At 63.8% G+C, this 54994-nt stretch carries 60 protein-coding genes (1 of these 60 cut by a window edge); 32 read left to right on the top strand and 28 right to left on the bottom strand.

The window, feature by feature from the left end; all coding sequences use genetic code 11:
- Window positions 1-423: IS30 family transposase (locus ACH488_RS18100; RefSeq protein ID WP_397325932.1), on the top strand; the 423-nt coding region annotated here is incomplete at its 5' end.
- Window positions 424-488: 65 nt separating this feature from the next.
- On the opposite strand, the gene ACH488_RS18105 is transcribed toward ACH488_RS18100, so the two are convergent.
- The 7 genes from ACH488_RS18105 to ACH488_RS18135 form a co-directional block, all read right to left on the bottom strand.
- Window positions 489-1187, bottom strand: a complete 699-nt coding sequence (locus ACH488_RS18105) for a FadR/GntR family transcriptional regulator (RefSeq protein WP_397325933.1) — start codon at window positions 1185-1187, stop codon at window positions 489-491.
- Window positions 1188-1197: 10 nt separating this feature from the next.
- The gene (locus tag ACH488_RS18110) at window positions 1198-2325 is read right to left on the bottom strand and encodes a mandelate racemase/muconate lactonizing enzyme family protein (RefSeq protein WP_397325935.1); all 1128 of its coding nucleotides are present in this window, start codon (window positions 2323-2325) and stop codon (window positions 1198-1200) included.
- 137 nt (window positions 2326-2462) lie between these two features.
- Window positions 2463-3185, bottom strand: a complete 723-nt coding sequence (locus ACH488_RS18115; RefSeq protein ID WP_397325936.1) for a hypothetical protein — start codon at window positions 3183-3185, stop codon at window positions 2463-2465.
- Window positions 3186-3392: 207 nt separating this feature from the next.
- Entirely contained in the window at window positions 3393-4283 is an 891-nt protein-coding gene (locus ACH488_RS18120; RefSeq protein ID WP_397325937.1) for an EamA family transporter, read from the bottom strand.
- Complete coding sequence (locus ACH488_RS18125) at window positions 4276-4881, bottom strand: helix-turn-helix domain-containing protein (RefSeq protein ID WP_397325938.1); 606 nt, start codon at window positions 4879-4881, stop codon at window positions 4276-4278. Before ACH488_RS18125 ends, ACH488_RS18120 begins: the two co-directional genes overlap by 8 nt.
- A gap of 37 nt (window positions 4882-4918) precedes the next feature.
- Window positions 4919-5341: an NAD(+)--rifampin ADP-ribosyltransferase gene (gene arr / locus ACH488_RS18130; RefSeq protein WP_397325939.1), complete on the bottom strand. Its 423-nt coding sequence runs from the start codon at window positions 5339-5341 to the stop codon at window positions 4919-4921.
- 18 nt (window positions 5342-5359) lie between these two features.
- Window positions 5360-6064, bottom strand: coding sequence for a TetR/AcrR family transcriptional regulator (locus ACH488_RS18135; protein ID WP_397325940.1), 705 nt, complete (start codon window positions 6062-6064; stop codon window positions 5360-5362).
- Between the two features lie 107 nt (window positions 6065-6171).
- On the opposite strand from ACH488_RS18135, the gene ACH488_RS18140 reads away from it, so the two are divergent.
- The 3 genes from ACH488_RS18140 (at window position 6172) to ACH488_RS18150 (ending at window position 10040) form a co-directional block, all read left to right on the top strand.
- Window positions 6172-7545 carry a flavin monoamine oxidase family protein gene (locus tag ACH488_RS18140; protein WP_397325941.1) on the top strand — a complete coding sequence of 458 codons (1374 nt, stop codon included), beginning with the start codon at window positions 6172-6174 and terminating at the stop codon, window positions 7543-7545.
- An 84-nt stretch (window positions 7546-7629) separates the two neighbouring features.
- On the top strand, window positions 7630-8493 hold the full coding sequence (locus tag ACH488_RS18145; RefSeq protein WP_397325942.1) for a universal stress protein: 864 nt from the start codon (window positions 7630-7632) through the stop codon (window positions 8491-8493).
- A gap of 26 nt (window positions 8494-8519) precedes the next feature.
- On the top strand, window positions 8520-10040 hold the full coding sequence (locus ACH488_RS18150; RefSeq protein ID WP_397325943.1) for an APC family permease: 1521 nt from the start codon (window positions 8520-8522) through the stop codon (window positions 10038-10040).
- A 61-nt stretch (window positions 10041-10101) separates the two neighbouring features.
- On the opposite strand, the gene ACH488_RS18155 is transcribed toward ACH488_RS18150, so the two are convergent.
- Window positions 10102-10641, bottom strand: coding sequence for a hypothetical protein (locus ACH488_RS18155; protein WP_397325944.1), 540 nt, complete (start codon window positions 10639-10641; stop codon window positions 10102-10104).
- Between the two features lie 526 nt (window positions 10642-11167).
- Here ACH488_RS18155 and ACH488_RS18160 point away from each other — a divergent pair.
- Window positions 11168-11548, top strand: coding sequence for a VOC family protein (locus ACH488_RS18160; protein ID WP_397325945.1), 381 nt, complete (start codon window positions 11168-11170; stop codon window positions 11546-11548).
- 47 nt (window positions 11549-11595) lie between these two features.
- Here ACH488_RS18160 and ACH488_RS18165 read toward each other — a convergent pair whose 3' ends face one another.
- Window positions 11596-12042 carry a DUF5997 family protein gene (locus ACH488_RS18165; protein ID WP_397325946.1) on the bottom strand — a complete coding sequence of 149 codons (447 nt, stop codon included), beginning with the start codon at window positions 12040-12042 and terminating at the stop codon, window positions 11596-11598.
- Window positions 12043-12076: 34 nt separating this feature from the next.
- Between ACH488_RS18165 and ACH488_RS18170 the strand changes: the two genes are divergently transcribed.
- Window positions 12077-12796 carry a LysR family transcriptional regulator substrate-binding protein gene (locus ACH488_RS18170; protein ID WP_397325947.1) on the top strand — a complete coding sequence of 240 codons (720 nt, stop codon included), beginning with the start codon at window positions 12077-12079 and terminating at the stop codon, window positions 12794-12796.
- Between the two features lies 1 nt (window position 12797).
- On the opposite strand, the gene ACH488_RS18175 is transcribed toward ACH488_RS18170, so the two are convergent.
- Window positions 12798-13496, bottom strand: a complete 699-nt coding sequence (locus tag ACH488_RS18175) for a GntR family transcriptional regulator (protein ID WP_397325948.1) — start codon at window positions 13494-13496, stop codon at window positions 12798-12800.
- Window positions 13497-13605: 109 nt separating this feature from the next.
- Between ACH488_RS18175 and ACH488_RS18180 the strand changes: the two genes are divergently transcribed.
- From ACH488_RS18180 to ACH488_RS18195, 4 genes are read left to right on the top strand one after another with little or no spacing between them, the layout of a single operon-like run.
- The gene (locus ACH488_RS18180; RefSeq protein ID WP_397325949.1) at window positions 13606-14364 is read left to right on the top strand and encodes a LamB/YcsF family protein; all 759 of its coding nucleotides are present in this window, start codon (window positions 13606-13608) and stop codon (window positions 14362-14364) included.
- A gap of 43 nt (window positions 14365-14407) precedes the next feature.
- On the top strand, window positions 14408-15745 hold the full coding sequence (locus ACH488_RS18185; RefSeq protein WP_397325950.1) for an MFS transporter: 1338 nt from the start codon (window positions 14408-14410) through the stop codon (window positions 15743-15745).
- A gap of 18 nt (window positions 15746-15763) precedes the next feature.
- Window positions 15764-17413, top strand: coding sequence for a 5-oxoprolinase/urea amidolyase family protein (locus tag ACH488_RS18190; protein ID WP_397326014.1), 1650 nt, complete (start codon window positions 15764-15766; stop codon window positions 17411-17413).
- A 7-nt stretch (window positions 17414-17420) separates the two neighbouring features.
- Window positions 17421-19184, top strand: coding sequence for an acetyl/propionyl/methylcrotonyl-CoA carboxylase subunit alpha (locus ACH488_RS18195; RefSeq protein ID WP_397326015.1), 1764 nt, complete (start codon window positions 17421-17423; stop codon window positions 19182-19184).
- 61 nt (window positions 19185-19245) lie between these two features.
- Here ACH488_RS18195 and ACH488_RS18200 read toward each other — a convergent pair whose 3' ends face one another.
- Complete coding sequence (locus ACH488_RS18200; RefSeq protein ID WP_397325951.1) at window positions 19246-20499, bottom strand: FAD-binding protein; 1254 nt, start codon at window positions 20497-20499, stop codon at window positions 19246-19248.
- 128 nt (window positions 20500-20627) lie between these two features.
- Between ACH488_RS18200 and ACH488_RS18205 the strand changes: the two genes are divergently transcribed.
- Window positions 20628-21632: a LacI family DNA-binding transcriptional regulator gene (locus ACH488_RS18205; protein ID WP_397325952.1), complete on the top strand. Its 1005-nt coding sequence runs from the start codon at window positions 20628-20630 to the stop codon at window positions 21630-21632.
- Window positions 21633-21843: 211 nt separating this feature from the next.
- On the opposite strand, the gene ACH488_RS18210 is transcribed toward ACH488_RS18205, so the two are convergent.
- The 3 genes from ACH488_RS18210 to ACH488_RS18220 all read right to left on the bottom strand — a co-directional run bounded on the left by ACH488_RS18210 (window position 21844) and on the right by ACH488_RS18220 (window position 25613).
- Complete coding sequence (locus tag ACH488_RS18210) at window positions 21844-22830, bottom strand: bile acid:sodium symporter family protein (protein ID WP_397325953.1); 987 nt, start codon at window positions 22828-22830, stop codon at window positions 21844-21846.
- Window positions 22831-22988: 158 nt separating this feature from the next.
- Entirely contained in the window at window positions 22989-24485 is a 1497-nt protein-coding gene (locus ACH488_RS18215) for a SulP family inorganic anion transporter (RefSeq protein WP_397325954.1), read from the bottom strand.
- Between the two features lie 21 nt (window positions 24486-24506).
- Window positions 24507-25613, bottom strand: a complete 1107-nt coding sequence (locus tag ACH488_RS18220) for a GTP pyrophosphokinase family protein (RefSeq protein ID WP_397325955.1) — start codon at window positions 25611-25613, stop codon at window positions 24507-24509.
- A 111-nt stretch (window positions 25614-25724) separates the two neighbouring features.
- On the opposite strand from ACH488_RS18220, the gene ACH488_RS18225 reads away from it, so the two are divergent.
- Complete coding sequence (locus ACH488_RS18225) at window positions 25725-26546, top strand: alpha/beta hydrolase (protein ID WP_397325956.1); 822 nt, start codon at window positions 25725-25727, stop codon at window positions 26544-26546.
- 39 nt (window positions 26547-26585) lie between these two features.
- The gene (locus tag ACH488_RS18230) at window positions 26586-27515 is read left to right on the top strand and encodes a carbohydrate kinase (RefSeq protein WP_397325957.1); all 930 of its coding nucleotides are present in this window, start codon (window positions 26586-26588) and stop codon (window positions 27513-27515) included.
- Window positions 27516-27519: 4 nt separating this feature from the next.
- Here the strand turns inward: ACH488_RS18230 and ACH488_RS18235 are convergent, their stop codons facing one another.
- A complete protein-coding gene (locus ACH488_RS18235) occupies window positions 27520-28575 on the bottom strand; it encodes a glutathione S-transferase family protein (protein ID WP_397325958.1) in 1056 nt (351 codons plus the stop codon).
- 86 nt (window positions 28576-28661) lie between these two features.
- On the opposite strand from ACH488_RS18235, the gene ACH488_RS18240 reads away from it, so the two are divergent.
- Complete coding sequence (locus ACH488_RS18240) at window positions 28662-29471, top strand: HAD family hydrolase (RefSeq protein ID WP_397325960.1); 810 nt, start codon at window positions 28662-28664, stop codon at window positions 29469-29471.
- Between the two features lie 4 nt (window positions 29472-29475).
- On the opposite strand, the gene ACH488_RS18245 is transcribed toward ACH488_RS18240, so the two are convergent.
- Window positions 29476-30318, bottom strand: coding sequence for an SDR family oxidoreductase (locus ACH488_RS18245; RefSeq protein ID WP_397325961.1), 843 nt, complete (start codon window positions 30316-30318; stop codon window positions 29476-29478).
- 136 nt (window positions 30319-30454) lie between these two features.
- On the opposite strand from ACH488_RS18245, the gene ACH488_RS18250 reads away from it, so the two are divergent.
- A complete protein-coding gene (locus ACH488_RS18250; protein WP_397325962.1) occupies window positions 30455-30703 on the top strand; it encodes a hypothetical protein in 249 nt (82 codons plus the stop codon).
- 40 nt (window positions 30704-30743) lie between these two features.
- A complete protein-coding gene (locus ACH488_RS18255; RefSeq protein ID WP_397325963.1) occupies window positions 30744-31523 on the top strand; it encodes a glycerophosphodiester phosphodiesterase in 780 nt (259 codons plus the stop codon).
- Between the two features lie 128 nt (window positions 31524-31651).
- Here the strand turns inward: ACH488_RS18255 and ACH488_RS18260 are convergent, their stop codons facing one another.
- Complete coding sequence (locus ACH488_RS18260) at window positions 31652-33499, bottom strand: glycoside hydrolase family 2 protein (RefSeq protein ID WP_397325964.1); 1848 nt, start codon at window positions 33497-33499, stop codon at window positions 31652-31654.
- Window positions 33500-33588: 89 nt separating this feature from the next.
- Here ACH488_RS18260 and ACH488_RS18265 point away from each other — a divergent pair, with 89 nt between their 5' ends.
- The 4 genes from ACH488_RS18265 to ACH488_RS18280 all read left to right on the top strand — a co-directional run bounded on the left by ACH488_RS18265 (window position 33589) and on the right by ACH488_RS18280 (window position 37167).
- A complete protein-coding gene (locus ACH488_RS18265) occupies window positions 33589-33915 on the top strand; it encodes an ArsR/SmtB family transcription factor (protein WP_397325965.1) in 327 nt (108 codons plus the stop codon).
- Complete coding sequence (locus ACH488_RS18270) at window positions 33912-34643, top strand: cation diffusion facilitator family transporter (protein WP_397325966.1); 732 nt, start codon at window positions 33912-33914, stop codon at window positions 34641-34643. The genes ACH488_RS18265 and ACH488_RS18270 overlap by 4 nt, the downstream gene beginning before the upstream one ends.
- A gap of 70 nt (window positions 34644-34713) precedes the next feature.
- On the top strand, window positions 34714-35676 hold the full coding sequence (locus ACH488_RS18275) for a D-2-hydroxyacid dehydrogenase family protein (protein ID WP_397325967.1): 963 nt from the start codon (window positions 34714-34716) through the stop codon (window positions 35674-35676).
- A 351-nt stretch (window positions 35677-36027) separates the two neighbouring features.
- Complete coding sequence (locus tag ACH488_RS18280; RefSeq protein WP_397325968.1) at window positions 36028-37167, top strand: glycerate kinase; 1140 nt, start codon at window positions 36028-36030, stop codon at window positions 37165-37167.
- 3 nt (window positions 37168-37170) lie between these two features.
- Here the strand turns inward: ACH488_RS18280 and ACH488_RS18285 are convergent, their stop codons facing one another.
- Window positions 37171-37401, bottom strand: a complete 231-nt coding sequence (locus ACH488_RS18285; protein ID WP_397325969.1) for a DUF2630 family protein — start codon at window positions 37399-37401, stop codon at window positions 37171-37173.
- An 83-nt stretch (window positions 37402-37484) separates the two neighbouring features.
- Between ACH488_RS18285 and ACH488_RS18290 the strand changes: the two genes are divergently transcribed.
- On the top strand, window positions 37485-37928 hold the full coding sequence (locus tag ACH488_RS18290; RefSeq protein ID WP_397325970.1) for a YdeI/OmpD-associated family protein: 444 nt from the start codon (window positions 37485-37487) through the stop codon (window positions 37926-37928).
- A gap of 12 nt (window positions 37929-37940) precedes the next feature.
- Here the strand turns inward: ACH488_RS18290 and ACH488_RS18295 are convergent, their stop codons facing one another.
- Complete coding sequence (locus ACH488_RS18295) at window positions 37941-38492, bottom strand: dihydrofolate reductase family protein (protein ID WP_397325971.1); 552 nt, start codon at window positions 38490-38492, stop codon at window positions 37941-37943.
- A 142-nt stretch (window positions 38493-38634) separates the two neighbouring features.
- Between ACH488_RS18295 and ACH488_RS18300 the strand changes: the two genes are divergently transcribed.
- Both ACH488_RS18300 and ACH488_RS18305 read left to right on the top strand, forming a co-directional pair.
- On the top strand, window positions 38635-38841 hold the full coding sequence (locus ACH488_RS18300; RefSeq protein WP_397325973.1) for an antitoxin MazE family protein: 207 nt from the start codon (window positions 38635-38637) through the stop codon (window positions 38839-38841).
- The gene (locus ACH488_RS18305; RefSeq protein WP_397325974.1) at window positions 38838-39158 is read left to right on the top strand and encodes a type II toxin-antitoxin system PemK/MazF family toxin; all 321 of its coding nucleotides are present in this window, start codon (window positions 38838-38840) and stop codon (window positions 39156-39158) included. The genes ACH488_RS18300 and ACH488_RS18305 overlap by 4 nt, the downstream gene beginning before the upstream one ends.
- Before the next feature lie 39 nt (window positions 39159-39197).
- On the opposite strand, the gene ACH488_RS18310 is transcribed toward ACH488_RS18305, so the two are convergent.
- Both ACH488_RS18310 and ACH488_RS18315 read right to left on the bottom strand, forming a co-directional pair.
- Window positions 39198-39506 (bottom strand): hypothetical protein, encoded by a 309-nt coding sequence (locus tag ACH488_RS18310; protein ID WP_397325975.1) that lies wholly within the window; start codon window positions 39504-39506, stop codon window positions 39198-39200.
- Window positions 39507-39709: 203 nt separating this feature from the next.
- Complete coding sequence (locus ACH488_RS18315) at window positions 39710-40276, bottom strand: type 1 glutamine amidotransferase domain-containing protein (RefSeq protein ID WP_397325976.1); 567 nt, start codon at window positions 40274-40276, stop codon at window positions 39710-39712.
- A gap of 190 nt (window positions 40277-40466) precedes the next feature.
- Here ACH488_RS18315 and ACH488_RS18320 point away from each other — a divergent pair, with 190 nt between their 5' ends.
- The 3 genes from ACH488_RS18320 to ACH488_RS18330 all read left to right on the top strand — a co-directional run bounded on the left by ACH488_RS18320 (window position 40467) and on the right by ACH488_RS18330 (window position 41953).
- Complete coding sequence (locus tag ACH488_RS18320; RefSeq protein ID WP_397325977.1) at window positions 40467-40958, top strand: DUF2975 domain-containing protein; 492 nt, start codon at window positions 40467-40469, stop codon at window positions 40956-40958.
- Window positions 40958-41188 (top strand): helix-turn-helix domain-containing protein, encoded by a 231-nt coding sequence (locus ACH488_RS18325; protein ID WP_397325978.1) that lies wholly within the window; start codon window positions 40958-40960, stop codon window positions 41186-41188. The genes ACH488_RS18320 and ACH488_RS18325 overlap by 1 nt, the downstream gene beginning before the upstream one ends.
- Before the next feature lie 72 nt (window positions 41189-41260).
- Window positions 41261-41953 carry a hypothetical protein gene (locus ACH488_RS18330; protein ID WP_397325979.1) on the top strand — a complete coding sequence of 231 codons (693 nt, stop codon included), beginning with the start codon at window positions 41261-41263 and terminating at the stop codon, window positions 41951-41953.
- A gap of 5 nt (window positions 41954-41958) precedes the next feature.
- Here ACH488_RS18330 and ACH488_RS18335 read toward each other — a convergent pair whose 3' ends face one another.
- Window positions 41959-43311 carry a uracil-xanthine permease family protein gene (locus tag ACH488_RS18335; RefSeq protein ID WP_397325980.1) on the bottom strand — a complete coding sequence of 451 codons (1353 nt, stop codon included), beginning with the start codon at window positions 43309-43311 and terminating at the stop codon, window positions 41959-41961.
- A gap of 234 nt (window positions 43312-43545) precedes the next feature.
- On the opposite strand from ACH488_RS18335, the gene ACH488_RS18340 reads away from it, so the two are divergent.
- A complete protein-coding gene (locus tag ACH488_RS18340) occupies window positions 43546-44151 on the top strand; it encodes a malonic semialdehyde reductase (RefSeq protein WP_397325981.1) in 606 nt (201 codons plus the stop codon).
- A 185-nt stretch (window positions 44152-44336) separates the two neighbouring features.
- Here the strand turns inward: ACH488_RS18340 and pgm are convergent, their stop codons facing one another.
- Both pgm and ACH488_RS18350 read right to left on the bottom strand, forming a co-directional pair.
- Window positions 44337-45998: a phosphoglucomutase (alpha-D-glucose-1,6-bisphosphate-dependent) gene (gene pgm / locus ACH488_RS18345; protein ID WP_397325983.1), complete on the bottom strand. Its 1662-nt coding sequence runs from the start codon at window positions 45996-45998 to the stop codon at window positions 44337-44339.
- Window positions 45999-46241: 243 nt separating this feature from the next.
- Complete coding sequence (locus ACH488_RS18350; protein ID WP_397325984.1) at window positions 46242-46997, bottom strand: SDR family NAD(P)-dependent oxidoreductase; 756 nt, start codon at window positions 46995-46997, stop codon at window positions 46242-46244.
- A 217-nt stretch (window positions 46998-47214) separates the two neighbouring features.
- Between ACH488_RS18350 and ACH488_RS18355 the strand changes: the two genes are divergently transcribed.
- The gene (locus ACH488_RS18355; protein WP_397325985.1) at window positions 47215-47844 is read left to right on the top strand and encodes a DUF4190 domain-containing protein; all 630 of its coding nucleotides are present in this window, start codon (window positions 47215-47217) and stop codon (window positions 47842-47844) included.
- A 77-nt stretch (window positions 47845-47921) separates the two neighbouring features.
- Here the strand turns inward: ACH488_RS18355 and ACH488_RS18360 are convergent, their stop codons facing one another.
- Genes ACH488_RS18360 through ACH488_RS18370 form a run of 3 tightly spaced genes read right to left on the bottom strand, consistent with a single transcriptional unit; the run spans window position 47922 to window position 51646 of the window.
- Entirely contained in the window at window positions 47922-49421 is a 1500-nt protein-coding gene (locus tag ACH488_RS18360; RefSeq protein ID WP_397325986.1) for a peptide MFS transporter, read from the bottom strand.
- Between the two features lie 55 nt (window positions 49422-49476).
- The gene (locus tag ACH488_RS18365; protein WP_397325987.1) at window positions 49477-50910 is read right to left on the bottom strand and encodes an amidase; all 1434 of its coding nucleotides are present in this window, start codon (window positions 50908-50910) and stop codon (window positions 49477-49479) included.
- A complete protein-coding gene (locus tag ACH488_RS18370; RefSeq protein WP_397325988.1) occupies window positions 50903-51646 on the bottom strand; it encodes a Type 1 glutamine amidotransferase-like domain-containing protein in 744 nt (247 codons plus the stop codon). The genes ACH488_RS18365 and ACH488_RS18370 overlap by 8 nt, the downstream gene beginning before the upstream one ends.
- Before the next feature lie 161 nt (window positions 51647-51807).
- On the opposite strand from ACH488_RS18370, the gene ACH488_RS18375 reads away from it, so the two are divergent.
- The 3 genes from ACH488_RS18375 (at window position 51808) to ACH488_RS18385 (ending at window position 53449) form a co-directional block, all read left to right on the top strand.
- Window positions 51808-52134, top strand: coding sequence for a rhodanese-like domain-containing protein (locus tag ACH488_RS18375; RefSeq protein WP_397325989.1), 327 nt, complete (start codon window positions 51808-51810; stop codon window positions 52132-52134).
- A 21-nt stretch (window positions 52135-52155) separates the two neighbouring features.
- A complete protein-coding gene (gene pheA / locus ACH488_RS18380) occupies window positions 52156-53088 on the top strand; it encodes a prephenate dehydratase (protein ID WP_397325990.1) in 933 nt (310 codons plus the stop codon).
- Window positions 53089-53218: 130 nt separating this feature from the next.
- The gene (locus ACH488_RS18385; protein ID WP_397325991.1) at window positions 53219-53449 is read left to right on the top strand and encodes a hypothetical protein; all 231 of its coding nucleotides are present in this window, start codon (window positions 53219-53221) and stop codon (window positions 53447-53449) included.
- On the opposite strand, the gene ACH488_RS18390 is transcribed toward ACH488_RS18385, so the two are convergent.
- Entirely contained in the window at window positions 53446-54504 is a 1059-nt protein-coding gene (locus ACH488_RS18390; protein WP_397325992.1) for a diacylglycerol/lipid kinase family protein, read from the bottom strand. The two genes, ACH488_RS18385 and ACH488_RS18390, sit on opposite strands and share 4 nt — an antisense overlap.
- A gap of 100 nt (window positions 54505-54604) precedes the next feature.
- On the opposite strand from ACH488_RS18390, the gene serS reads away from it, so the two are divergent.
- Window positions 54605-54994 carry the start of a serine--tRNA ligase gene (gene serS / locus ACH488_RS18395; protein ID WP_397325993.1) on the top strand. It continues 891 nt past the right edge of the window, so 390 of the gene's 1281 nt are visible here — the first part of the coding sequence; its start codon is at window positions 54605-54607; its stop codon lies beyond the right edge, outside the window.

Here is a 54994-nt window from a genome sequence, read left to right on the forward strand (position 1 = left end):
AAAACCGCCATCGGCACTGTTGTGGAAAGCACTACCGGGTTCGTGATGCTCGTCCACGTACCCGCAGATCAGAACCGTGCCGAGTCCGTCCGGGACGGACTGATCAGCAAAATGAGCGCCCTCCCCGACGAGCTGAGGCTCTCACTGACCTGGGACCAAGGGACCGAGATGAGCAAGCACAAGGAAGTGAAGATCGCAGCCGATATCGACATCTACTTCTGCGATCCCCACTCACCCTGGCAACGCGGCTCGAACGAGAACACCAACGGACTCCTGCGCCAATACTTCCCCAAAGGCACAGACCTGAGCATCTACAGCCAAACAGACCTCGACTACGTCGCCCACGAACTCAACGACAGACCCCGCCAACGATTCGACTTCTGCACCCCAAATGAGATGATCAGAACCTTCCTGTTGCGATAACCGCTAGAAACCGCCCGCTGAAAACGCGCACTATTGCGATCCAGTTGGGGGAGTGGGCCGGGAGGTCAGCCGCGCGCGGAAGCCTTGAACCGGCGTCGTGAGTTGCTCAGGTGGAGGCGCATCGCTGCGGCGGCAGCGACGGGATCTGCATCGGCGATGGCATGGTAGATGGAGGAGTGCTCGTGGACCACCTGGGCGAAGCGCTCCGGGGAGTCGGGCTCGTCGCTGGAGACCAAGCGCGGGCGGGGCATGGTGATCATGGTTTGGCCGAGCGCGGAGATGCAGTCCGTATAAAAGGGATTGCCGGAAGCTGCAGCGATTGCCCGATGGAATTCAAAATCGGCCTTCATGGCGTGGGCAGGGTGGCCGGAACTCGCAGTGAACTGTTCCAAGGCTCCCTGGACCGCCTTCAATTGGCGTTCCGAGTGATTCTGCGCGGCCAGTGCTGCGGCCTCCGTTTCCACACCGATGCGGAAATCCAGCATCTGCAGGCGGTCCTCCAGGCTGGACACCTGGCGAGTTCCGGGCGCATGGACGGGCCCGTCGTCGGGCGGGGTCAGCGCAAAGCTGCCCCGCCCGCGTTCGGTCTCGACGAGGCCCTCGGCCTGCAAGCGCGTCAGGGCGGAGCGGACCACTGTCCGGCTCACCCCGTATTCGCTGATGAGGGTGTTTTCGCTGGGGAGCTTTTCACCTGGCTGGATGGCGCCGTCCACAATGCGGTTGCGGAGATCGGCGGCGAGGTCCGTGGTCAGGTTGCGGCTCATGGGTTCAAGATTACGCGCCGAATTCCACGGATTCGGTGGTCCAGGCGCGTGCCTGCTCGCTCAAGGTGACGCCGAGCCCCGGGCGGTCTGGCACGATCATGCGGCCGCCCTTGGTTTCCAGCCGCTCCTCGAAGAGGGGATCGAGCCAGTCGAAGTGTTCAACCCATGGTTCGTACGGGTAGGCCGCGGCGAGGTGGAGGTGGATTTCCATGGCGAAGTGCGGAGCCAGGCCCAGGCCGCGTTCATCAGCGAGGGCGGCGAGGCGTAGGAACTGGGTGATGCCGCCGACGCGAGGGGCGTCCGGCTGAATGATGTCGCAGCTGTTCGCGCTGATAAGGCCCTTGTGCTCGGCGACGGAGGCGAGCATTTCACCGGTGGCGATGGGGGTGTCCAGGACCTGTGCGAGGTGTGCGTGGCCTTCGAAATCGTAGGCATCCAGCGGTTCCTCGATCCAGATGAGGTTGAACTCCTCCAACTGGCGGCCCATGCGCAGAGCGGTGGCACGGTCCCACTGCTGGTTGGCGTCCACCATGAGGGGCACGTCCCAGCCGATGTGCTCGCGGATCCCGGCAACTCGGCGGAGGTCCTCCTTGGAATCGGGCAGACCCACCTTGATCTTGATGCCGCCGATGCCTTCTTCGATGGATTGCGTGGCCCGGGCTTTGACTTCGTCCAGGGTGGCGTTGAGGAAGCCGCCCGAGGTGTTGTAGGTCTGTACGGAGTCGCGGTAGGAGCCCAGGAGTTTGGCGAGGGGGAGTCCGGCGCGCTTGGCTTTGAGGTCGTAGAGCGCGATGTCGATGGCGGCCAGTGCCTGCGTTGCCACGCCGGACCGCCCAACCGAGGCTCCGGCCCAGAGGAGCTTGGTGTAGATCTTGCCGATGTCATTGGGGTCCTCGCCGATGATGCCCTCCGCAACTTCCTTGGCGTGGGCGTACTGAGCCGGGCCGCCTGCGCGTTTGGAATAGCTGAAACCGACGCCGCTGTGGCCCTGTTCCGTGGTGATCTCGGCGAACAGGAACACCACTTCGGTCATGGGCTTCTGCCTGCCGGTGAAGACTTTGGCGTCGCTGATGGGAACGGTGAGGGGCAATCGGGCTGTGGACAGTTTGACGTGCCGGATGAGGTCTACGGTGCTCAAGGGGTCTCCTAAGTCGTTTTACTTAGGATACAAGTTAGCTACTTGTGCTACAAGAGGAGGCTTCTTGTTGGGCCTGTCCCCGGAACAAACAAAAGGCCGCGACCCGGCGAAGGTCGCGGCCCCTGTATGGAGGACTGCTACTTGATCAGCGCTGCGGCCTGTTCCATGAGGTCGCTGGCCGTGGCAACACCGCTCGCTTCGGCGCCCTTGCCGGAAGCCGTAGCCGAGATCAGTACCCCGTCCTTTATGGCGTAGGCCATGTACGTGGTCTGCGTCGATCCGCTGGCTGAGGACATTTCGGTCTTGTAAGCCACAGTTCCGGGAACCGCGCTGATGCCGTCGAACTTTTCAGTCGAGACATTCATCGATTGACCGGCCATGGAGAGGGTCATTTTCGCGCACTTTTGGGCCTGTGCGCCGCTCTGGTCGATGCTGTCCTGGAGTTTCTGCTTATCGAGTCCGGACGTCAGGGTCACCATGGTCATGACCCCCGATTCAGCATCCAGATCTGCCCCGGCAGCGGTGGTTGAACCGGCCAATGTCGTATTGCCGCCCAGCGTCGCGAGGTCCTTGCACTCGGCAGGTTCGATCGTGAACATGCTCAGGAGGGCCTTGATGGGATTCTCCTGCGCGAGTTCCTCGCTGGACGCTACCGTCAATTCCTTGCCGGACTTGGGCTTGATCTGCTTGACCAGTCCAACGAGTTCCTCGTTGGTGTACTGCTTGGCAACTGTGCGCGTAGGCGTCGCCGTGGCCTCCGGCGAAGCGGCGTCCGTGGACCCCGTGGACCCACCGCAAGCGGTCACTGCCATCATGACCAAGGCCGAAATTCCGACACTCTGCAGCGCAAACTTCTTCATTTCCAAATCCCCCATTGGGTCTTGCATTTACTGCCAGGCGATTCCCAGCTGAGATAAGACTATCCGTTCCCCCAAGCCGTTAGGCTTGCCACCATGGCGTTTGGGGGAGCGCGCAGTCAGGGAACTGCGCTTTGGGTGGCGCGGTTCTGGTCGCAGCGTTGAGGAGGCCGATCGGTGTCAGAACCGTTCCGGCCCGTCAGGAGGGTTCTAAGAAGGCGTAGCGGGAACATCGGTGGTAACCGTGGCGTCCGGGCTGCGGCGACCACCCTGCTGGGCCGCGGTCCCCGCCAGCACAACCAACGCGATCCCCAGCAACTGCATGACTGTGGGCGCCTGGGCCAGCACCAGCAATCCGATCAACACTCCGAAGGCCGGCTCGATCGACAACAGCGTGCCGAAGGCCGTGTGGGTCATCCGCCGCAGCGCAAGCATCTCCAGGCCGAAGGCAATCACGGGCGTGACCAGGGCGATGCCGGCCGCCGCGGGGAGGACCCACCATTCGAAATGGTGCCCAAGGACTTGCGGCAGGCCCACGGGCAGGGTGGCCAGGGCTGCGACGGGAATGGTGAGCGACAAGCCGCTAATGCCGGCAAAGCGGTCGCCAACGTGTTGTGTCAGGACGTTGTACAAGCCCCAGCAGACGCCGGCGGCCAAGGCAAAACCAACGCCGGCAAAGTCGATCGAGGCCGCCCACGGCTCCGTGAGCAGCACTACGCCGATGAGGGCGAGGAATGGCCACACCAGCGCCCTGCGGTTCCGGCTCATCAGCCCGGCCACGGTGAGGGGTCCAAGGAACTCAATCGCGACGGCGGTCCCCAGCGGGATGCGTTCGACGGCGGCGAGGAAAAGCGTGGTCATGAATCCCGTCACCACGCCGAGCGCGATCAACGCCGGCAAATCGCGTCGGCGCAGGGAACGGATGGCCGGACGGCTGATGATCCACAAGAACACCACCCCAAAGCACATGCGCAGCCAAGCTGTTCCTGCGGGTCCAACCTGGCCGATGACCGCAACAGAGAGTGCGTTGGAAAACTGAATGGCCAACATTGCCGCAACTGCCAAGGACCAGGGCGGAGCCACGGTGAGCGTCTTACGCATGCGGACCCTCCGTTCGGTGACCCGCCCCAACGCCCGGCTCGTAGACGGCGAGTGAGAACCGGGTGGGTTCACCGGTGGGGTTTCCATAGGAATGGGCCACATCACTGCGGAAGGTGAGTGCGTCCCCGGCTTGGAGCTCATGGCTTTCGGTTTCGATGTCCACCGTGAGGGAGCCCTCCTGGACCTGCAACAGCTCACGCGTACCGGCTGCGTGGGCTTCGCTTTCGTGTCGCTCGCCCGGGGCCAATGTCCAATCCCAAAGCTCGACGACGTCCGGAGACTCGGTGCCCGCCACCAGTACGCCGCGCCCGCCGGAAGGTCCGGTCCACAGCTCGGCACCTTCGCCTGCCCGGGTGATTTTCGGCGCGCGTGGAGCGGGAGGCTCCACCAGTGCAGGCAGGCCCACGCCCAAGGCATCGCTGAGTCTCAGCAGGGTTCCGATGCTCGGATTCACCCCACCCTGCTCTACGTTCACGAGCATTCGCCGGCTTACGCCAGCGGCCTCCGCAAGACGGTCGAGGGTCCAGCCCAGGCCATTTCGCTCTTGCCTGACACGGACCCCAATGGCGCGCGCCAGTGCTTCTGCTCCATCATCCACGTAGTGCATCATACTGCACTTGTTTGGCACTAGGTTGCTAGTTGATGATTTCCCCACCCTCGTCACCCAAGAGCACCGCCAGCCGTTCCCGCCACATCTGCAGTGCTTCGGGGGTGAGCCGTGTCCAGTCGTGGATTTCCGCAACAACCTTGAGCGGAGAGTTGCTCCGGTAAGAACGGGTTGGGTTTCCGGGGAACTTCTTGTCCGTAACGTTCGGATCATTCTCGAACGGTCCGGTCGGTTCCACGAGGTAGACGTGCGGCACGCCGGGTCCCGAGGCCAGTTCGACGGCGATCTCCGCCGCCAGTCCGGCACCGTCACGCAAGGCGGTGAAATAGATGTGGTTCATCACGACGTCGGGACGGTAGTTGGAGCGGTAGCCCGCCGAAAGGATGTCGCCCGCCTTAAGTTCGGCTTTCGTGCCGTGATAGAACGGACCCTCGTCCAGCGTTTCAGTCATAAATCCAGCCTAGGCAGACTACGCGCGCAGCGCCCCAAAACCCGCAATCAATGCTTCGAGGCCCAGGCTGAACGCAACATCCGTGGGCCGCTTGTGCCCTTCCAAGGCCAGTCGGTCCACGGCGGAGGTGAAGTTCGGGACCTGGTCGGCGAGATTGCCGGCGTCGAAAATGTCTTCCGGTGCGGTGACATCGTAGGCGGCGCCGAACACAAAGGCTTCCAGGGCCACGATCGCGGAGATGATCCGTTCCTCGGGGAAGCCTGCATCGCGGAAGCCCGCGGTCACGGCCTCGTACATGGCCAGCGTCTTAGGTGCATTCGCTACGGGAAGCACGGCAATGACAGGAATCAGGGGAGTGTGCTCGGAGAATACGTCCCGGTAGGACCATGCCCAGCGCCGGACCGCGACGTCCCACGGTTCCACGCCAAAAGCTGACACGTCCACCATTGCGGCCAAGTGGTCTTCAAGCAGCACCAACACGTCGTCCTTGGAGGAGACGTGGTTGTACAGCGCTGAAGGGGCCACTCCCAAAGATCGGGCCAACGCCGCCATGGTGAGCCCGTCGTAACCCTTGCTGCTGATCAACCCGAGTGCCGCCGTCGTGATTCCGTCCTGGTCCAGGACTGCCGCGGTTGGTCGCCCGGCACGCCGCCTTGAGGTGGCGGAGGGGGCTGGTGAGGGTGCGGGCATCGGAAGCCTTTCTGCTGCCTGTGTCCCCAGCATTATTCCATCGGGTCTTCACAGCCGCTGACTTTCGGGCTACTCTGGATATAAATGAATGACATTCATTTATTGGTCAGCCACCAACGGACGGCCACGGAGAGGACATCATGCAGAATCTTGATCGCGACGTTGTGATCGTCGGTGCCGGGCCGTCAGGGTTGACGGCGGCACGCGAACTGAAGAAGGCCGGACTCAGCGTCGCAGTGCTTGAAGCGCGCGACCGCGTGGGCGGCCGCACCTGGACCGACACCATCGACGGCGCCATGCTGGAGATCGGCGGCCAGTGGGTTTCCCCGGACCAGACCGCCCTCATGGCGCTGCTGGACGAGCTCGGCCTGAAAATGTACTCGCGCTACCGCGAAGGCGAGTCCGTCTACATCGGCGCAGACGGCAAGCCCACCCGCTACACCGGCGATACCTTCCCCGTCAGCGAAACCACCAAGGCCGAAATGGACAAGCTTGTAGCCATCCTTGACGGGCTCGCTGCGGAAATCGGCCCCACTGAACCCTGGGCACACCCCAAGGCCCGCGAGCTGGACACCATTTCCTTCCACCACTGGCTCCGCCAGAACTCGCACGATGAAGAAGCCTGCAACAACATTGGCCTGTTCATCGCCGGCGGCATGCTGACCAAGCCCGCCCACGCGTTCTCCGCCCTGCAGGCGGTCCTGATGGCGGCTTCGGCCGGCTCCTTCACGCACCTCACGGACGAGGACTTCATCCTGGACAAGCGCGTGATCGGCGGTATGCAGCAGGTCTCGCTGCTCCAGGCAGCTGAGCTGGGCTCCGACGTCGTCCTCAACAGCCCGGTGCGCACCATCAACTGGGAAGGCAACAACGTAACCGTTGTTTCCGACGGTGCAACCGTAAAATCCCGCTATGTGATCATGGCCGTTCCGCCGAACCTGTACTCGCGCGTGTCCTTCAACCCGCCGCTGCCGCGCCGCCAGCACCAGATGCACCAGCACCAGTCGCTGGGCCTGGTGATCAAGGTGCACGCCGTCTACGAGACACCGTTCTGGCGTGAAGAGGGACTCTCCGGCACGGGCTTCGGCGCCGGTGCGCTGGTCCAGGAGGTCTACGACAACACCAACCACGGAGACTCCCGCGGCACGCTGGTGGGCTTCGTGTCCGATGAAAAGGCCGACGCCGTGTTCGAGCTCAGCGCCGAAGACCGCAAGAAGGCCATCCTTGAATCCATCGCCGGTTTCCTGGGCGACAAGGCCCTGACTCCCGAGGTGTACTACGAGTCCGATTGGGGCTCCGAGGAATGGACCCGCGGCGCCTACGCCTCCAGCTACGACCTTGGCGGCCTGCACCGTTACGGCAAGGACCAGCACGCGAACGTCGGCCCCATCTACTGGTCCTCGTCCGACCTTGCCGCCGAGGGGTACCAGCACGTCGATGGCGCAGTCCGCATGGGCCAGGCAACCGCCGCGCGCATCGTCGAGGCCAACAAGCTGGCTTCGGTAGCCGTCTAGCCGCAGAATCAAGCAACCGGCAGTCCGGGGGAAGTGCCGTCCCCGGACTGCCGGCAGCACTGTTTAAGTATCGAAAGGGCAACCATGCGCTACGTCGTCGGTTACACCGCCAACGCGAGGGGTCGTGACGCCGTCCACCTCGCCATTGCGTTGGCCCGCGGCCAGGACGCCAGCCTGGATCTGGTCCTGGTGGTCCCGGAGGATTCCCCGTTCAACGCGGTCTACCCACCGGAGCCCGGTTACGATTCGATCCTCAACGAGCAGGCAAAGCAGTGGCTCGACGAAGGCCTGGCCTTGGTTCCGGACGACGTCACTGCCCGGGCGCACATTCGCCGGGGCGATTCAGAGGCACAGGCGCTGATCGATGCGGCCTTGGAATTCGACGCCGTCGCGCTGGTAATCGGTGCTACCAACAATGGGCTTTTCAAGCGCTTCACCATCGGCTCGGTAGCGAGTTCGCTGCTGCATTCCGCGCCGCTTCCCGTTGCGTTGGCGCCGCACGGCTACAACCGAACGGACCGCATCACGCGTATCAGCTGTGGTTTCGGCACCCGGCCGGGCGCGGACGAACTGCTCGACGTCGCCGTAGAGTCCGCGGGGGACCGTCACCTTCCGCTGCGGCTCGTCTCCCTGTTGGCGCTCGACGGCGGTAACTCGCCAGGGCTCGCCGACGCCGCCTGGGTGCATGCCGCCGACCGTCTTGCCGCCGTCGGGGGTTCCGCCTCTGATTCCGGGACCGAGCCCGAAATCGTCGTCGCACAAGGCCGCACCATCGAAGAAGCGGTGGACCGGCTCGAGTGGGAAGACGGCGAAATCCTCCTCATCGGCTCCAGCCGCTTGGCGCAACACCGCGCCACCTTCCTGGGCACCACCGCAAACCGCATCCTGCGTGCCCTGCCAGTACCAATGATCGTGGTTCCCCGCGACTACACGCGACAGCGCTCCTAGCGCCCGCCGCCTGAGAGGCAATTCCCATGTCAACTGCACCAAAGACGGTCCAGTCGAAAGATTCGGCCCTGAGTGAGAAGGGCCTGAAAGCCGGATCGGTGGGCCTCATCGGCGCCGTCGTGATTGGCGTTTCCTGCATCGCACCCGCGTACACCCTGACCGCAGCACTCGGCCCGACGGTCTCGGAAGTGGGCGTCCACCTGCCTGCGATCTTCCTGGTGGGCTTCATTCCGATGCTGCTCGTGGCGCTCGGCTACCGCGAACTCAACAACGCCATGCCCGACGCCGGTACCTCCTTTACGTGGGCCACTCGCGCCTTTGGTCCGTGGATCGGTTGGATGGGTGGCTGGGGGCTCATCGCGGCCACGATCATTGTGCTGTCCAACCTCGCCGCGGTGGCTGTGGACTTCTTCTACCTGATGCTGGGCCAGGTGTTCAGCAACCCGTCACTGGCTGAGCTGAGCAAGATCCTTCCTTTGAACATCGCCACGACGCTGGTGTTCATCGCGGCGGCCTGCTGGATTTCCTATCGCGGCATGGAAACCACCAAGGGCGTGCAGTATGTGCTGGTGGCGTTCCAACTGCTGGTACTCGGCTGGTTTGCGATCTCGGCCTTCGCGCACGTTGCCAACGGTACGGCCTTCGATGCCACCGCCGTTTCGCCAGACTGGTTCAACCCGTTCGCCGTGGACTCCTTCACCACTTTCACGGCAGGTGTTTCCCTCTCGATCTTCATCTACTGGGGCTGGGACGTGACCCTGACCATGAATGAAGAAACGAAGAATCCGGAGAAGACCCCCGGCCGCGCAGCGACCGTGACCGTGCTGGTCATCGTGATCATCTACATGACCGTTGCCCTGGCCACGCTTTCGTTCGCGGGCGTTGGCGATACCGGTCTTGGTGCAGGAAATCCGGAGAATCAGTCGAGCATTTTCGCCGTGCTGGCCGGTCCCGTGATGGGGCCATTCGCCATTTTGATGTCTTTGGCGATCCTGAGCAGTTCGGCGGCATCGCTGCAGTCGACGTTCGTATCTCCCGCCCGGACGCTGTTGGCGATGGGCCACTACAAGGCCATTTCGCCTCGTTTCGGCCGGATCAGCCCCACCTTCAAGTCGCCCAGCACCGCCACGATTGCCGCGGCCATTGCAGCTGCGGGCTTCTACGTGATCACCCGGACCGTCTCTGAGAACGCCCTCTGGGACACCATCACGGCCTTGGGCATGATGATCTGCTTCTACTACGGCATCACTGCGCTGGCCTGCGTTTGGTACTTCCGGGCTTCTGCCTTTGCCGGTGTCCGCTCCTTCTTCTTCAAGTTCCTGGCCCCTCTGCTGGGCGGCGTGATCCTGTTGGTCATGTTCGTGAAGACCGCCGTTGATTCTCTTGATCCGGCCTACGGATCGGGCTCCTCCATTGGCGGAATCGGCCTGGTGTTCATCCTGGGCATGGGCGTGATCCTGCTGGGTGTTGTGGTCATGCTGGTGATGTACCGGGTGCGTCCCGAGTTCTTCAGGAACTTCTCCCGCACCGGCGCTTCCCGAAGCTAGATGCTGCGTTGTGGGGCCCGCTCTGCGCCTTAAAACCACGCGATGGGGCGCAGAGCGGGCCTCACAGTGTGGCTTGGGGGACGCCGGCGGCGCGCTCGGCTTCAGTGAGGGCTTGGGCAAGGCGCTCGACGGCGGCACTGTAGTCGGTGCCAGCGGTCACCTTGCAATATTCCGCTTCGCGCATGGCTTTGGTGAGGGTAGCGGTTTCTGTTACCCGCACGTCCGTCATGGCGGGGTAGTCGATGGTCTGGCCGGGGTCCAATTCGTACTTTCGCCATTGGGCCAGGATCACTTCGTGGTGTGCCGCATCATCGGCAAAACCTGCGCGGCGCCACGGCTCTGCAGCGTGCACACGCTCAAGTTTCCGGGCGACCGCCAAGGTTCCTGCCGCCGTCGTTCCTGCCAACGCGACCATCACGAGTCCGGCGGGAGGCCACTGAAGTGCCGGGACCAGGATGGCGGGCGCGATCACCGCGAGTCCGGCAAACAGGTCCCAAAAGATCGTGTCCGGCTCAGGTCCGCGACCGTGCGTGAGCTTGCGATGCAGGACGAACGTCGTGGCCGCCGTCGCGAGGACCAGCGCCAAACCCCACATGAGCATCGGACTACCTCCCGGACGCAAAAGGCTGTGTTTTCAGTATGCGTTCCGGCGGGGAGTTTGGGTACAGGGCGATTTCAACATCGCGAACTGGCATTTCAGATAGGGTAGCCAACTCTCGGTACACTCGAATCAGCGGGCAAGAGCCTGCTGCTTCGTTAAGAACGAAGGACCCGACTGCAATCGGGTCCTGGTTCAGCGCGAAGCGCTCTTTGGTGCGATGACAAGGGGTATATCCTTGCAAACCACACCACAAGGGTATGCCCCTGCGCGCATTCTGTGCAAGCAGGCTGTGCGGTCGCACCCTGTCCTGTGGGAGGGGGTGCACCATGTCTCGACGACAGCAACGTCCCGAGCCTTGGGGCCGCCTGAACCTGCTGGTCAACATCGCACGCTTTGCGTGGGACGTTGTCCGCACGTTCTGGCGCATGGAACCCTAACGGGTTGGCGACGGCTGCGGGATTCTTCCGTGGCCGTCGCCGCATGCGCGCACGTTTTGGCTGTCGGTGCTGCGGCGTAGCCTAGGGCCATGAGACTGAAAATGTGCAGCATCCACGTCAAAGACCCAGCTACGGCCCACACGTTCTACACCGAGACGCTCGGTTTCGACACCCTCATGGCCATGCCCGAGGCGAACCTGTTCATCATCAAGGACCCGGGTGCGGGAGACAGCGTTCCAGGCTTGCTGCTGGAACCCAGCGATAACCCCATCGGTGCCAATTACATGAATGCTGTGTACGAAGCCGGGATGCCGGCCGTTGTCCTCGGTGTGCCGGACGTGCGGGCCGAGTATGAGCGTCTTCTGGCCGCCGGCGTGACCTTCAAGGGCGAACCTGCGGAGGATCCGTCGGGTGTCACTGCCGTTTTCGACGACGGCTGTGGCAACTTTGTGATGCTCCACCAAGACTAGCTAAACAGCTGTGGCCGTGACGTTTCCGCCCCGGCCACAGCTTTTGTTTAGGAGTTGCGCTTGGTTCCCTTGGGAGCTTCGCGCTTGGCAGCGGCGTTCTCCCTGGCTTCCTTGGTGGCAGCCTTCTTGCGGGCCTCTTCCTTAACCCGCAAGGTCTCGGCGCGCACAGCAGCGTGGGTGGCGCGCTCAACCACCAACCACTGAGGGGGAGTTTGCAGCAGCTCGGCGATTTCCGCCGTCGTGAGTGGCTCGGTGACGCCACCGCGGGTGAGGCCGCTGATGGAGATGTTGAGTTTCTGGGCCACAACCGGCCGCGGGTGGGGGCCGTTGCGGCGCAGTTCGGCGAGCCACTCGGGCGGGTTGGCCTGGAGCTCGGCGTATTGGTCGCGCGTGACGGGTGAGTCCTGGAACTCCTGCGGTGCAGCGGGCAAGTAGATACCGAGTTTCTTGGCAGCTGTTGCCGGCTTCATGGTCTGGGAGTTCTTGGGAGTCATGCTTCAAGGGTATCCGGCCCGGTACTGTGAGTGTGTGTCAGACGCTGAAGAGTCCCCCGAAACACCCGAGCTCCGCTTCGCCTACGTGGCGGGCGTTACGCCCGGAAAGTGGATCCGTCGGTGGGAAGAGCGGATGCCGGATGTTCCGTTGCACGCTTTCATGTCCGACGACGAATCGCAGCTTTCGGTGCTGCGTGACGGCTCCGCGGACCTTAGTTTTGTGCGGTTGCCCGTGGATCGCGACGGCTTGCACGTCATCCCGCTGTACGAGGAACAGCAGGCCGTGGTGGCGCCGAAAGGGCACGAGATCTCGGTCTTCGAAGACTTGGCTTTCGAGGATGTGTCCGAGGAAAACTTCCTGGATGTCGCCGAAATGGGTGGCCCGGACATGGCACTGCAGGTGGTGGCGTCCGGAGCAGGCTTGGTCATCATGCCGATGCCTGTTGCCCGTCACCTGAACAACAAGCAGACAGTGAGCCGGAGACTGTCCGGTGTTCCCGGTACGCAGATCGGCCTCGCGTGGCTTGCGGGCAATGACAGCCCCGTGATCGAGGAATTCATTGGGATCGTGCGCGGCCGGACCGCGCAGAGTTCGCGGCAGCCGTCGGCGCAGCAAGAGAAACCCAAAAAGGCTCCAAAGCCCGATCGGCGGGGGACTTCGTCCGCGGGAAAGAAGCCCGCAGTTTCGCAGCGCTACGCGCCCAATCCGGACAAGGGTCGAGGCCGTGGGTCCCGCAAGAAGGGGAAGCGCTGACCTACTCGCCGTGGATGGCAGCCTGTTGCTGCTCTGAGCGATTGAGGTAGGCCAAGAGGAGATCCCCGGCCTTGTCCAACTCACCATTCTCCAGGGCGGCACAAATCTGCTCGTTCTCAGAGAGCCAGTCGACGTAGAAGTGCGCGTTGACCGTGGCCTTGTGGAAGTAGAGGCGCATCTCGGCGAGCACCTGCTTCATGATCGAATTCAGCCTGTTGCTCTCAGCCAAGGCGACGATTGAGCCGTGGAAGTGCTGGTTGGCACTGCCCAGACCGTCGTTGTCATTGGCGGCTGCGGCCTTCTTCCCCTCCTCGACGGCGGCCCTGACGGCGGCAATGCGCTCCGGTGAGCCTCCCGCGCGGATCGAACTGACCTCAATGGCGCGCCGCACGGTGTAAACATCGTGGATGTCGCCGGCTTCCAGCGTTGCTACGTAAACGCCGCGATTGGGCTGGCGGACCAGGAGCCGCTCACTGGCCAGCTCAGCGAAAGCCTCGCGGACCGTGTTGCGGGAGACGCCCAGATCCTCAGCGATGGTGGCCTCGGTGAGTTTGGCCCCGGGAACAAGGAATCCTTCGGCCAGTTGGTAGCGGAGCTCTTCGGCCACACGCTCTGCCACGGAGGGAACACGCATGCGCACGCGTGCGCGGGCGGTGTCGAAGCCAGCATGTTCGCTTGATTGCTGCTCTGCACTGGCCATGACTCCAAAATTACACGATTGCCGAAAACTAGGATCGCTGGATTGTTGAACAATCCCACAACTTGGTGCATCCTTGATGTAACGCACATCACGAGGCAGGGATCACAGCATGGCAATCATTGACCTGAACAGCGACGTCGGAGAGTCTTTCGGCCGCTGGACCCTGGGCGACGATGCCGCCATGTTCGAGTCGGTGTCCAGTGCCAACGTTGCCTGCGGATTCCACGCCGGCGACCCCAGCGTTATCCGTGCCACCAGCGAGAAGGCGGCGAAGGCCGGCGTCGTTATCGGCGCACATGTCGGGTACCGCGACCTTGCCGGGTTTGGACGCCGCTTCCTGGACATCGACCCCAAGGAACTTGCGGACGATGTGGTTTACCAGATCGGCGCCCTCCAGGCCCTGGCGGCCGTATCCGGTGCCCGGATGCAGTACGTGAAGCCGCACGGCGGGCTCTACAACGCGATCGTGAAGCACACGGCACAGGCCAAGGCAGTGGTGGAAGCGGTGAAGTCGGTTGACCCCAACCTTCCGATCCTTGGACTCCCCGGCTCGGAGGTCCTGCGCTTGGCTGAAGAGGCCGGCCTGCGGGCGGTTTCCGAAGCCTTCGCTGACCGCGCCTACAACCCCGACGGCACCCTCGTTTCCCGTTCCCAGCCCGGTGCCGTTCTTCACGATCCCGCCGACGTTGCCCAGCATGTCCTGCGCATGGCAACGGAACAAACCGTCAAGGCAATTGACGGTTCCACTTTCACCATCCGCGCAGAAAGCATCTGCGTGCACGGAGATTCACCGGGTGCCGTCGCCATGGCAACCGCAGTGAAGTCCGCCCTCACCGATGCCGGTGTCACCATCGGCTCGTTCATCTAGCCAACAGGCCAAGCAGTACCCCTCATCCCCTCCGGAGGAAACCATGACCAGCACCAACAAGGCAGCAAAGGCCGTGACAAGGAAGCCACCGGCCGGCGCCCTCAAGGCATATATCGCCAGCCTCACCGGAACGTCGCTTGAGTACTACGACTTTGCGATCTACTCCGTGGCATCGGCACTCGTGTTCCCGAAGATCTTCTTTCCCTCGAACGACGAATTTGTCGCCCTCCTGCTGTCCTTCTCGGCGTTCGCAGTCGGGTACTTGGCCCGTCCCATCGGCGGAGTGATCTTCGGCCGATTGGGCGACAAGATCGGGCGCAAGTATGTTCTTGTCTTCACGCTGGTCTTGATTGGCGTCGCTACGGTACTCATCGGTGCACTGCCTGACTATTCCGTGATTGGTGTCGCCGCGCCCACCATCCTGGTCCTCCTGCGGCTGGCCCAGGGCATCGGCGTGGGTGGCGAGTGGGGCGGCGCAGTGCTGCTGTCCAGCGAATTCGGCGACCCCAACAAGCGCGGCTTCTGGTCCTCTGCTGCACAGATCGGCCCACCCGCCGGCAACCTCATGGCCAACGGAGTCCTCGCGGTCCTGGCTGCTTCTCTAAGCGAAGAGGCCTTCCTGTCCTGGGGCTGGCGCGTAGCGTTCCTGGCCTCGGCACTCCTGGTGGTCTTCGGCCTGCTGATCCGGCTGAAGCTCGAAGAAACCCCCGTGTTCAAAGCCATCCAGGCCCACGGCGAACGTCCCAAGGCCCCCATCAAGGAAGTCTTCACGCAGCAGCCCAAGGCCCTGGTGTCGGCCGCCCTGTCCCGGGTTTGCCCGGACGTCCTCTACGCCCTGTTCACGGTCTTCGTAGCTGTCTACGCCACCAAGGAACTGGGCATGACCACGGGCAACGTCCTGGCCGCAATCCTCATCGGCTCCGCCTTCCAGCTGTTCCTTATTCCGGCGGCAGGCGCACTCACTGACCGCATCAACCGCCGCCTGGTCTATGGCGTAACGGCCGCGGCGACTGCCATCTTCATCCCAATCTTCTTCCTCATGATCCAGGGCAAGTCCGTGGTGATGCTGACCATTGGTGTCGTGATCGGCCTGGCACTCCATGCCTTCATGTATGGCCCGCAAGCTGCGTTCATCACCGAACAGTTCCCGGCCCGGCTCCGCTACGCAGGCAGCTCCCTGGCCTACACCTTGGCGGGTGTGATCGGCGGTGCTGTGGCCCCTATTATCTTCACGGCTCTCTACGGTGCAGCCAACCACGGCTGGTACCTCATCGCCGGCTACCTCCTCCTTGCCGCCATCGTCACCATCGTGGGCATGCTCATGGGGCGCGACCCGAAGCCGGAAGAAGAAGCCCATCTCCTGGAGGGTTCGCATGCCTGAATGGCTGCGAAGTGAATGATGGATACCGTGATGGAAACCGCAACCACCAAGAAGGTCCGCTCCGTGAGGCCCGTGGGCACGCGGGCAGTCCTCGCCGAATTGGACGGACTCCCGGATGTCCTCGCCCTGCAGGCCATGCTCAACAAGTCTCCGCTTCCGGGGCAGGTTGACGTGCTGGCCGCCGCTGAGACGGTCATGGTGGTGGGCGAATCAGCTTCGGCCACCCGGGCCATTGGACAGCGACTGCTGGAACTGGAGCTCACCACACCGGAGGATACGGATTCCCGGCTGGTGGTCATCGAGACCGTTTACGACGGCGAAGACCTCGCCGATGTTGCGGAACTCACCGGCCTGAGCGTGGACGGCGTGATTGCTTCCCACACCGGCCAGATCTGGACCGTAGCCTTTGCCGGCTTCGCCCCCGGTTTCGGCTACATGGTCGGTGAAAACCAGTCGTTGACCGTTCCTCGCCGGGCCTCACCACGTACTGCCGTCCCCGCCGGTTCCGTGGCCTTGGGCGGGCAGTACTCGGCCGTCTATCCGCGACGTTCCCCTGGCGGCTGGCAGCTGATCGGCCGCACAGGTGCCCGGATGTGGGATTTGGACCGGACCCAGCCGGCGCTGGTTCGGCCTGGCGACAGGGTCCAATACCGTGCTGTCCGTGAAGTGGTCACCGCTTCCTCGCATGACTCCGAGTCCGACGCTGAGCACCACGCGGCTGCCGGTCTGAGGATCCTCAGCCCAGGAGCGCAGAGCCTCATTGAGGACCTCGGCCGCCGCGGCTACGGCCCTCTGGGTGTGTCCGCCGCCGGTGCCCTGGATCGCGCATCCCTCCGCCGCGCCAACCGCTTGGTGGGGAACGCGTCCACGTCCGCTGCCATCGAATCCGTCGGAGGTGGACTCACAGTTGAGGCCGTCGGCGACCAGGTGATTGCCGTGACAGGTGCGCCTGCAACGCTGACTGTCCAGTCGCTGTCGTGGGTTGATGCAGAGGGGCCCGACGACGGCGAGCAGCAAGGTGCGACGCGTTCGGTTCCCATGGCCACGCCTTTCGCGCTGCTCGACGGTGAAGTCCTGACCCTCGGTGCCCCCGAGGCTGGATTCAGGAACTATCTGGCCATCCGTGGCGGGATCGATGCGCCCCTTGTTCTGGGCAGCCGATCAGCGGACACCATGTCCGGCATTGGGCCTGCACCCCTGATGCCCCAGCGACTACTGTCTGTGGGATCGGAGACGGTGTCCACTGCAGTCGGGAGCCCCGAGCTCCAGCCTGATTTCCCCGGCCAAGGTGTCACAGTCCTGGACATTGTTCCCGGTCCGCGCGCTGATTGGTTCGATCAGGATGCCCTCGACTCCCTGACCGGCCAGGAATGGGTGGTCACGCCACAGTCAAACCGGGTAGGGATGCGGCTTGAGGGCACACCACTCGAACGGAACCGCGAAGGCGAGCTCCCCAGCGAGGGCACCATGGCGGGCGCACTGCAGATTCCGCCCGCGGGCCTGCCGGTCCTGTTCCTCGCCGACCACCCGATCACCGGTGGGTACCCCGTGATCGGCGTAGTGCGCGACGAGCACTTGGACCTTGCCGCACAGGTCCCCATCGGCGGACGGATCCGCTTCCGCTTCGTCTCCGATTCCCCAGACTTCACCCCGATCCCAGAAAAGTGAGTACTTGATGCGCAAGGTCCTGATTGCGAACCGAGGCGAGATCGCCGTCCGTGTAGCCCGAGCCTGCGATGATGCCGGAATCTCCTCGGTAGCCGTTTACGCAGACATCGACGCGGACGCCATGCACGTGGCAGTTGCCGACGAAGCCTTCAGCCTGGGTGGAAACAGCCCGGCTGACACCTACTTGAACATCGACAAGCTGCTCGACGTCGCTTCCCGGTCCGGCGCGGATGCCGTCCACCCGGGATACGGATTCCTTTCCGAGAATGCGGACTTCGCCCAGGCCGTTCTCGACGCCGGACTGGAGTGGATCGGTCCGTCGCCGGAGTCGATCCGTCAGTTGGGCAACAAAATCACCGCTCGTGAGATCGCCGTGCGGGCAGGTGCCCCACTCGTGGCCGGCAGTGACGGACCCGTGGAGTCTTCGGTCGAAGCCCGGTCTTTCGCCGAGGAGCACGGGCTGCCCATCGCCATCAAAGCGGCCTTCGGCGGCGGCGGACGCGGCCTCAAGGTAGTCCGTGAACTGGCCGAAGTCGAGGAAGCTTTCGACTCCGCAGTCCGCGAAGCCGTGGTGGCCTTCGGGCGGGGAGAGTGCTTTGTTGAGCAGTACCTGGACCGTCCCCGTCACGTGGAAGCCCAGGTCATTGCGGACAAGCAGGGCAACGTCATTGTGGTTGCAACCCGGGACTGCTCGTTGCAGCGCCGCCACCAGAAACTTGTAGAGGAAGCCCCTGCACCGTTCCTCAGCGAACTCCAACGGCAGCAGATCTACGACGGTGCCAAGGCGATTGTTCGCGAGGCCGGGTACTACGGAGCGGGCACTGTGGAATTCCTTGTCTCGGCCAGCGGGGCCGTGGCCTTCCTTGAGGTGAACACCAGGCTGCAGGTGGAACACCCCATCACCGAGGAAACGGCCGGTGTGGATCTTGTGCAGGAGCAGTTCCGGATCGCCGCCGGGCTGCCCCTGAGCATCACCGAGGATCCCGTGGCCCGTGGACACTCGTTCGAGTTCCGCATCAACGCCGAGGACGTTGGCCGTGGCTTCCTGCCGTCACCGGGCACGGTTTCCTCGCTGGTGGCCCCCACCGGTCCGGGCATCCGCTTGGATTCGGGTGTCCGCGCAGGCTCCATCGTGGCTCCGCAGTTCGACTCCCTGCTCGCCAAGTTGATCGTGACCGGGGCGGACCGCCAGCAGGCACTGCGTCGAGCGCGCCGGGCCCTGGCGGAGATGAACGTTACCGGGCTGGCCACGGTGCTGCCGTTCCACCGGGCGGTCCTGGAATCGGAGGACTTCACGTCTTCGGAGGGGCTGCGCATTCATACTCGCTGGATCGAGACGGACTTCGCGGACCAGATCCCAGTTGACCCGGATTACAGCGCCGTAGCTGCAGGAGGCGAACGGCGGACCATCACTGTGGACGTTGATGGCAAGCGGCTGGCTGTGGGTCTTCCGGCTGATCTGCTGGACGGCTGGGCACGGTCGGGGCAAGGGCTGCCTCCTGTGGCCGGGCTGGCCGATGCGCCGGGTTCTGTTGTGGACGGTGTGACGTCCCCGGCCGAGTCAGCCCTGGTTGCGGCTATGTCCGGCACCGTGGTCAAGTGGCTCGTCGAACCCGGAGCCGAGGTGGCAGCCGGGGACCCGTTGGTGGTGCTCGAAGCCATGAAGATGGAAACCCAGGTCCCTGCGCACCGGGCGGGAAAGCTCACGGAAGTGCTGTCAGCACCCGGAGGAGTGGTTACCACCGGCGCAGTCTTGGCCCACATCGAGTAGCTGGTCAACGTAATCCCGCGGGGTGCCGAGCAGCGCAAGGCGACGGGACCTCCGTCGTGCGTTAATTGCCTGCCGGGGCGGGCACCCCGAGGACGCTTTCCAACAGCCCGTTCCGGAACTTGCCGGCGGGGTCGTTGGCGTGGACGAGTGCCCGGAAGTCCTCGAAACGCGGGTAGAGGGCGGCGAAGTTGTACAAGCCCGGCGTGAAAAGTTTGCCCCAGTGCGGCCGCGATCCGAAGGGTGCCAACGCCGTCTCGAGTTCGGGCAGCACGGCCTCCACCTCGGCCTGGAGCGGCTTCCAGGTGAAGTGGAGCGCGACGCTTTGCTGCCGGTAGAAGGGGCTGAGCCAGAACTCGTCGGCGGCAATGGTGCGGATTTCCGAGATGAAGAGCAGGGGTGCCAGTTTGTCAGCCAGGGCCCTCACAGCGGTGAGCGCAGCGGGGGCGTCGCTCAGCGGAAGGATGAACTCGCTCTGTAACTCTTCGCCGTTGCTCGGGGTGAACTCGTGCCGGAAATGGGGGAGCCGGTCCAACCATTTGCCAGGCTCATTCAGTTGGACGGTGCAGTTCTCGGCCGACATCCCCGGAAGCGGGTGCAGTGCCGTTGAGGCCGCCGTCCCTCCAAAGAGGTCCGGCAGTGCGGGCTCTGAGTCCAAAGCCTTGAGCCACACTTGGGGGATCGCATCACCGGTGTAGTCGGTGAAGAAACTGACGCTGTAGGCGCTGGATGCAATCTGCCTGAAGTTCGAGAGCGCAGTGTCCCAAGGCAGACCAGTGAGGACCCGCTGCCGCATGTCGTAGCTCGGACGGACGGACAATTCCAGTCCCGTCACTACGCCGAAGGCGCCGAGTCCCACCACGCTGGCGAGGAATTCGTCGTCGTCCTGGGTGAGTATCGCCAACTCTCCGGAGGGGCGCACCAATTCCACACCTACGACGGCGGCAGCCAAGGAGGGATTGTTGACTCCGCTGCCGTGCGTTCCCGTCTGAATAGCACCCGCGACGGAGATGTGCGGCAGCGAGGCGAGGTTGTGGATGGCGTAGCCGTGCTCTTCCAGGGCCCTGCACAGGGCACCGTAGCTGATGCCGGCGCTCACCTTCACGGTGGTCTTGTCTGCTGAAAGGACGATGTCCTGGGGGAGGGCGTCCAGCAGGATGTGGGTGCCGTCCGTATCGGCAACGCGGTTGAACGAGTGACGCGAGCCAAGCGCCTTGATCCTGGACGCGCCGGCCACCAGTTGCTGGACCTCCTGGACGGAGGTGGGGTGGTAGACATTCTCGGAGGAGTACTCGAGGTTCCCTGCCCAGTTCTTCATCGACTGATCTTCCCATGTGTGGATTTGGCCTGTTTTGATTGTTAGCGCTCACAACATCGTGCGTCAAGGGACGTCCACGCTGGGACGGATAGAGTTCAAGAAATTCGTCCGTTGATCAGGAGCAGCACGTGAGCAAGGCATCCAAGCCCACCATCCGGGATGTGGCCACTGCCGCGAACGTTTCCTTGACCACGGTCTCCTACGTCCTTTCCGGCCGGCACGGCGGAACCACCCGGATCAGCCAGCCCACGCAAGAGCGGGTCCTCGCTGCGGTCAAGGATTTGGGCTACGTTCCCAACCAAGCTGCCCGTGGAATGCGCCGCGGAAAGACGGACGTAGTGGCTGTGGCTATTGGAAACCTTGACTGGCCGTGGGACCGGGCCCTTGCCACCGCTGCTGCGAGGATCCTCCCGGATCACGGTTTCCAGCCCGTGATCCTGCTCGGTGATGATTGGCGGAAGTTCGTCATGTCAGGCGGCGCCGACGGTGTCATCATCGGCTTCTTCCCGGAATCCACGGAAGAGGATACAGCCCTCAGCGAGCTGGCCCGCCGCGGTGTGGCTCAAGTGGTGATCTCCGGAACCCTGAAGCCGGATGGATTCGACGTCCTCGCACCCGAACAGGATGCCGGCCTGCACGAATGCATGGAGTTCCTGACTGCAGAACACCGCCGGATAGCCTGCATCCGTCGGGCTGGACCTGACGGCCGCCCCAAGAGCCGCTTCGCCGCGTATGCTGCCGGACTGGCAAAGGCCGGGATTCCGCTGGACGAGTCCTTGGTGCGGACATCGCAGCACCGGCCGCCGATTGCCTACCAATCCGCGCTCGAGTTGCTCCAGCTACCGGACCGGCCCACGGCCATTTTCTGCACTGACGACATGGAAGCCCTGCAGGCCATTCGCGCGGCCTACCGGCTGGGGCTCAGGGTTCCTGAGGACGTCCAGGTTGTTGGAGTGGGCAATTCAACTGAGGGCCAGGACTTCGATCCACCCCTCACCACCGTTGGTCCGGATCCGATCTTCGAACAGGTTGTGCGCATGCTGCTGGACCGTTTGGCCGGAAAAGCCCCTGCAGAGGGTGTCCGCGTGGCGAGTCCTTGGAAACTGCACCGTCGCGGCACCACGCTTGCCTAACCCCCTGCTGCCGCACTTGGATAGCACTTTGCCTGCCGTGCTGGGGAACCTGTACGTCGCGCGGCCGTGGCACTGCCCGCTCCGCTGGGGAGCCTGTACCGCCACCACCCACTTTGACGGCCGCTACCTCCCATTTCGCGGGATACTGCGGCGTGTCGCCGGGGCAGCTGGGCCAATGTGGGTCGTGGCGGCCCGCCCGGTCGAAGCGGTGTTAGCCCTTCAGCGGGCGACGAGCCAGCCACGCGGCCACGATCGCACCTGAAATGTTGTGCCAGAGGGAGAACACCGCGGAAGGCAACGCCGCGAGGGCACTGAAGTGTGCCGTGGCGAGGGTCGCGGCCAGGCCTGAGTTCTGCATGCCAACTTCGAATGCCAGGGCGCGGCGTGCCTTGTCATCCAGGCGGCCGAGCTTGCCTGCCAGATAGCCGAGGCCCAGCCCGAAACCGTTGTGCAGCACCACTGCCAGGAACACGATGCCGCCTGCGGCGACGATCTTGCTGGCGCTGCCGGCCACCACGATTGCAACGATCAGTGAAATCACGACGGCGGACGCCCACGGAAGCGCGGGGAGAACCTTCGCCACCATCTTGGACAGGAACAGACGCGCCAAGAGGCCGGCGATGACGGGAAGCAACACGGTCTTGACGATGTCCAGAACCATGGCATCGGCGTCGATGTGGAGGAAGGATCCGGCCAGGAGCAGGGTGAGTGCCGGGGTAACCAGCGGTGCGATCAAGGTGGACACCGAAGCAACCGCAACGGACAGTGCCACGTCACCCTTGGCCAGGAAAGCCATGACGTTGGATGCGGTTCCGGAGGGAGCGCATCCCACCAGGATCAGGCCCACAGCAAGCTCCGGCGGCAGTTGGAGCAGGACGGCGATGAGCCAGCCGGCGCCGGGCATGATCACGTAGTGCGCAACGATTCCCAACGCCACAGCCCACGGCCGGCGCGCCACGGAAGCGAAGTCCGGCGGCGTCAGCGTGAGGCCCATGCAGAACATGATGACGCCCAGCAGGTACGGAACCGTCACGCCCAGGGGCTTGAACAGATCAGGAAGCAGGAAGCCAAGAACGCCGGCAACTACCACCAGGATCGGGAAGATGGTGACCGCGATGCGCGCAATTTTGGCCTCGGCGGCGAGGGCTGCGTTGGCTGGCACGGTGGTTTCGGATGGAGAATTCGTTGCCTCAAGCATTCATCCATGCTCACATTTACCGCCCAAGCCGCACGAGTTCATTACTTGCAGCGATGCGTATATGTCAGACATCCGTCATCCCCGCCCAACTAGGAGACAGTAACTGCTCCACCCACCCCTCAGTGGGACGTTTGCTGTCCCCCAGTTGGGCAGGTGGGTTAGGGGTTCAGCTTGCCGGCCAGCCGTTCACGCATGCGGATACTGGCCTCGTTGAGCCCGATGAACTCCACCTCGCGGCCGTGATTCCGGTACTTCTCAGTGACGGAATCCAGGACGGCAATGGTGGACGCGTCCCACAAATGGGAAGCGTGCAGGTCAATGACCACGCGATCTATGCCTTCTGAGGAATCTTTTGCATAGTCGAACTGCGTGTAGAGGTCGTTGGACGAAGCAAAGAAGAGCTCGCCATTCACGATGTATGTCGCCACGGTTTCTCCATTGACCGAGAGTTCCGTCCGTTCAACAGTGGCGAAGTGCGCCACGCGGCGCGCGAACAGCACGCTCGCGGTCAAAACTCCGACGCCGACACCCACCGCGAGGTTGTGCGTCGCCACCACTGCCGCAACTGTGAGGATCATGACCGCTGTCTCGGACTTCGGCAGCCGCTTCAAGGTGGACGGCCGGATGGAGTGCCAGTCGAAAGTAATCAGGGAAACGAAGATCATGACGGCAACCAGGGCTGCCATGGGGATCATCCCCACTACGTCGCCCAGCACCACCACCAGGATGAGCAGGAAAACACCGGCCAGGAAGGTGGAGAGACGACTCCGTGCGCCCGAACCCTTGACGTTGATCATGGTCTGCCCGATCACCGCGCAACCGCCCAGGCCACCCAGGAACCCGGTGACGATGTTCGCGGCACCCTGGCCCCAGGAAACCCGTGTCTTGTTGGAGCGGGTATCCGTGATGTCGTCGACCAGTTTGGCAGTCATGAGGGATTCCAGCAGCCCAACAAGCGCCATGGAGAGGGAGAACGGCGCGATGATCTGGAAGGTCTCGAGGTTCAGCGGAACGTTGGGCAGGAAGAAACCGGGCAGGCTGTGGGGCAGTTCGCCCTTGTCGCTGACAGTGGGCACATCGATGCCACCCAACACCGTGACCAGGGTGATCAGCACAATCGCCACCAACGGGGCCGGAACAGCCTTGGCGAACCGCGGCAAGAGAAACACGATGGCCAGGCCCACGGCGACGATCGGATAGACCATCCACGGAACATTGAAGAGCTCCGGCATCTGCGACATGAACACCAGGATGGCCAGGGCGTTGACGAAGCCGATCATGACCGAACGCGGGATAAAGCGCATCAGCCGGGTCACACCGAGGGCTGCGAGGATGATCTGGAAGATGCCGGCCAGGATGATCGTGGCGATCAGGTAGTCGAGGCCGTGTTCCTTCATGACAGGAGCGATCACCAAGGCGACAGCACCGGTTGCCGCCGAGATCATCGCCGGACGCCCACCGACAATGGCCGTCACCACGCCCATGGTGAAGGAGGCGAACAGGCCGATCCGGGGATCCACTCCGGCGATCACCGAGAAGGCGATGGCTTCCGGGATGAGCGCCAAAGCCACCACGAGTCCGGCAAGGGATTCCGTCAGGAGGCGGTGGGGTGAACGGAAGGTCACCCGCAGTGACATGAGTTGCTCGGGAGTCATGGGTCCTTACAAGGCAGTCTGCTACATGGCAGTTTGGCGGTAGCGCTCAATCTGCTTCAGGCGCCGCTGGAGGCTGTCGCGCCGCGGGTGCGGAACGACGTCGGGCGCCTCAGCAGTGAGATCAATGTGTTCGGTTCCGTACTGCCACAACAGGAGGTCGTCCAGGAGGCGGTCGGGGCCAGGGGAGTAGCGGTGGTCCAGGGCCTTGCGGACCTCGGTGATCCGGTTGGCACTGAGCAGGCCGGCAAGTTCCACGGTCTTGGTGAGTCCGTGGGCCGCGAGGAGTTCGGCTGCCCATCCCCAGTCATCATCTACTTTACGGTCAACGTGGGGGAGCAGGGTACGCCAAACGTCACGGACGCGGTTGGGAGTGAGCGGCGAGCCACCTTCGCCCTCCAGGTCCCAGTAGCCCCGGACTTCTTCGTAGCGCTCGTGGAGATCTGCAAACGCGCTCTCCACGGTCTCCAGCATCGCGGCGGTGGCCGTGAACTGCCGGTCGAAGTGCGGAGTCCACGCACGGGGATCCTCGGCCTTGAAGCGGATATCGTGCTCGATCTCGCTCCAGGCGTGGGCGAAGACTGTTCTGATCTGGCACTCAAAAAAGTAACTGCCGTTGGCCGGGAGATCAGGGTTGAAGACCTGTTGGTACTCCTTCACGGTCTCGTTCTGGATGGTGCGCAGGATGAGGTGCCGGCTGGAATAGCCGTAGGTTCCGGACTCGATGGAGCCGATGTCCTTCTCGCGGTCCCCACGGCAGTCGAACAATTGGCGTTGCCGCTTGATGATGTTGGCCACCGCGGCATTCTCGGCAGGGAGCTTGGTGATGACGCGGATCCCCACCATGTCATTCAGTGTCCGGAAGGGGTCTGGGAACTTGAGGACACGCGGGCCGCCGGGCTCGATGGGATCGTCCGTACGTGAGATTTTTTCACGGAACGAATCCACCGTTTTTGTTCGTCCCGTGACGAACAAGGGAGTCACCTCAGCGTCGTTCAGCATGTCCCGCAGCGTCAGCAAAACATCCCGGGTAACCCGCTTGAGGGCAGGGCGGACCCGCTCGTAGAGTGCCACATTCGCCTCTACCGCTTTGCGCTGATCCGGATCCAGGCTGTCCCAGTTGCTTGCCATGCCCCCAGCTTACGGTGCGGGTCCGACACCGAAGCCGGACACTCCGCCGTCGAAATGCATCTAGCCAAACCAGCGGAACCTCGCGATAGGCTCGGTACAAAGGAGGGCGCAATGTTGCGGCACAAGTACAGCTACGGCGAACACCCCAGTCAGTGGGGCGAACTCTTCATACCTGAACCAAGCAACGGAAACCATCGTGGTCCGGCGTCGATCTCTGGCGGCGTGGCGGTGGTTATCCATGGCGGATACTGGCGCTCCCAGTACGGCGCCGAGCTGGGCGAGCCCCTGGCACGTGACCTGGCGGCCCATGGAATTACCGCCTGGAACCTTGAATACCGCAGGGCCGGCAACGGGGGTGGTTGGCCACATACCTTCGAAGACATCCTTGCCGGAATCGACCATCTCGCTGAGATTGCCGGCAATCATGACCTCCAGCTCGGCAAAGTTGTGGCTTTGGGCCACTCTGCGGGCGGCCACTTGGCGGTGTGGGCGGCCGGGCGCGAACGGCTTTCGTCGATCGGCAATCCCGACGCCGACCGCCAACTCGTGCGGGGACCGGAGGAGAACGCCGTGCACCTGACGGGTGTGGTCAGCCAGTCCGGTCTGCTGAACCTCGCGGCGGCTGAGCGCTTGAACCTCAGCAACGGAGCGGTGTGCAACCTTATGGGCGGGGACTCGGCCAGATACCCCAAGCGGCATAAGTACGCAGACCCCATGACGTCGCTGCCCATCGACGTTCCCGTATATGCCGTTCACGCCATGGAAGATGAGGATGTCCCGGCCAGCCAGTCGGAGGCCTACGTCGCGGCGAGCAACGCCTCAGGCGGGGCTGCCCAGCTATTGAGGGTGCCGGGAGACCACTTCGACCTCATCGATCCCAAGGCCGTGGCCTACAAGAAGTGCCGCGAACTTGTTCAGCGGCTGCTCTCCTGACGGCTGGTCGCGAACGGCCTGCTCTGGCAGAGTAATCCCATGCTGACTGTGATTGGCGAGGCCCTTGTTGACGTCGTCCAGCGCCCCACCGGGATCGAAGCGCACGTTGGCGGGAGCCCGCTCAATGTCGCCGTGGGCCTGGCGCGACTGGATCACCCCGTGCAGTTCCTCGGAAGGTTCGGCCAGGACGCCTACGGCGATTCCGTGGGTGCCCACTTACGGTCCAGTTCGGTGATGGTCCCGATTCCACCGGACAACAAACCAACCAGCGTGGCCACCGCCCTGATCGACGACGACGGCGCCGCCACTTATACGTTCGACCTCGCCTGGGAATTGCCCGGACTCAGCGCCCGGTTGCCCCTCATGCTGCAGGGCGCCACTTTGCTGCACACGGGTTCGATTGCCACCGCCTTGGAGCCTGGCGCTGCTGAGGTGCTGGCCGCCGTCGAGCATGCCCATCCGAGCAGCACCATCAGCTTCGATCCGAACTGCCGCCCGTCCATCATTACCAATCGGGAATATGCGCGGACGCAGGCCGAACGCTTTGTTGCCTTGGCCGACGTCGTCAAAGCCTCGGACGAGGACCTGGAATGGCTCTATCCCGGTGTGGATTCCTTGGAATCGGCACGTCGTTGGCTGGCCATGGGTGGGAATGAAGGTCCTGCGCTGGTGGTGGTGACTCGCGGCGTCAAAGGTCCCTGGGGCATTACCAAGGCAGGCGAGGCCGAGGTTCCCGCACCCAAGGTGGACGTAGTGGACACAGTGGGTGCCGGGGACTCCTTCATGGCGGGGCTCCTCTCCGCGATCGTGGACCGTGGACTGGATGGCGCGCAGAACCGGGAGGAATTGCGCGCCATGCCGGCCGAAACCCTTGCCGCGATCATGGAACACGCAGCGAGGGCGGCGGCCGTCACAGTGTCACGCGCCGGAGCCAATCCGCCGTCGAGGGCTGAACTCAACCACAGCTAGAACCTCAGACGGCCCCGTGACCGGGTGCCACTTCCTCCCCGGGCTTGACCGGTCCGGGAGGTGTTCCGTCGCCGAAAGGCCGGCCGCCCAGCGACTCGCGGCCATGCGGAGTCAGCCATCCCGAAAGGTCCGGGCCGGCAGGGATGATCTGTGTGGGATTAATGTCCTCGTGTACCACGTAGTAGTGCTTCTTGATCTGCACGAAGTCGATGGTGTCCCCGAAACCGGGCGTCTGGAACAAGTCCCTTGCGTAGGCCCAGAGCGCCGGCATTTCGGTGAGCTTGTTCCGGTTGCACTTGAAATGGCCGTGGTACACCGCATCAAAGCGGGCCAGCGTGGTGAAGAGCCGGACGTCCGCCTCGGTGATGGTGTCGCCAACCAGGAAACGCTGGGATGACAGCCGTTCCTCCAGCCAGTCCATGGCAGTCCAGAGGCGGGAGTAGGCAGCGTCATAGGCCTCCTGCGAACCTGCGAAACCGCAGCGGTACACGCCGTTGTTGACCTCGGTAAAGACTCGCTTGTTGACCTCGTCGATCTCGTCGCGGAGGTGCTCCGGGTACAGTTCCGGAGCGCCCGGCCGATGGAACTCCGTCCACTCCGTGGAGAAGTCCAAGGTGATCTGCGGGTAGTTGTTGGTGACTACTGCTCCGCTCGGGATATCCACCATGGCCGGGACGGTGATGCCACGGGGGTAGTCCGGGAAACGCTGGAAGTAGGCCTCCTGCAGGCGTTCGATGCCCAGGACGGGATCCTTGCCGTCCCGGTCCAGGTCAAAGGTCCATGACCGGGCGTCGTGGGTAGGTCCGGGCTGGCCAAGGCTGATGGCGTCCTCGAGGCCCAACAGCCGCCTGACGATGACGGAACGGTTGGCCCACGGACAAGCCCGCGCAGCGACGAGCCTGTAACGTCCGGGCTCCACGGGCCATCCGGGTTCACCGTTCGGCCCTGGAGTTCCGTTGCGAGTGATGCGGTCTTCGATGTAGTTGGTATCCCGGTTGAATTCTCCGCCTGTAACGTACGCGCCTTTTGTGCTGTGCTCTTCCTTCGTCTTTTCACTCATGGACCCACACTATGGTGCGCTCCCTGCGGGCCGCGAGGGCTTGGCTGCCCGAACCCGCTCCGGTACCACCCACGTAGACTGGCATCATGCGGCTCGTAGCAAGTGACATAGACGGAACCATCCTCGGCCACGACGGAAAAATCAGTGCCAGAACCATCAAGGCGTTCCAGGACTGCCGCGATGCCGGGGTGGAACTCGTGTTCGTCACGGGCAGGCCGCCGCGGTGGCTGTACCCGCTGCAGGAGCAACTCGGCCACAGTGGCATTGTGATCTGCTCCAACGGCGCCGTGGTGTGGGACCTTGCAACAGAGAAGCCCATCTCCTCCACCGGCCTGGACCTGGCGTCCGTCCTCGAGGCACGCCGCATCATCAAGTCGATCCGGCCCGATGCTTTGTTCGGTGCCGAGACGCTGTTCGGATTCCACCTCGAGCCGGGCTTCATCGAAAACGAAACCAGCGAGTTGCTCGCCGAATTCACCCCCGCCCCGCTGGACCAGACGCTTACTGCGGATGACGCTGTCGTGAAGTTCCTGGCGATTACCCGCAATGGCACGCCGGATGAATTCCTGGCCGAAGTGGCGCCTGCCGTGTCGCATCTGGTGTCCACCACCCACTCGGCGCCGCGGACTGCCCTGCTGGAGATGTCCGTTCCCGGCATCAACAAGGCCGTCACGCTGGCGAAGTACGCGGAGTCGCTGGGGATCGAGGCTGCGGACGTGGTTGCTTTTGGAGACATGCCCAATGACATCGAGATGCTCCGCTGGGCCGGCCACGGCTATGCCATGGCCAGTGGACACCCCGAGGCCATCCTCGCGGCCGGGCAGCAGGCTCCCCATTTCGACGATGACGGAGTGGCCCAGATCCTCGAGGCGAAGCTGACCGGGCAGACCGTCTAGGACTTTACGGGTGCCGGACGCCCTCTCCGGACAGGATGGCGCGGTACCCCTCTTTGTAGCTGGGGTACGTGAACTGGAAACCGGTGGACCGGAGGCGCCGGTTGGAACAGCGTTTGTCGCCCGCACCGCCGTCGGACGCCGACCCCACCGGCGGTTCCGGAAGCCTGAGTTCAGCGGCGAGGAAACGCAAAACGTCGCCCAATTCTGCCGACTCGTCATCCACGCCGAGATACACGGGCGCGGGGTCCGGGGACATGGTGGCGAGGTGCACGATCATGGCCGCGGCGTCGTCGCGGTGGATGCGGTTGGTGTGCTTCGGCTGACCGGGAACCACGGCCTTGCCGGAGCGGACCTGGTCGATCAGCCGCGTCCGTCCAGGGCCGTAGATTCCGCCGAGCCGCAGAACTGTGGCGTGCGGGTGACGTGAGAACAACAATTCCTCAGCCTCCAGCAGGATCTTTCCGCTGAACCTGTCCGGCTCCGTTGGCGTGGATTCATCCACCAGTGCACCGCCGGCATCCTTGTACACAGCGGTGGAGGATACGAAGAGGACCCGCCGAGGCGCCATCTGGCTGCGATCCACGGCGTCCAGCACGTTTCGCAGTCCGTCCACGTAAGCGGCCCGGTAAGCCTCCTCGGTGGAAGCGTCAGCGGCCAGGGCGACAACCACGATGTCGGCGTCGGGCACCTCCGGAACGTCGTTGGCCAAATCAGCCTTTACCCCGCGGATTTCCGGCGGCAGCTTCTCCGGAGACCGCCGGATTCCGTACACTTCGTGACCCGCCGCAGCGAATCGCAGGCCGGCTTCGGTTCCCAAGTCGCCGCAACCGGCGATCAACACAGTCATTCCCTTAGTTTGCCAGCCGCGCAGCCGTCACCGAGTTCCCAGACTCCATACAACCGCCGTTCAACTTGCGCCCGTAGGCTTCCAGCCAAGGACCCGTTCGCATCGCGTCCCAGCAGTTGGAATCCAGGGGGCAACCATGGCCAAGCGCCGAATCAACGACTTCACTTCCGCGCCAGTGCGTCGCATCGAGCCTGACCAGCATTGGCGTTCGCTCCGCCGCGGCGATCGAGTCAGCGTCACGCTGACCCCGGGGTTCGCGGAACACGGCGTGGTGGACGACGTCACGGGGGATGCCACTGCCGTTTGGGTGGAGCTCGACGGCGGTCGCGGCCGGACGCTGGTGCACGTCAGCGATGGCGTGGCGATCGTCCCGCAGGAGTCCTGAGCACGCTCTCCCGGCTGGATCAGTCAGTTACGCTACGGATGTGACGCTGCCCTACTTCCTGCGTAAAGACGGCTCGACCGGGACCCTGGCCTTTGCCCACCGCGGCTTCTCCCTGGACGGCCTGGAGAATTCGATGGCAGCGTTCCGGGCAGCTGTTGAGTTGGGGACCATGCACCTTGAGACGGACGTCCACACCACAAAGGACGGCGTCCTGCTGGTCTTCCACGATGAGTCCTTGGACCGGGTGACCGATTCCAGAGGCCGTATCGCTGAGCTGACGGCGGCCGAGGTGTCCGCAGCCCGTATTGGAGGACATGAGCCGGTACCCACGTTCGACCAGCTCGTTGCGGCTTTCCCGCAGGCCAGGTTGAACCTTGACGTGAAGGACTGGAATTCCGTGGTTCCCCTGGCGGAGGCCATCGAGCTCCACGGCATCCACGGGCGCGTCCTGGTGACGAGCTTCTCCGACCGTCGCCGCAGGGCGGTGTTGAACAAACTCAGCGAGCGGACTGCCTCTTCGGCAGGGAGCACCCTCACGGCGCTGTTCGTCTTCCTTGGCCCCGTCCTTCCCGCGCCGTTGGCACGCAAGCTGCTTGCCGGCGTCGACGCTTTCCAGGTGCCGGCCCGCTACGGCCGGTTCCCGGTGGTCACCCGGGGCTTCGTCCGCCGGGCGCATCGCGTGGGCCGGCAGGTCCATGTGTGGACCATCAACGAACCCGACGAGATGCAGCGTTTGCTGGACCTTGGCGTGGACGGCCTGGTTTCCGACCGGCTGGACCTGCTCAAGGAAGTCCTCATGAATCGGCGCCAGTGGGTCTAGCGCGGGTGAGAGAGCGTTTGCCTGAAGGGGCGATTTCGTGAGAGAGGATCGGACGCTCTCTCACCGAATCGCCCTTTCTGCCGGACGCTCTCTCACCGAATCGCCCTTTCCGCCGGACGCTCTCGCAGCTACTCCCTCTCGATGGCCGCCTGGCGCTCCTGTATCGCCCTGATCCGGGTAAGGTCCAGTTTGGCGGAGCGATCGAAGTTGAAGATCCCGTTCTTTTCCTGGAACACATCCGTGAGCTGCGTGTAGCAGTAACCAAACATGTGCGGGTTATCCAGCAGGACGCCGCAGAGGCCTTCGAACCGCTCGTAGAACTCCTCCTCGCTGGCGACGCGCTGACCATAGCCCCAGGACGTTTCGACGTCGTTGCCCGCGGCTGCCGCTTGCCGGGCCTCAGCCTCGTTCCACCAAATGCCGCCGAACTCGGATACAAAGAAGGACTGCCCGTTGTAAGGAACGGAGTACTCCACTCCATCATGCGCGCGGTTGACGTAGGGCTTGCCACTGGCCAGGCCCTCCTGCTCCACGCGGAACGCGTCCGGGTCCTGCTCATACGAGTGCGAGTCGTAGATGTCCGTCTCCCGGACCCGGTGGGAGTATCCGGAGGCGTCGATGACGGGCCGCGTTGGATCGGCGAGCTTGGTGGCAAGGAACATGGCCTGGGTGACGTCGTCCAGCACCGTGATCCTGTCATGGAGATGCTGGTGGGTCTCATTGAGCGGGCACCAGCCGATGATGCTCGGGTGGTTGTAGTCGCGCTGGAGGACTTCCAGCCACTGCGCCACAAAGCTTGCCGTGGGCTGTTGGTTGTGGCCAAGGGTGCCACCGCCGGAGACACCCCAATCGCCGAACTCGCCCCAGACCAAGTAGCCCAAACGGTCCGCGTGGTACAGGAAGCGCTCTTCGAAGACCTTCTGGTGAAGCCGGGCGCCGTTGAAACCTGCGGATTTGGCCAGTTCGATGTCCCTGACAAGTGCGGCATCATCCGGCGCGGTCATGAGGGACTCCGGCCGATAGCCTTGATCAAGGACCAGGCGTTGGAACACGGCCTTCCCGTTGATCCGAACAACCTTTCCATCCAGGGCTATGGAACGGACTGCCGCGTAGCTGCTCACTTCATCCACTGTTTGTCCCACATCGTTCTTGAGTGTGACCTGGAGGTCATACAGGAACGGGTCCTCGTGGGACCACGGACGGAGCTGCGCTTCGGGGATCTCGAACCGAAGTGAAGGGGAAAGGTCGACGTCGGCCCTCGCCGATGCTTCCATCCGCACCTTGGATTGGGGGTTGGTGAGGACGGCCTCAACGGTGTGGCCTTTGCGGTTCCTTGAAACGGGCACCTCCAGTGTCAGGCTGGAATCGGCCAGGGCCGGGGTCATGCGAAGGCGCTTGATGTGGACATCCGGAACTGCTTCCAGCCATACCGTCTGCCAGATTCCCGTGGTGCGCGTGTATTGGCAGTGCGTGTTGTTGTACCAGGTGGCTTGCTTGCCCCGGGCCTGCATGTCGTGGCGGGAATCGCGTGCACGCACCACGATGACGGCGTCCGCGCCCGGTTCGGTGACTTCGCTGAGGTCGGCGGTGAAGGGCGTGAATCCGCCCCGATGCCGGGCCACCTCCACTCCGTTCACCCACACTGTTGCGTCATGGTCCACGGCACCAAAGTGTAGGAGGACCTTGAGCCCCGCCCACTCTTGCGGAATAGTCACCGTGCGCCGGTACCAGACGGCCTCCATGAAATCGACGTTCTCCACCCCGGAAAGCGCAGACTCCGGTGCGAAGGGGACAAGGATCTCGTCGGTGAGTTCGCGCGTGAGGAGGCCGCGCTCCCAGCCGGAATCCCCGGCGTCGATCTCGAAACCCCAGGTGCCGTTGAGGTTGAGCCAGGTGTCGCGAACCAGCTGGGGCCGGGGGTGTTCGGGCTTGGGGATGGTCAAGATATCTCCTTCTGAAGCGGAAAGAATCATCATTTACAACGTTAGAATCCCTGACCGCCCGATTCCAAGGGTTCCGTGACTACAGCTTGGACTGAATACAGCCATGGCTGTACTTTGGAGCAATGGAAACGCTCACGCATGCCCCCGTGCTGGCTCGTTTTGGGTACGCCGTCTCAGACCCCACCCGGGCAAGGATCCTCCTGGCCTTGTCCGAGACGCCGTCCTACCCTTCCGACCTGGCAGACACTCTGGGCGTCTCGCGGCAGAGCATGTCCAACCACCTGACCTGCCTGCGTGGCTGTGGGCTGGTGGTTGCCGTCCCGGACGGGCGCAGGACCCGGTACGAACTCGCGGACGCGCGGCTCGGCCATGCCATCCGGGACCTGTTGGGAGTGGTCTTGGCCGTGGACCCGTCCTGCTGCGCGCCGAACGGAGAGTGCTTCGCGTGACCCTCACCGTGGACCGCCGCATTGTCCTGACCCGACGGATCAGGCTCTTTGCCGCCGCCACCATCACTTACAACATCATTGAGGCCGTGGCCGCACTGTGGGCCGGTGGCGTAGCCGACTCCTCCGCGCTCCTTGGCTTTGGATTGGACTCTGTCATTGAGGTGACCTCGGCGCTCGCGTTGTCCTGGCAGTTTTCTGCCAAGGATCCTGAGCGGCGCGAACACCTGACGCTCCGGATCATTGCCATTTCCTTCTTCGCGCTGGCTGCCTTCGTAACAGTGGATGCGGCCAGATCGCTGCTGGGTGCGGGGGAGGCCCAGCACTCAACGCCAGGCATCGTGATCGCGGCTTTGAGTCTCGCGATCATGCCCGTGCTCTCGTGGGCGCAGCGCCGCGCCGGCCGCGAATTGGGTTCCCGGACCGCCGTCGCCGACTCCAAACAGACGCTCCTTTGCACGTACCTGTCCGCCGTGCTGCTGGTGGGTTTGCTGCTGAACAGCACGCTCGGCTGGTGGTGGGCGGACGCCATGGCAGCGTTGGTGATCGCAGGCATCGCCGCTCGCGAGGGCTTCAATGCGTGGAAGGGTGACGTGTGCTGCGCGGTTCCTGCCGGTCGCCAGGAAGACGATGCGGCTCGCGCTGCACCGGACGCTTGCTGTGACGACTGCTCCAAGGACCATTCAAGCAACGTGTCCCTGACCCTCGGTACCAAGCCGGCTGATCAATGACCGCGGCCCGTCGCGTCCGGCCGTGAGAGGCTGGACCTACGCGTCCAGCCTGCGAGCCAAGGAGATTCACGTGACCCAGTACCGTTTGGCCATCCTTGACGACTACCAGCAGGTCTCCGGCGACTACGCGCCGTGGGAGTCACTGCTCGACGACGGCGTGAAAGTCACGGTTTTCAGTGCGCCTTTCGTTTCGGAAGAGCAAGCCGTGGCCGCCTTGGCACCTTTCGACATCATCGTGGCCATGCGTGAACGGACGCGTTTTCCGCGGCGCGTCCTTGATTCGCTGGTCAATCTGAAGCTCCTGGTCACCACCGGCATGGCGAATGCAGCCATCGACATGGAAGCCGCCTCCGAGCGGGGCGTTGTTGTGTGCGGGACCGGCGGATCACCGGCGGCTGCGCCCGAGATGACCTGGGCCTTGCTGCTGGCCTTCGCCCGGAACCTGGTGGTTGAGGAGAACTCGCTGCGGGCAGGCGACTGGCAATCCGCCGTCGGATTTGAACTGGAAGGCAAGACCCTAGGGATCGTCGGCCTGGGAAAGATCGGTTCCCGCATGGCGCGGTATGCCCAGACGTTCGGCATGGAGGTGCTTGCCTGGAGCCAGAACCTCACGGCCGAGGCCGCGAAGGCGGCGGGCGCCCGCAAGGTCACCAAGGAGGAGCTGTTCCGGGAGTCCGACGTCGTCACTCTCCACTTGCGCTTGTCGGAGCGGACCGAGGGCATTGTGGGAGCGAACGAGCTGCGGCTCCTTGGCCCGGAAGGACTCCTCGTGAACACGGCCCGGGGCCCCTTGGTGGACGAGGCTGCCCTCATTCGTGCTTTGGACGAGGGCTGGATTCGCGGTGCTGCACTGGATGTCTACGATGAGGAACCGCTGCCGTCCGGCCACGCTTTGCTGCGTTCGCCGCGGACCGTGCTTTCACCGCATATCGGCTATGTGACGCATGAGAGCTACCGGCAGTTCTATGGGGGAGCCTACGAGGACGTGACATCCTGGTTGGCCGGCTCGCCCGTGCGGGTGCTGAACGGCTGAGTCCGGGGCATTACTCGGCGCACCCGTTCGCGCCGCGCGCACCCCTTGTGCCCAGGCGGCGCACCTGTTCGCGCTGTGTGCTGCCGGTGTTACGGGTGCGTGTGGCGGAAGTGGGTGCGAGGCCCACATTCTTTGGGGCAGGGCTACCGTTCGCGCCGGGCGCACCCGTTCGCGCCGCGAGCACCCCTTGTGGTCACACGGCGCACCCGTTCGCGCTGTGTGCTGCCGGTGTTACGGGTGCGCTTGGCGGCAACGGTAGCGACGCCTCACCCCCCATGAAACCATCGCAGGCGCACGGAACATTACGCGCTCGGCAAGCGCTTTCCCGGGTCAACTGGCATGATATATCTCATGCGTATCCTCATTGCCCCTGACAAGTTCAAGGGATCCCTGACCGCCGCCGAAGCCGCGTCAGCCATGGCCGAAGGCGCTCTCCGCGTCTACCCCGACGCAGTAACCACCCAGTTCCCCGTGGCCGACGGCGGCGAGGGCACCCTCGACGCCGCCATCGCCGCAGGGTACGAGGAAAGGAACAACGCCGTTGTTGGTCCCATCCTCAAGCCCGTTGGAGCTTCCTGGGCGCTCAAGAAAGAATCCGGCGGGACCACAGCCGTCATCGAAACCGCCCAGGCATCCGGCCTCGCCCACATGGAACCGACGCCGGAGAACTCCCTGCGCGCCCACAGCTACGGCTGCGGCCAGCTGATCGCCGCGGCGCTCGACGCCGGTGCTACCGAAATCGTCTTGGGCCTTGGCGGTTCTGCCATGTCCGACGGCGGCAGCGGTGCCCTGCGTGCCTTGGGTCTCAAGCCCCTCGATGCTGCAGGGAATGTGGCGCCATTGGGTGGAGGCTCCCTGATCGACGTCGTTTCCCTCGATGTCTCCGAGCTGGATCCGCGCCTGTCAGGCGTGAAGTTCCGCATCGCCGTCGACGTCCAGAACCCGTTGTACGGCACGGAAGGTGCCGCGCATGTCTTCGGCCCGCAGAAGGGCGCCGATGAGGATGCGGTGGAAAAGCTCGACGCCGGTCTCCGCAACTGGGCGTCGCTCCTTCGGGAAGCCACCGGCCGTGACGTCAACGTGCCAGGAGCTGGAGCGGCAGGCGGGTTCCCGGCGTCGTTCCTTGCCTTCACCGATTCCGCGCTGGAAGGTGGCTTCGCACTGGTCGCGGGCCTGACCGGGCTTGCCAAACACTTGGGCGAAGCCGACCTGGTGATCACGGGCGAGGGTTCCATGGATGAGCAGTCGCTCACGGGTAAGGCGCCGATCGCTCTCGCTGATGCCGCGAGTGTTCACGGAATTCCCGTGGTGGCTGTTGCCGGCCGGATCACTGTAACGCCTGAGGACCTGGCGACGCACGGAATCGTAGCGGCCGCCCAGTTGCTGGACGTAGCGCAGCGCAAGGACGGGCTACCGGACATTGCCGACGCCGTCGCCAACGCCGGCAAGTACGTTGCGTGGGCAACCAGCCAGGTCCTCGAGGGCGCGTAAGGCCTATTGTCGGTAGCCCTCCACTTCGCTGACGGGACGGGCTGCGGCGTCATCGGGGTTTTCGCCGGCGTCGCGCTTGGCGCGGCGTTGGCGGAGCAGGTCCCAGCATTGATCGAGCTGGGCTTCCACCTGCGCCAGCCGGGCTTTGCCATCCTCCGGATTGGGGGCATCGCGGAGCTGGTGTTCCTCTTCCACCAATGACTGGATGCGTTCCAGGATGTCCTGATTGTCCATGGTTCTGACTCCTACGCTCGGTGGGACGGTTATGTTCGAACGTAGTCCTGCTTAAGTTGCACGTCTACCGGCATACTGGGCACATGGAATTCACCACCACCATCGTTGGGGATGGAAACAAGGCCGGCATCGTCGTACCCGAGGAAATCGTCGAGGCGCTGGGCGCAGGCAAACGGCCGCCGGTGGTGGTGACGATGAATGGCCAAAGCTATCGCAGCAGCATCGCGGTGATGGGTGGAAAGTACATGGTGGGTGTCAGTTCGGCCAACCGTGAGCTGACCGGCGTCTCGTCCGGGGACACGCTTGAGGTGGGCCTCGAAGTCGACACCCAGCCCCGCGTCGTCGAGGTTCCGGACGATCTCGCTGCCGCCCTGGATGCCGAGCCCGACGCCAAGGCCTTCTACGGGACCCTCAATTACAGTGCCCAGCGCCGATACGTGGAGCCGATCGGGGACGCCAAGACCCCCGAGACGCGGGCACGCCGCATTGCGAAGGTCGTGGCGGACCTGAAAGCCGGAAAGAAGTAATTCCGGGGCCTTCTAGTCTTTTCGCAGGCTGTACGTGGTTACCACGTTGCCCTCGCTGGTGGCGTATTGGTCCTCAAGCACCAAGCGGTGCACGGGATCGCCTTCTTCGAAGATGCGGCGCCCATTGCCGGCGATCACAGGATGGGTCATGAGCGTCAATTCGTCCAGGACGCCGGCGAAGAACAGTTGGCGGACCAGGGAGATGCTGCCGCAGACTGCGATCTCGCCGCCGTCACGCGACTTGAGGTCGGACACGAACTCCTCCACATCGCCCTCGATCAGCTGGGAGTTCTCCCATTCGAGCGGTCCCTCGAGTGTCCGGGACGCCACGAACTTTTCGACGGGGTTGATGAACGCCGCGAAGTCCTCGTCCCGTGAGGCGTTCGGCCAATACTGCGCCCACTCCTGGTAGCTCACCCGGCCAAGCACCACGGTGTCCACGGTGTTGATCATCTTGGTCAGGCCCTCGCCCAGATCCTCGTCGAAGCTGTCGAACTGGAACTTGAACGGATCCTGAACCACGCCGTCCACGGAGTGAAAGAGTCCGGCAGTGACTTTGCGCATGTGTAGCCTCCAAATCGATTGTCAGGAGTTACGTTAGGCGGCGGGGAAGGATGAAGGAAGGCTTCGGATGTTCGATCTGGCGTTTTCCGCGTGCGACGCCTCCGCTAATGGTGCAAGCCTGCGTTACGTGTAACACTTGAATATGAGTGTTAGGGAGCGAGTCAGCGAGCACAGGCGAAGGATGCGGGAGGCAGGCTTCCGGTCGATACAGGTCTGGGTGCCGGACACGCGCGCGAAAAACTTTGCCGCTGAAGCGCACAGACAGTCCGCTCTCGCTGCAGAAACTGCCCGTCAGTCGGATGATCAGGACTGGATAGAGTCTGTGTCCGTCGCGTGGGATGACGAGTGAGGGGCGAAATCTGGACAGTCGCGGGCGGAGCCTACGCATCTAAACCCCGTCCGGCGCTGGTGATCCAGGATGACCGGTTCGATGCCAACGACTCATTGACAGTCCTACCGCTGACGTCCACGTTGGTGGACATTCCACTGCTGCGGATTCCGGTGAAGCCCTCCGAGTTGTCCGGGCTTGTACATGAAAGCCACATCATGATTGACAAGCTCACGACAGTCCGCCGAACCAACGTTCACGCCCGTGTCGGCCGGCTCGCGCCTGTTCAAATGGTCGAAGTAGAGAGAGCGCTGCTGGTCTTCCTGGGCGTAGCGTAATCCGGGATCCGGCTTCACATGGCTCAAACGGGGCAGTAACTAGGCCGCCCGGCCCGCTGTGGCAAGGTGGCGACTCGGCAGCGCGGTGACGTTGTCGAGCTCCGGCAGACGGACAGGCACTTCGTAGAGCTCCGAGTAGACCTGCAGTTCATCCAATGCGTCCGCATCAACGATTGCCTCGGACAGGTCCATCTCCACATCGAGTCCGCCGCCCAGGCTTTTGGTGCGTTGAACCACCGGGTAGAGTCCCTGGATGCTCGACGTCGTCACGTGACCGGTTGCTGCGATCTGGATTTGTTCGCCGTCTACATCCACTCGAACAACTACGGAGAGCTTCTCGCTGGCCAATGTGTTGCCTTTCCTTGGTGTGCTGCCACGCTGCAGCGTCCCCCAGCCTAGGCATCGAATGTGATCTGCGCAACATTACGACGGTGTAATTTTGCTCGGTTGCTTGTTTGGTGGGTCGGGTGGGCAAGGCGGGTGCCGCCGTCGTGCTTTACGGGAAAGTACGACGGCGGCACCCGCCTTGCGATGCTGTGGTGCGGTGACCGCTACGCGGTCTGGCCAGCGTGCTGGCCCTCGGAGATTTCCTCGACGACCTTGCTGTTGAAGGCCGGGAGGTCGTCCGGGTTGCGACTGGTGACGAGGCCTTGATCCACCACCACTTCCTGGTCGCTCCAGTTGGCCCCGGCATTCCGGAGGTCCGTTTGGAGCGTGTGGTAGGACGTGACGTTGCGGCCCTTGATTACGCCGGCTTCGATCAGGATCCACGGCCCGTGGCAGATCGAAGCCACTGGCTTGTGCTGCTCGAAGAAGGCCCGGGTGAAGTTCTGGGCGTCCTTGTTGACGCGCAGGTGGTCTGCGTTCACGACGCCGCCCGGGAGAACCAGCGCGTCGAAGTCCGAGGCGTCGGCGTCGGCGACGGCCAGGGTTGCGTCGAAGGTGTCACCCTTGTCCACGCCGTTGAAGCCCTGGATCTTGCCTTTTTCGGGCGCAATGAGGGTGGGCTCGCCACCGGCTTCCTCCACGGCCTGCCATGGACTGGTCAGCTCCACCTGCTCCACGCCGTCGGTCAACAGGAAGGCGACTTTCTTGCCTGCGATGCTGTGCTCTGACACTGTTCCTCCTCCTTGTGCGGTCGGCCTTCTGGGCGCGTGCCGCTGCTGCGAGAGTTGTTTGTCTGACGCGTTCCAGCCTAGGGACCATGGAGTTAGTAAGCAAGCTGACTAATTTTCCTTGAACTGGCTCTGCTCTTATATATCGATTAACGATAGTATTTGTCTGTTGTCCGATAAAAGGAGGAGTCTGGTGGGAAAGTTGGCAGTTCTTGCCCTGCGCGTGGTGGTGGCCCTGGTCTTGGCCGGCTCCGTCTTCGTCCAGGTGGTGATGGTGCCGTTGCTTTCCGCTGACTTGACGGAGGCCGGGGCGCCGGACGGGCCTCGGAACGCTCTGCTGGTGATCGTGGTGCTGGGGATCTTTTGCGTGCAGGTTGTCGCCGTTTGCGTGTGGCGCCTGCTGACGATGGTCCGTCGCGGGACTGTGTTCTCCCACCTGGCATTCCGGTTTGTGGACGTGATCTTCTGGGCTGTTTCGCTGGGTGCCTTGGTGGTGTTCTCGGTTGCGGTTTTGTTGGCTCCGGGTGACATTGCGCCAGGAGTGGTCCTGTTGGTCTGTGGAGCCGCGTTGATGGTGGGTGGCGTAGCGCTTCTGGTCTTGGTGCTGCGGACACTGTTGGCACAGGCGGTTGCGCGCGATCTGGAAGCGGCCGGCATGCGTGCCGAGCTCGACGAGGTCATCTGATGCCGATCATCGTGGACATCGACGTCATGCTGGCCAAGCGGAAGATGCCTGTGGGAGTCCTGGCGGAGCGCGTGGGAATTACCCCGGCGAACCTGGCGGTACTGAAAAATGGGCGGGCCAAGGCTGTTCGCTTCACCACGCTGGAAGCGCTCTGCGAGGTGCTCGAATGCCAGCCAGGGGATCTGCTGCGGTGGGAGGCGGAGGTTCCGGAAGGGGTCCTGCCGGGTTGAGAGCGGATGGCGGCTGCACGTGTGCCGAGCAGGCCCTATCGCGTACTTTTGTACGCGATAGGGAGGTAACCCATGGAAGGTGGCCAGGACAGCAGCGATGCTACCGCCGGGATTGATTCGTTGGACGCCCGCGCGAATCACACCGAGGTCGAAGACCTGTTGCGTGGGCGCGGCTGGAACCCCTGCGGAGCCGGTGACTGGGCGATTGCCCTTCGCTCACCGGATGGCAATGCGGTGGCGCGGATCAGTCCGTTCGATCCTGTGGGGCCCTTCACGGCCGCGTTTTACCGTGAAGCTGCAGTCACCGGGCGGGTGCCGAAGCTGTATTTACACCGCCGCTTGGCGGGTGGTGGGGATCTGCAGTTGATGGAGTGGCTCAGCCCAGTGACTTACGAGGAAGCGGCTGGATTTTGGCGGGAGCTCACTACGGGCAGCAGCGAGTTGGCGCCCCTTTCCCGAGTTTTGCACGACGTTCACCAGCGGGCGCAACGGGAGCTGCCGTGGTGCGGTCCTTTGGACGACAACCCAAGCAACATCATGCGCTCATCCGACGGGCCCTTGGTTCTGGCCGACCCCTTCTATGCGGACGGTCCCAATCTCTACGCCACAGCGGCCAGTAATCCGGAGATTGTGGCCGCAAGAATTCCCCGGACCGAGAGACAGTTCATGACTGAGATTCCCTTGGCAAATTCAGGTCCTTGGGACCCCAAAGACCGGGAGAAGATTCGGAAGGGCCTGGACGCCGCAGACGCCAAGTCCCGCTAAGTCCCCTACTTCTTCTTCCCGCTCCGCTTCGCTGCCGCGTTCATGGCCGACTTCACCGCAGGCGGCAACCCTGCTGTCTCTGTCTCCGGCTCAGCCACGGTCCCGCGCCAACGGGCCAGCCCCTTCATGCCGTGGTAGATCACCAGCGCAGCGGCGGAGCCCAAGGCAATGCCCGTGAACTTCAGTTCGCCGATGGTCCACGTGTAGTCCGCGATGCCGATGATCAGTGCAACAGCGGCGGTGGTCAGGTTGATCGGGTTGGAGAAATTGACCTTGTTCTGCACCCAGATTTTCACGCCAAGCACGCCGATCATGCCGTACAGCATGGTTGCTGCGCCGCCCAGCACACCGGCGGGGACGGTCGCGATCAGCTCGCCGAATTTCGGGGAGAAGCTCAGCAGGATGGCGAAGACGCCGGCCACCCAGTAGGCCGCCGTCGAGTAGACCTTCGTGGCCGCCATAACGCCGATGTTTTCCGCGTAGGTGGTGGTGCCGGAACCGCCGCCGAATCCGGCAAGTACCGTGGCGGCGCCGTCGGCCATCAGCGCCCGTCCGGAGACGCCGTCGAGGTTTTGCCCGGTCATCGCGGCCACCGACTTCACGTGCCCCACATTCTCTGCCACCAACACCAGCACCACTGGGACAAACAGACCAACCACGCCAAGGTGGAATTCGGGTGTGTGGAACGTCGGGAGGCCCACCCAGGCGGCGGCGTCCATCTTTTCGTAGGAAACCTCGCCTCGCATCATCGCCACGACGTAGCCCACCACAACACCCACGAGGATGCTCAACCGGCCCAGGATTCCGCGGAACAGCACGGAAACCAGAATGATCGTCACCAGCGTAACGAGTGCGGTGACGGGTGCGGCGTCGAAGTTGTTCTTGGCTGCCGGAGCGAGGTTCAGGCCGATCAGCGCAACGATTGCGCCGGTGACGATCGGCGGCATCAGCCGGTTGATCCATTCGGCACCGAACTTCTGGACAACGGCGCCAATGAGCGCCAGTACGACGCCGGCAAGCACCACGCCGCCCAAAGCTCCCCCAACGCCGTACTGGTCTTGGGAGGCGAGGATCGGGGCGATGAAGGCGAAGCTCGAACCAAGGTAGCTGGGCACGCGGCCCCGCGTGATCACGAGGAACAGGAGCGTGCCGATGCCGGAGAAGAAGAGCGTGGTGGCCGGTGGCATGCCCGTGATGATCGGGACCAGGAAGGTAGCTCCAAACATCGCAACCACGTGCTGCATGCCGATGCCGATGGTCAGTGGCCAAGCCAGACGCTCGTCGGGTGCCACCACGTGGCCGGGCCGGATTGTCTTGCCATTGCCGTGGAGCTTCCATTTGATGCCGAGCATGCTCATGGCGGGCCTTCCTCAGAAGAAATGTTGGGGTTCGGTGCAACATTACCGCCGTTGCGGGGCCCGCTCTACGCGCCTCGCACGCACAAGGGCGCGCAAACCTCGCCCCGCAACGCCGGGTGTGCCAAACGTCACGTGCCGTCACGGGAAGAGGACAGGCGAACTTGAAGTTGCAACCATGGAAAGCAGAAGAGCCCGGCCACCCCAAGAGGCGAGGGCACAGCGAAAGGTTTATCCATGACGATTGCACACGAAGAAGCAGTCATTGACGCCGCCGCAGTCGACGCCATTTTTGCCGAAGCCCGCACCGCGAACAGCTTCGCCGGCGAAGTGACCGAAGAGCAGGCCCGCGCCATCTATGAGCTCACCAAGTTCGGCCCCACAGCTTTCAACTCCCAGCCGCTCCGCGTGACCTATGTCCGCTCGGACGAAGCCCGTGCCAAGCTGGTTGACCACCTTTCCCGCGGCAACCAGGCCAAGACCGCTTCGGCTCCGCTGGTCGCCATCCTGTCCTACGACACCGACTGGCAGGGACAGTGGGACAAGTTCCTTCCCGCCTACGGCGCCCCCAAGGCCATGTACGACGACAACGCCGAACTGGCCGCAAGCACCGGTAACAACAACGCCCACCTGCAGGCCGGCTACTTCATCCTCGCCGTCCGCTCGCTCGGCTTTGCGGCCGGTCCTATGACGGGCGCCGACTTTGCGGCCATCGACGCCGAATTCTTCCCGAACGGCGACCAGAAGAGCTTCCTCATCGTCAACATCGGCCAGCCCGGCCCGGACGCCTGGGGCGAAGCCAAGCCGAAGTTCGCTTACGACGACGTGGTCCGCACTGTCTGATTCCAGTCCTTCCACGGCAACGCTCCTGCACCCGGTGCAGGAGCGTTGGCGTTTAAGGGGGTGTTCGGTGAGAGAGCGTCCGGGGGGAGGGGGTGTTCGGTGAGAGAGCGTCCGGGGGTGGGATGGTCTCTCACCAAACCGCCCTTTTCGGAGAACCCTCTCGCGCCCATCTGTACTCAAACCGCCTAGGCGATGACTCCGTCCACCAGGGCCTTGGCCTCGTCCTGGACCTGCTTCAGGTGGTCGGCGCCCTTGAAGGACTCGGCGTAGATCTTGTAGACGTCCTCCGTGCCGGACGGGCGGGCCGCGAACCAGGCGTTTTCCGTGACAACCTTGAGGCCGCCAATGGAGGCGCCATTGCCGGGAGCTTCCGTCAGCTTCGCGGTGATGTCCTCGCCGGCCAGGGACGTCGCGGTGACGTCGGCGGCGGAGAGCTTGCCCAGCTTGGACTTCTGCTCGCGGGTGGCGGCAGCGTCGATCCGGGCGTACACCGGAGCGCCGAACTGGTCCGTCAGGCCCTTGTACAGCTGCGACGGGGAGGAGCCCGTGACAGCAGTGATTTCCGAGGCGAGCAGGGCCAGCAGGATGCCGTCCTTGTCCGTGGTCCAAACGCTGCCGTCGCGCTTGTTAAAGGAAGCGCCGGCCGATTCCTCGCCACCAAAGGCGCCCTCGCCGGACAACAGGCCGGGTACGAACCACTTGAAGCCCACGGGAACCTCAACCAGCTTGCGGCCAAGCCCGGCAGCGACGCGGTCGATGATGGACGACGAAACCAAGGTCTTCCCCACCACCGAGCCAGGGTTCCAGCCGCTGCGGTTGCGGTAGAGGTAGTCAATGGCGACGGCGAGGTAGTGGTTCGGGTTCATCAAGCCACCGTCCGGGGTGACGATGCCGTGGCGGTCCGCGTCGGCGTCGTTTCCGGTGGCAACGTCATAGGCGGAGCCGCCGGAAGCGCCAGCAGACATGCGCTTGATCAGCGAAGCCATGGCCGACGGCGAGGAGCAGTCCATGCGGATCTTCTCGTCCCAGTCGAGGGTCATGAAGGCCCACTGCGGGTCCACGGTGGGGTTCACCACCGTCAGGTTCAACTGGTGCCGTTCGCCGATCTCGCCCCAGTAATCCACGGAGGCGCCGCCCATGGGGTCGGCTCCGATCCGGACACCCGCGTTGCGGATCGCATCGAGGTCCAGGACGGACGGGAGATCGTCAACGTAGCTGCTGAGGAAGTCGAACTTGCCCGTTGTGTCTGCGGCCAGGGCGTCATTCAGCGGGATGCGCTTGACGCCGCGGAGTCCGTTTTCCAGGAGTTGGTTGGCGCGCTCGGCGATCCAGCCCGTGGCGTCGGTGTCCGCCGGGCCGCCGTGCGGAGGGTTGTACTTGAAGCCACCGTCTGCCGGCGGGTTGTGGCTCGGAGTGACCACGATGCCATCGGCCTGGGGAGTCCCGGGTGCGGCTTCGCGGTTGTACTTGAGGATTGCATGGCTCAAGGCCGGGGTTGGGGTGTAGCCGTGGCGGGCATCCACCAGGACGGTCACGCCGTTGGCTGCCAGTACTTCCAGGGCGGAGTTCTGCGCGGGTTCGCTCAAAGCGTGGGTGTCGCGTCCAATGAAGAGCGGTCCCGTGATTCCCTGGCGTCCGCGGTACTCGACGATTGCCTGCGTGATGGCAAGGATGTGCGCTTCATTGAAGGAAGCCTTCAGGCTGGAACCCCGGTGGCCCGATGTTCCAAATGCCACGCGCTGCGCGGGATCGCCCAAATCCGGAGTTACGTCGAAATACGCGTCCAGCAGGGCTGTGATGTCAACAAGGTCCTGGGGAAGGGCAACTGTGCCCGCTCGGCTAGCCATGTCCAACAGCATGCCAGACCGTTTCGCCCGCCGACAGGAAATGTCCGTGATGCGGCCCCTATGACGTCGAATGGCGGTCAGGTGGAACAAACGGACTAAAGATTCACGTCGGCTTTACGTTGCGGACAGTTTCCTGATTAAGCACAAAAGAGCCCTCCCGGCCCAGTGGATCCGACTGATCCACCGGACCGCGAGGGCCAAGAGGGCCGCCAGGGCCAAGAGGGCCGCGAGGGCCGTGGCGAACTAGACGGCCGTGTAGCCGCCGTCAGCCAGGACGTACGAGCCGGTCATGAAGCTTGCCTTGTCCGAAAGCAGGAACGTGGTGACGTTCGCGATTTCCTCCGGGCGGCCCAGTCGTCCCAGGGAATGCTTCGCTTCGAGCCCGCTGATGATTTCCTTGGGGGCGTTGGCCAGCAGCGGGGTCTCGATGTAGCCCGGGCCGATCGCGTTGATGCGCAGTCCCTGGGCTCCGTATTCGGCGGCGGCGTTCTTGGTCAGGCCCACAACGCCGTGCTTGGCCGCCGTGTATGCGGCGTTGCCCAAGGCGGCGACCGTGCCATGGATCGAAGCCATGTTGACGATCGCACCCTCAGCCGCGCCGGCTTCGAGGATGGCCGGGACCTGGTAGCGCATGCCGTAGAGCACGCCGCTGAGGTTGATGGCGATGACGCGGTCCCAATCCTCAAGGTCCACCTCGCCAACGGGGGCATTGGCACCGCCGATGCCGGCGTTGTTGACTGCATAGTTCAGGGCACCATAGGTTTCGACGGCAAAGTCGACCGCCTTCTTGCTGTCTTCGGCTACCGCAGTATTGGCTTTGAACGGGACTGCGGTGCCGCCCGAAGCCGTGATTTCCCCGGCAACGCGGGTGGCTGCATCAAGGTTGACGTCCACCACAACCACGTTGACGCCGTTGTTCGCGAGGTCCTTGCTGATCGCTTCCCCGAGACCCGAACCGCCGCCGGTGACCAGTGCGGTTTTGCCTTGGAAGTTACCCATGATGTCCTCCTTCGCGGGACGGATCCCGCTGATGATCGTTGTAGCGCTGCTTACGTCGCTATTAAGGCCAACCCATCCCGCAACAGGCATATTCCATGCATATGCATGAATCGCGTCACAGCCCCGCGTCCCGCTGGCGACAGCAAGGCTCCGTACTTATGCGTGGCCTTCGGCAGCGGTAGGGTTGGGATCAAAGACCATGCACAGGGGGATACCTATGTCAGAGCAACCAGCCAAGGGCAACGAAGACAAGCCCGCGGGCTACGAACCGCCGCAGTACGTTCCGCCCGCAGAATTCAGCGCGCCGGGCCAGGGCAGCGCGGTTCCGCCGCCGCCGTCGTACGAATCAACAACCCAGGCCGACGCCACCCAGCCGCTGCCGCCGTACGGGCAAAGCGCCTACACGCAAAACGCGCAAGGCCAGAGTGACTTTTACACCCAGCCGACGCCGCCTTCAAGTACGCCGCCTGCCAGTTCGTACACGCCGGGTGACTACAGCCAGCAGCCGCCGTCGCCGTACAACCAGCCGCCGAGCCCGTACCAGCAGCAGCCCTACGGCCAGCCGAACCCGTACGGACAGCCCGCCTACTACGCCATGCCCTCGCAGCCCAAGGGCTTGAGCATCGCGAGCATGATCTGCGGTATCGCCACGTTGGTGGGCTTCGGCTTCTTCATCCTCCCGCAGATCGCGGCGGTGATCCTGGGCCACCTCGCCCTGAACCGCGAACCCGCGGGCAAGGGCATGGCGATCGCTGGCTTGGTGATGGGATACATCGGTGTGGCCCTGGCCATTATCTGGATCATTTTCATCGTGGCTTTGGGCGCCTCAAGCCGCTACAACTACTAAACGCGAACGACGGCGGCCCTCGCCTTCGGTTGGGATTCCCACCGAAGGCGAGGGCCGCCGTCGTGATTTAACGCTTGCTAGCGAACGCCCGCCATGAGCTTCTTGATCGCCGGAGTGGAGGCGGCCAGTGCTACCGCGAGCACCACGGCCACGCCGCCGATGCCCAGGAAGTAGGGGAGCTCGTCGTCCGGGTTGTAGAGGCCCGCGAGGATGCCGGCCAGGGTGGTGCCGAGCGAGACCGAGAGGAAGAACAAGGCTACCATCTGCGTGTGGAAGGCCTTCGGCGCAAGCTTGGTGCTCACGGACAGCCCGATGGGGGAGAGGCACAACTCCGCCATGGTGAAGAGGAACAGGATGCCCACGAGTGCCAGGAGCGGAGTCTTGCCGTCGCCGGCCAGCGGGATGAACGCCAGGAAGGCCAGTCCCATGATGAACAGGCCCATGGAGAACTTGAACGGCGAACTCGGCTGCCGGGAACCCAACTTGGTCCACAGCGCAGCCATGACGCCCGCGAAGATGATGATGAACACCGGGTTGATGGACTGGACCCACGCGGCAGGCATTTCCCAGCCGAACAGGTTGCGGTCCAGCTTCTCCTCCGAGTACACGGCAATGAACGTGAACTGCTGCTGGAACAAGGCCCAGAACGCAGCGGACGCGATGTAGAGCGGGATGAACGCGAGCACGCGCTTGCGCTCAAGACCCGTCACCAAGGGGCTCCGGAAGATCAGGAAGAGATAGATCACCGAGGCGCCAATGGCTGCGTAGGCCATGCTGCGGGCGAGGTTGTCCGCGTTGACGGTGCCGGTACCGAGCAGCACGCCGATCACCACGAGGATCGCGAGGAAGATCAGGCCGTACTTTGTCCGGTCCTTGGCGGGCAGCGGGTTGGGGACCCGGTGGGCTTCCTCCGGCAGGCGCTTGCGGCCCAGAGAGTAGATGACCAGGCCGATTGCCATGCCCACGGCCGCCGCGCCGAAGCCCCAGTGGAAGCCGTTGCTTTCCTGGAGCCAACCCGTGACCAGTGGTCCAATGAGCCCGCCGATGTTGATGCCCATGTAGAAGATGGAGAAGCCGGCGTCGCGCCGTTCGTCCTTCTCGCTGTACAGGGTGCCCACCAGCGCGGTGGCATTTGCCTTCAGGCCACCCGAGCCGACTCCTACCAGCACCAAGCCGGCGATCAGGCCCGGAATGCCGGGGATGAGTGCCAAGGCGATGTGGCCCATCATGATCATGATGGCCGAGCCGAAGAGGACCTTCTCCGATCCGAAGATGCGGTCCGCGAGCCACGCGCCCAGGATGGTGGACAGATAGACGCCACCGCCGTACGCGCCCACCAGGCCCGCTGCGAGGCCCTTGTCGATGGACAGGCCGCCCTGGTCGGCCGTGAAGTACATGTAGTAAAGCAGGATGCCCTGCATGCCGTAGAAGGAGAATCGCTCCCACATTTCCACGGAGAAAAGGCTGGCCAACATCTTTGGGTGGCCGAAGAATGACGTATCGCCCGGGGTTTTGGCAGGCGGAGCCGTGGTTTGAGGTGTGCTCATTTCCTCAATGCTGGCACTGACTGCGGGCATTGTCACATCGACCAATGCCCCTGGCAACCGCATTCCATATGCTAGACGCCGTAATTTAGACGGCCTCCAGCGCTGCCGCCACCCGAAGAAGCTGCAGCTCAGATCCCATCCTGCCAATGAGCTGGATTCCCATGGGCAGGCCGTTCTCCGTGGTGTGGACCGGAATACTGATCGCCGGGAGGCCGCACACGTTCACCATGGAACTCCACGGCGCGTACTCACACTGCCTCTTGTAGTCCTGGTCCGCGTCTCCCGCCCATTCACTGGGCCACGGTTCGCCGCTGTGGCCGCCGCCCGTAAACCAGCCGATGGGCCGTGGTGTTTGGGCCAGCGTTGGCATGAGCATCAGGTCCCACTCCGAATACTGGGCAACGGTATCCGTGGTGAACTGCCGTAGGAAGCCGAGCGCTTCCTGCACTTTTGCGCCGCTCCGCTGTTGCGCCCGACGCCGGAACGTCCGGGTAAGCGGGGTCAGCAGCGCCTCCCGCTGGGGAGCTATCCGGGCGCTCCCGACGCCGGCCGTCCAGGCCGCGGTAAATGCTTCCGGGTAGCGGTTGTCGTAGCGGATGTCTGCGTCAAGGACACGGTGGCCTGCGCTTTCCAACAGGTTCCGGCCGCGGTGGAGCGCGTCCAAGGCTTCCGTTTCGACCTCGAACGGATAGCTTGCGGCCCAGGGGCTGTCCAAGGTCACTCCGATGCGCAGGGGGTCGGGCGCCGCGTAGACGTTGGCGAGGTAGCCGCCGTCGGGCCTGTCTTCGATGGGGACCAGCGCATCCAGCAGCAGCGCGGCATCCGCTGCGTTCCTCGCGAGGGGTCCGGCGACCACCAACTTGGCAGCGTCACCGGCGCTCGCCCCCGACGGCACCAGCCCCCGGCCCGGCTTGAGGCCCACCAGCCCGCAGGCGCCGGCCGGGATGCGGATGGACCCGCCACCGTCGGTACCCGGTGCGAACGGCACCATGCCGGCCGCAACCGCGGCGGCACTCCCGCCCGAAGAGCCACCCGAGCTCCGGGCCAGGGAATGTGGATTGCGCGACGGCGGTGCCACGCGGTTTTCGCTGTAGGCGGTGAGTCCGAATTCCGGAACCTGGGTCTTGCCCAGCGAGATGACCCCTTGGGCCTTCAAGGTGGCTGCCAGGGCGCCATCCTCGGGTGCCGGCTTGTGCTCCAAGGCCGCGCTGCCGTGCGTGGTGGGAACGCCGGCCACATCCGTGAGGTCCTTGAAGGCAACGGGCATGCCGTGCAACAAGGGGAGTTCGCTGCGCTCGCCGTTCGCATGGCGTTGGTCCGTTGCCGCGGCGGCGGCCATCGCGTGCTCGGCGGTCACGGTGATGAAGGCGCCCAAGTGCCTGTTGCGCGTCTCAATGACGGACAGGAAGTGGGTGGCGGCCTCACGGGCAGACAGCTCGCCGCTGGCCAGGGCATCGCGGAGTTCAACTGCCGTCAACGCTGCGATCCCTGACTGGTGGGCAGGGGGTGAATCAACCAAGGAAGCGCGACTCCAGCCGTTCTTCGATGGCAACCGCATCAACGCTTTCGCCGGCTCCTGCCGTCACGCGGAATGCTGCTTTGTTCTTCACCGAGGAGACCACCTCCGCCAGTTCCGTCCCGCGGTAGACCAGCCCGACGCCGTCGTCCGTACAGTGGGTCTCCCCGAGCGTTCCGTTCGCCACCAGCCTGTGGACCGTGGGGCGGCGGCGCAGTTCGGAATCGAAGTGCACGCCATTATGGAACGGGAGGAATCCCAAAGAGTTCGTGACGGGCCTCAACTCGGGACCGAAGGAGTCGGTGACGCCGCCCTTGAACCAGCAGATGGAACCAGCCGACACCCCGGCGAGTACCACGCCGCTCTCCCACACCTTCTTGAGGATGCCGTCCAAGCCATGGGCGCGCCACACCGCCAGGAGGTTCACCACGGATCCGCCGTTGACCCACACCACGTCCTGCTCCAACAGGTACGCCTCTGGATCCTCGACGTTGGGCATGGTGAACAGGTTCAGGTGGCTCAGGTCGAAGCCCGCAATCCGTGCTGCCTGGTCGATTTCCGCGGCCCACCATCGTTGGTCCCCACCGGCGGTGCCGATGTGGGCGATCCTCGGTGCCCTGCCCGTGACACCGGAGAGTTCCACGGCATAGTCCACCAGTGAGTCGAACTCGATCCGCGTGCGGCTGCCCTGCCTGTACCCGCCGGACGTGGCAAGAATAGTGGGTTGGACAGCAGCCATGACCTGCTCCTTACTCCTGGGTTGCGTCGGTGGGAGTGACTGGCACCCAGTCTTCGCGGGAAGGCGCCGGCATGCAAGGAGGTCCCGCCCTGCGGGCGCGGCGTGCGCCTCCCGGGCACTAGGCTGGATGCAGATTCCGTGAACCGATGGAAGGGACTGCCGTGAGCGACTTCGAAACAGTGACCGTGGGCGACATTCCGGCCGACGCCAGCATCCTGGACGTCCGCGAAGACTACGAGTGGGTTGCCGGCCACGCCGAGGGTGCGCGCCATATCCCCATGGACCAACTCCCCGCGCGCCTGGAGGAATTGGACCCGGATGACGATTTATTCGTCATCTGCCGCACGGGCGGCCGCTCGTTCCGGGTGGTGCAGTGGCTCGTGGCCCAGGGCTACTCCGCCGTTAATGTGGCTGGCGGCATGGACATGTGGTTCGAAGCAGGCAGGCCGATGACCTCCGACAACGGCCTCAAGCCGGTCGTCCTCTAATAACGGGCAAGGAATATATTGATGCCTGCAGTTCCCATGTATACGTTCCTGGGCCCGGAAGGGACGTTCACTGAGGCTGCGCTCATGCAGGTCCCGGGTGCTTCGGAAGCTACCCGCGTCCCGTGCACCAACGTCAACACCGCCCTTGACCGCGTGCGTGCAGGTGAAGCTGACGCTGCCATGGTGCCCATCGAGAACTCGGTGGAAGGAGGCGTTACGGCAACCCTCGACGCCATTGCCACAGGACCGGAGCTCCGCATCCTCCGTGAGGCGCTGGTTCCCATCACGTTCGTGCTCGTGGCGAGGCCCGGCGTCGACCTTTCGGACATCCAGCGCATCTCCACCCACGGCCACGCGTGGGCGCAATGCCGCCTCTGGCTGGACGAACATATTCCCCAAGCGGACTATGTTCCGGGTTCATCGACGGCCGCTGCCGCCATGGGCCTGCTGGAGCCGGACGCGCCCTACGAGGCTGCCATCTGTGCGCCGCTGGTTGCGGCCGGGCAGCCGGGACTGAACGTACTCGCCGAGAACATCGGGGACAACCCGGACGCAGTCACCCGGTTCATCCTGGTGGGCCGCCCCGGTGCCCTGCCGGAACGTACGGGGGCGGATAAGACCACGGTTGTTGTGCCGTTGCCGGAGGACCACCCCGGCGCCCTGATGGAAATCCTGGACCAGTTTGCCTCCCGCGGCGTCAACCTGAGCCGCATCGAATCACGGCCCACCGGCCAGTACTTGGGCCACTACTTCTTCAGCATCGACGCCGACGGCCACGCAGCCGATTCCCGCGTGGCCGACGCCCTCGCCGGACTCCACCGGATCAGCCCCGCCACGCGGTTCCTGGGGTCCTATGCCCGCGCCGATAAGCAGCCGGCCGTCGTGGCACCGCACACCTCGGACGCTGCTTTTGCGTCTGCGCATGCCTGGGTGGAATCGATTATTAAGGGCTGATCGATTGTTCGGTACGGGCCATCTCCGGCGAAATCATTGACGCTTCAACCCCCTTTCGCGCGACTGTAAGTGTGCGTATGCTTGCCTGATCCATAAACGATGGATGAATGCCCAAACGAAGGGAGACGTCATGTCAGTGCATCGCGATGACAAAGACGGCCAGGGCATGATCGTCAATCCCAAGCCGTCCGGCGACAACAAGGACGACTGGGACGGCGACGAAGCCGACCGTGCGGATCGACTCCGTTTTGAAGAAGAACAGGCCATGATCCGGGAGCAGGCCGAGGCCCGCGCGGCGGCAAAAGCTGCCCAGAAAGAGGCTGACCGGAATGCCGCAGAGCCGGATAAGGGAACCCTCTAAGGGTGGCTCTTCGGCACCCGCACCAGCAGCGAGCCGGGCTGCACCTGGACGGTGACCTCGGTGGCCTCACCTGACGGATCGCCGTCGAGCTGTGTTGCCATGGGTTCCTGGCTGCGGATGCTGACTTTCTGCGAACGATAGAAGTTCATCACCGGCAGGTTCCGGTTGTGCTTGAACAGCACCTTCGCGTACATCGCGATCCAGCCCACCGCACTGCGCGGACTCATCACCACGATGTCCAGCATGCCGTCGTCGACCATGGCCTGCGGGATGAAGTCGATGCCGCCGGGGATCAACCCGCAATTGGCGAAGAGCACGCTGCGGATCTTACGGGCCTGTTCCGGTTCGTCGTCCATGGCGATGGTGACGCGTTTGCGGCGGCCCGGCAGGTGCCGCACGCCGGCTTCGGTATAGGCGAGCCAGCCCACCGTTTTCTTGAGGTCTTCCTTGGTGTCGCCCACCACTTCGGCATCCAGTCCCATGCCGGCGATCACCAGGAACGTGTGCGTGGACGACTCCCCGGTGATGCTGTTCTCGATGCCCATGGTTGCGGTGTCGATGTAGCGCTGGTGCCCGAACAATGCCACCTGGATGCAGCCGGCGAGATCGTAGACGTCCAGATCCACGTTGCGGGCCAGCAGGTTGCCGGTGCCCAGCGGAATCAGTCCCATCGCCACGCCCTGGTGCGCCAGCGACTCGGCCACCACGCGCACCGTACCATCGCCGCCGCACGCAAGAACGACGTCGGCCCTTGACTCTAGCGCTTGGCGGGACTGGGCGTATCCCGGGTCCTCGGGCGTGGTCTCGTAGAACGTCGGCGGATCCCAGCCGGCCAGGTCGCAGGCATCGATGATCGCCTGCCGCGCCTCGTCGGACTTGTTCTTCACCGGATTGAGGATCACCGCCACCTTCTGGTGGCCGGGGTTCGGCCTGTGGGGGTCATCCGCCACGGCACTGCGGATATGGCGGGCCTTCAAGCGCCGCACGCCCCACCAACTGGAGACGGCAAATGCCACACCCCCAGCGAGAATCACCCACCAGATCCAGTCGCTCATTGTGCTCCAACACTATCCGTTCCGGTGGGGCGCTTTGTGCCGGTCCGTTCCCCGTGCTTCGCGGAACAGGGAATCGTGGCCGATTCGATACTCTTGTGTGGTGATCGACGTAAAAGACCTCAGCGAAAACCCGGACAAGTTCCGTGCCAGCCAGCGCGCCCGCGGCGCCGACGAGTCCGTTGTGGACGCGATCATCTCCGCCGATTCCGACCGCCGCGCAGCGCTGATCCGCTACGAGACCCTGCGTGCAGAGCAGAATGCGTTCGGCAAGAAGGTTGCGCAGGCCAAGGGCGAGGAGAAGCAGGCCCTGCTGGCCGAGGTCAAGGAACTGGCCAACGCCGTCAAGGCTGCGTCCTCGGAAGCCGACGTCGCACAGGCCAAGCAGGATGAACTCCTCCGCGTCATCCCCAACCTGGTGGTGGACGGCGTGCCCGAGGGCGGCGAAGACGACTTCGTGGTGGTCAAGACCGTGGGAACGCCCCGTGAATTC

Origin of the sequence: Paenarthrobacter sp. NPDC018779 (assembly GCF_044391085.1) — a bacterium.
Taxonomy (GTDB): domain Bacteria; phylum Actinomycetota; class Actinomycetes; order Actinomycetales; family Micrococcaceae; genus Arthrobacter.

Coding starts and splice junctions, on each gene's coding strand:
- ACH488_RS18260 (WP_397325964.1), bottom strand. CDS start 33,499: ATGATGATTCTTTCCGCTTCAGAAGGAGATATCTTGACCATCCCCAAG.
- ACH488_RS18220 (WP_397325955.1), bottom strand. CDS start 25,613: ATGGCAAGCAACTGGGACAGCCTGGATCCGGATCAGCGCAAAGCGGTA.
- ACH488_RS18185 (WP_397325950.1), top strand. CDS start 14,408: ATGACCAGCACCAACAAGGCAGCAAAGGCCGTGACAAGGAAGCCACCG.
- ACH488_RS18350 (WP_397325984.1), bottom strand. CDS start 46,997: ATGGGTAACTTCCAAGGCAAAACCGCACTGGTCACCGGCGGCGGTTCG.
- ACH488_RS18280 (WP_397325968.1), top strand. CDS start 36,028: ATGCGTATCCTCATTGCCCCTGACAAGTTCAAGGGATCCCTGACCGCC.
- ACH488_RS18215 (WP_397325954.1), bottom strand. CDS start 24,485: ATGACTCCCGAGCAACTCATGTCACTGCGGGTGACCTTCCGTTCACCC.
- ACH488_RS18155 (WP_397325944.1), bottom strand. CDS start 10,641: ATGCTCATGTGGGGTTTGGCGCTGGTCCTCGCGACGGCGGCCACGACG.
- ACH488_RS18265 (WP_397325965.1), top strand. CDS start 33,589: ATGGAAACGCTCACGCATGCCCCCGTGCTGGCTCGTTTTGGGTACGCC.
- ACH488_RS18250 (WP_397325962.1), top strand. CDS start 30,455: ATGGCCAAGCGCCGAATCAACGACTTCACTTCCGCGCCAGTGCGTCGC.
- ACH488_RS18300 (WP_397325973.1), top strand. CDS start 38,635: ATGAGTGTTAGGGAGCGAGTCAGCGAGCACAGGCGAAGGATGCGGGAG.
- ACH488_RS18150 (WP_397325943.1), top strand. CDS start 8,520: ATGTCAACTGCACCAAAGACGGTCCAGTCGAAAGATTCGGCCCTGAGT.
- ACH488_RS18325 (WP_397325978.1), top strand. CDS start 40,958: ATGCCGATCATCGTGGACATCGACGTCATGCTGGCCAAGCGGAAGATG.
- ACH488_RS18290 (WP_397325970.1), top strand. CDS start 37,485: ATGGAATTCACCACCACCATCGTTGGGGATGGAAACAAGGCCGGCATC.
- ACH488_RS18115 (WP_397325936.1), bottom strand. CDS start 3,185: ATGAAGAAGTTTGCGCTGCAGAGTGTCGGAATTTCGGCCTTGGTCATG.
- ACH488_RS18285 (WP_397325969.1), bottom strand. CDS start 37,401: ATGGACAATCAGGACATCCTGGAACGCATCCAGTCATTGGTGGAAGAG.
- ACH488_RS18340 (WP_397325981.1), top strand. CDS start 43,546: ATGACGATTGCACACGAAGAAGCAGTCATTGACGCCGCCGCAGTCGAC.
- ACH488_RS18210 (WP_397325953.1), bottom strand. CDS start 22,830: ATGCTTGAGGCAACGAATTCTCCATCCGAAACCACCGTGCCAGCCAAC.
- pgm (WP_397325983.1), bottom strand. CDS start 45,998: ATGGCTAGCCGAGCGGGCACAGTTGCCCTTCCCCAGGACCTTGTTGAC.
- ACH488_RS18295 (WP_397325971.1), bottom strand. CDS start 38,492: ATGCGCAAAGTCACTGCCGGACTCTTTCACTCCGTGGACGGCGTGGTT.
- ACH488_RS18330 (WP_397325979.1), top strand. CDS start 41,261: ATGGAAGGTGGCCAGGACAGCAGCGATGCTACCGCCGGGATTGATTCG.
- ACH488_RS18190 (WP_397326014.1), top strand. CDS start 15,764: ATGGATACCGTGATGGAAACCGCAACCACCAAGAAGGTCCGCTCCGTG.
- ACH488_RS18385 (WP_397325991.1), top strand. CDS start 53,219: ATGTCAGTGCATCGCGATGACAAAGACGGCCAGGGCATGATCGTCAAT.
- ACH488_RS18145 (WP_397325942.1), top strand. CDS start 7,630: ATGCGCTACGTCGTCGGTTACACCGCCAACGCGAGGGGTCGTGACGCC.
- ACH488_RS18160 (WP_397325945.1), top strand. CDS start 11,168: ATGAGACTGAAAATGTGCAGCATCCACGTCAAAGACCCAGCTACGGCC.
- ACH488_RS18355 (WP_397325985.1), top strand. CDS start 47,215: ATGTCAGAGCAACCAGCCAAGGGCAACGAAGACAAGCCCGCGGGCTAC.
- arr (WP_397325939.1), bottom strand. CDS start 5,341: ATGACTGAAACGCTGGACGAGGGTCCGTTCTATCACGGCACGAAAGCC.
- ACH488_RS18245 (WP_397325961.1), bottom strand. CDS start 30,318: ATGACTGTGTTGATCGCCGGTTGCGGCGACTTGGGAACCGAAGCCGGC.
- ACH488_RS18240 (WP_397325960.1), top strand. CDS start 28,662: ATGCGGCTCGTAGCAAGTGACATAGACGGAACCATCCTCGGCCACGAC.
- ACH488_RS18140 (WP_397325941.1), top strand. CDS start 6,172: ATGCAGAATCTTGATCGCGACGTTGTGATCGTCGGTGCCGGGCCGTCA.
- ACH488_RS18230 (WP_397325957.1), top strand. CDS start 26,586: ATGCTGACTGTGATTGGCGAGGCCCTTGTTGACGTCGTCCAGCGCCCC.
- ACH488_RS18105 (WP_397325933.1), bottom strand. CDS start 1,187: ATGAGCCGCAACCTGACCACGGACCTCGCCGCCGATCTCCGCAACCGC.
- ACH488_RS18175 (WP_397325948.1), bottom strand. CDS start 13,496: ATGGCCAGTGCAGAGCAGCAATCAAGCGAACATGCTGGCTTCGACACC.
- ACH488_RS18165 (WP_397325946.1), bottom strand. CDS start 12,042: ATGACTCCCAAGAACTCCCAGACCATGAAGCCGGCAACAGCTGCCAAG.
- ACH488_RS18180 (WP_397325949.1), top strand. CDS start 13,606: ATGGCAATCATTGACCTGAACAGCGACGTCGGAGAGTCTTTCGGCCGC.
- ACH488_RS18370 (WP_397325988.1), bottom strand. CDS start 51,646: ATGGCTGCTGTCCAACCCACTATTCTTGCCACGTCCGGCGGGTACAGG.
- ACH488_RS18235 (WP_397325958.1), bottom strand. CDS start 28,575: ATGAGTGAAAAGACGAAGGAAGAGCACAGCACAAAAGGCGCGTACGTT.
- ACH488_RS18390 (WP_397325992.1), bottom strand. CDS start 54,504: ATGAGCGACTGGATCTGGTGGGTGATTCTCGCTGGGGGTGTGGCATTT.
- pheA (WP_397325990.1), top strand. CDS start 52,156: ATGCCTGCAGTTCCCATGTATACGTTCCTGGGCCCGGAAGGGACGTTC.
- ACH488_RS18225 (WP_397325956.1), top strand. CDS start 25,725: ATGTTGCGGCACAAGTACAGCTACGGCGAACACCCCAGTCAGTGGGGC.
- ACH488_RS18120 (WP_397325937.1), bottom strand. CDS start 4,283: ATGCGTAAGACGCTCACCGTGGCTCCGCCCTGGTCCTTGGCAGTTGCG.
- ACH488_RS18360 (WP_397325986.1), bottom strand. CDS start 49,421: ATGCCCGCAGTCAGTGCCAGCATTGAGGAAATGAGCACACCTCAAACC.
- ACH488_RS18135 (WP_397325940.1), bottom strand. CDS start 6,064: ATGCTGGGGACACAGGCAGCAGAAAGGCTTCCGATGCCCGCACCCTCA.
- ACH488_RS18200 (WP_397325951.1), bottom strand. CDS start 20,499: ATGAAGAACTGGGCAGGGAACCTCGAGTACTCCTCCGAGAATGTCTAC.
- ACH488_RS18195 (WP_397326015.1), top strand. CDS start 17,421: ATGCGCAAGGTCCTGATTGCGAACCGAGGCGAGATCGCCGTCCGTGTA.
- ACH488_RS18335 (WP_397325980.1), bottom strand. CDS start 43,311: ATGAGCATGCTCGGCATCAAATGGAAGCTCCACGGCAATGGCAAGACA.